Origin of the sequence: Acinetobacter sp. 1566109, assembly GCF_000582255.1 — a bacterium.
GTDB classification, from domain to species: Bacteria; Pseudomonadota; Gammaproteobacteria; order Pseudomonadales; family Moraxellaceae; genus Acinetobacter; species Acinetobacter nosocomialis.
Genome location: NZ_JEYB01000012.1, coordinates 1 through 57,671 on the forward strand (window position 1 = coordinate 1; position 57,671 = coordinate 57,671).

The 57,671-nt window shown below is 40.7% G+C and carries 47 protein-coding genes, 3 tRNA genes and 1 pseudogene; 25 read left to right on the top strand and 26 right to left on the bottom strand.

What is annotated here, in order from left to right; all coding sequences use genetic code 11:
* The 4 genes and pseudogenes from J582_RS11300 to J582_RS11315 all read left to right on the top strand — a co-directional run.
* A pseudogene (locus J582_RS11300) lies at positions 1-452 on the top strand (acyl-CoA thioesterase domain-containing protein); the annotation flags it as partial.
* Between the two features lie 118 nt (positions 453-570).
* Positions 571-1,158 carry a CDP-diacylglycerol--glycerol-3-phosphate 3-phosphatidyltransferase gene (gene pgsA, locus J582_RS11305; protein WP_002156973.1) on the top strand — a complete coding sequence of 196 codons (588 nt, stop codon included), beginning with the start codon at positions 571-573 and terminating at the stop codon, positions 1,156-1,158.
* Positions 1,159-1,284: 126 nt separating this feature from the next.
* Positions 1,285-2,139, top strand: coding sequence for a methylated-DNA--[protein]-cysteine S-methyltransferase (locus tag J582_RS11310; RefSeq protein WP_031981897.1), 855 nt, complete (start codon positions 1,285-1,287; stop codon positions 2,137-2,139).
* Complete coding sequence (locus tag J582_RS11315; RefSeq protein WP_004883567.1) at positions 2,136-2,747, top strand: alpha-ketoglutarate-dependent dioxygenase AlkB family protein; 612 nt, start codon at positions 2,136-2,138, stop codon at positions 2,745-2,747. The genes J582_RS11310 and J582_RS11315 overlap by 4 nt, the downstream gene beginning before the upstream one ends.
* 195 nt (positions 2,748-2,942) lie before the next feature.
* On the opposite strand, the gene J582_RS11320 is transcribed toward J582_RS11315, so the two are convergent.
* Positions 2,943-3,716, bottom strand: coding sequence for an IclR family transcriptional regulator (locus J582_RS11320; protein ID WP_031952269.1), 774 nt, complete (start codon positions 3,714-3,716; stop codon positions 2,943-2,945).
* A gap of 494 nt (positions 3,717-4,210) precedes the next feature.
* On the opposite strand from J582_RS11320, the gene J582_RS11325 reads away from it, so the two are divergent.
* Genes J582_RS11325 through J582_RS11335 form a run of 3 tightly spaced genes read left to right on the top strand, consistent with a single transcriptional unit; the run spans position 4,211 to position 7,550 of the window.
* Positions 4,211-6,310 (top strand): FUSC family protein, encoded by a 2,100-nt coding sequence (locus tag J582_RS11325; RefSeq protein ID WP_032047894.1) that lies wholly within the window; start codon positions 4,211-4,213, stop codon positions 6,308-6,310.
* A complete protein-coding gene (locus J582_RS11330; protein ID WP_002157017.1) occupies positions 6,303-6,509 on the top strand; it encodes a DUF1656 domain-containing protein in 207 nt (68 codons plus the stop codon). The genes J582_RS11325 and J582_RS11330 overlap by 8 nt, the downstream gene beginning before the upstream one ends.
* Positions 6,510-6,548: 39 nt before the next feature.
* Entirely contained in the window at positions 6,549-7,550 is a 1,002-nt protein-coding gene (locus tag J582_RS11335) for an HlyD family secretion protein (RefSeq protein ID WP_002156989.1), read from the top strand.
* 58 nt (positions 7,551-7,608) lie between these two features.
* Here J582_RS11335 and ruvX read toward each other — a convergent pair whose 3' ends face one another.
* The 3 genes from ruvX to recN form a co-directional block, all read right to left on the bottom strand.
* Positions 7,609-8,049, bottom strand: coding sequence for a Holliday junction resolvase RuvX (gene ruvX, locus J582_RS11340; protein ID WP_000127528.1), 441 nt, complete (start codon positions 8,047-8,049; stop codon positions 7,609-7,611).
* Complete coding sequence (locus tag J582_RS11345) at positions 8,049-8,603, bottom strand: YqgE/AlgH family protein (RefSeq protein WP_001979301.1); 555 nt, start codon at positions 8,601-8,603, stop codon at positions 8,049-8,051. Before J582_RS11345 ends, ruvX begins: the two co-directional genes overlap by 1 nt.
* Before the next feature lie 126 nt (positions 8,604-8,729).
* A complete protein-coding gene (gene recN, locus J582_RS11350) occupies positions 8,730-10,397 on the bottom strand; it encodes a DNA repair protein RecN (protein WP_032047896.1) in 1,668 nt (555 codons plus the stop codon).
* A 114-nt stretch (positions 10,398-10,511) separates the two neighbouring features.
* Here recN and J582_RS11355 point away from each other — a divergent pair, with 114 nt between their 5' ends.
* The 4 genes from J582_RS11355 (at position 10,512) to J582_RS11370 (ending at position 14,026) form a co-directional block, all read left to right on the top strand.
* Positions 10,512-11,822: a tetratricopeptide repeat protein gene (locus tag J582_RS11355; RefSeq protein WP_032047898.1), complete on the top strand. Its 1,311-nt coding sequence runs from the start codon at positions 10,512-10,514 to the stop codon at positions 11,820-11,822.
* A gap of 76 nt (positions 11,823-11,898) precedes the next feature.
* A complete protein-coding gene (locus tag J582_RS11360) occupies positions 11,899-12,225 on the top strand; it encodes a pyrimidine/purine nucleoside phosphorylase (protein ID WP_000099685.1) in 327 nt (108 codons plus the stop codon).
* Positions 12,226-12,326: 101 nt separating this feature from the next.
* On the top strand, positions 12,327-13,076 hold the full coding sequence (rlmB, locus tag J582_RS11365) for a 23S rRNA (guanosine(2251)-2'-O)-methyltransferase RlmB (RefSeq protein WP_004883555.1): 750 nt from the start codon (positions 12,327-12,329) through the stop codon (positions 13,074-13,076).
* A 35-nt stretch (positions 13,077-13,111) separates the two neighbouring features.
* Positions 13,112-14,026, top strand: coding sequence for a DMT family transporter (locus J582_RS11370; RefSeq protein ID WP_031955876.1), 915 nt, complete (start codon positions 13,112-13,114; stop codon positions 14,024-14,026).
* Here J582_RS11370 and coaE read toward each other — a convergent pair.
* From coaE to pilB, 4 genes are read right to left on the bottom strand one after another with little or no spacing between them, the layout of a single operon-like run.
* Positions 14,023-14,619 carry a dephospho-CoA kinase gene (gene coaE / locus J582_RS11375; RefSeq protein ID WP_032047901.1) on the bottom strand — a complete coding sequence of 199 codons (597 nt, stop codon included), beginning with the start codon at positions 14,617-14,619 and terminating at the stop codon, positions 14,023-14,025. The genes J582_RS11370 and coaE overlap by 4 nt on opposite strands.
* A 1-nt stretch (position 14,620) precedes the next feature.
* On the bottom strand, positions 14,621-15,481 hold the full coding sequence (locus J582_RS27480; RefSeq protein WP_032047902.1) for a prepilin peptidase: 861 nt from the start codon (positions 15,479-15,481) through the stop codon (positions 14,621-14,623).
* A complete protein-coding gene (locus tag J582_RS11385; RefSeq protein ID WP_032047904.1) occupies positions 15,481-16,707 on the bottom strand; it encodes a type II secretion system F family protein in 1,227 nt (408 codons plus the stop codon). The genes J582_RS27480 and J582_RS11385 overlap by 1 nt, the downstream gene beginning before the upstream one ends.
* A gap of 27 nt (positions 16,708-16,734) precedes the next feature.
* Positions 16,735-18,447 carry a type IV-A pilus assembly ATPase PilB gene (gene pilB, locus J582_RS11390; RefSeq protein ID WP_004710829.1) on the bottom strand — a complete coding sequence of 571 codons (1,713 nt, stop codon included), beginning with the start codon at positions 18,445-18,447 and terminating at the stop codon, positions 16,735-16,737.
* Between the two features lie 290 nt (positions 18,448-18,737).
* Between pilB and tpiA the strand changes: the two genes are divergently transcribed.
* From tpiA to J582_RS11435, 9 genes are all read left to right on the top strand, one after another.
* On the top strand, positions 18,738-19,532 hold the full coding sequence (gene tpiA, locus J582_RS11395) for a triose-phosphate isomerase (protein WP_032047906.1): 795 nt from the start codon (positions 18,738-18,740) through the stop codon (positions 19,530-19,532).
* 12 nt (positions 19,533-19,544) lie between these two features.
* Positions 19,545-19,874, top strand: coding sequence for a preprotein translocase subunit SecG (gene secG, locus J582_RS11400; protein WP_002156913.1), 330 nt, complete (start codon positions 19,545-19,547; stop codon positions 19,872-19,874).
* Positions 19,875-19,930: 56 nt separating this feature from the next.
* Positions 19,931-20,015: transfer RNA gene (locus tag J582_RS11405), tRNA-Leu, on the top strand.
* 38 nt (positions 20,016-20,053) lie between these two features.
* Positions 20,054-20,130: transfer RNA gene (locus J582_RS11410), tRNA-Met, on the top strand.
* A gap of 88 nt (positions 20,131-20,218) precedes the next feature.
* A tRNA-Met gene (locus tag J582_RS11415) sits at positions 20,219-20,295 on the top strand.
* A gap of 215 nt (positions 20,296-20,510) precedes the next feature.
* Positions 20,511-21,035: a ribosome maturation factor RimP gene (gene rimP / locus J582_RS11420; RefSeq protein WP_002157009.1), complete on the top strand. Its 525-nt coding sequence runs from the start codon at positions 20,511-20,513 to the stop codon at positions 21,033-21,035.
* 37 nt (positions 21,036-21,072) lie between these two features.
* A complete protein-coding gene (gene nusA / locus J582_RS11425; protein WP_002156952.1) occupies positions 21,073-22,557 on the top strand; it encodes a transcription termination factor NusA in 1,485 nt (494 codons plus the stop codon).
* Between the two features lie 10 nt (positions 22,558-22,567).
* The gene (infB, locus tag J582_RS11430; protein ID WP_002156968.1) at positions 22,568-25,267 is read left to right on the top strand and encodes a translation initiation factor IF-2; all 2,700 of its coding nucleotides are present in this window, start codon (positions 22,568-22,570) and stop codon (positions 25,265-25,267) included.
* Positions 25,267-25,668, top strand: coding sequence for a ribosome-binding factor A (locus J582_RS11435; RefSeq protein WP_002157043.1), 402 nt, complete (start codon positions 25,267-25,269; stop codon positions 25,666-25,668). The genes infB and J582_RS11435 overlap by 1 nt, the downstream gene beginning before the upstream one ends.
* Positions 25,669-25,724: 56 nt before the next feature.
* Here the strand turns inward: J582_RS11435 and J582_RS11440 are convergent, their stop codons facing one another.
* The 15 genes from J582_RS11440 to J582_RS11510 all read right to left on the bottom strand — a co-directional run bounded on the left by J582_RS11440 (position 25,725) and on the right by J582_RS11510 (position 42,113).
* Positions 25,725-26,129: a Na+/H+ antiporter subunit G gene (locus tag J582_RS11440; protein WP_002157026.1), complete on the bottom strand. Its 405-nt coding sequence runs from the start codon at positions 26,127-26,129 to the stop codon at positions 25,725-25,727.
* 12 nt (positions 26,130-26,141) lie between these two features.
* A complete protein-coding gene (locus tag J582_RS11445) occupies positions 26,142-26,417 on the bottom strand; it encodes a monovalent cation/H+ antiporter subunit F (protein WP_002053531.1) in 276 nt (91 codons plus the stop codon).
* Complete coding sequence (locus J582_RS11450) at positions 26,414-26,941, bottom strand: Na+/H+ antiporter subunit E (RefSeq protein ID WP_002156972.1); 528 nt, start codon at positions 26,939-26,941, stop codon at positions 26,414-26,416. The genes J582_RS11445 and J582_RS11450 overlap by 4 nt, the downstream gene beginning before the upstream one ends.
* Before the next feature lie 2 nt (positions 26,942-26,943).
* The gene (locus tag J582_RS11455; protein ID WP_031981884.1) at positions 26,944-28,755 is read right to left on the bottom strand and encodes a monovalent cation/H+ antiporter subunit D; all 1,812 of its coding nucleotides are present in this window, start codon (positions 28,753-28,755) and stop codon (positions 26,944-26,946) included.
* A complete protein-coding gene (locus J582_RS11460) occupies positions 28,755-29,123 on the bottom strand; it encodes a Na+/H+ antiporter subunit C (protein ID WP_000624229.1) in 369 nt (122 codons plus the stop codon). Before J582_RS11460 ends, J582_RS11455 begins: the two co-directional genes overlap by 1 nt.
* Positions 29,120-31,969: a monovalent cation/H+ antiporter subunit A gene (locus tag J582_RS11465; protein WP_031981882.1), complete on the bottom strand. Its 2,850-nt coding sequence runs from the start codon at positions 31,967-31,969 to the stop codon at positions 29,120-29,122. The genes J582_RS11460 and J582_RS11465 overlap by 4 nt, the downstream gene beginning before the upstream one ends.
* Positions 31,970-32,283: 314 nt before the next feature.
* Positions 32,284-33,666 carry an AAA family ATPase gene (locus J582_RS11470; protein WP_006580954.1) on the bottom strand — a complete coding sequence of 461 codons (1,383 nt, stop codon included), beginning with the start codon at positions 33,664-33,666 and terminating at the stop codon, positions 32,284-32,286.
* Positions 33,667-33,689: 23 nt separating this feature from the next.
* Positions 33,690-35,192 (bottom strand): UvrD-helicase domain-containing protein, encoded by a 1,503-nt coding sequence (locus tag J582_RS11475; protein WP_002156955.1) that lies wholly within the window; start codon positions 35,190-35,192, stop codon positions 33,690-33,692.
* Positions 35,193-35,201: 9 nt separating this feature from the next.
* Positions 35,202-35,975: a bifunctional phosphoribosyl-AMP cyclohydrolase/phosphoribosyl-ATP diphosphatase HisIE gene (hisIE, locus tag J582_RS11480; protein WP_004710809.1), complete on the bottom strand. Its 774-nt coding sequence runs from the start codon at positions 35,973-35,975 to the stop codon at positions 35,202-35,204.
* A gap of 162 nt (positions 35,976-36,137) precedes the next feature.
* On the bottom strand, positions 36,138-36,536 hold the full coding sequence (locus J582_RS11485) for a VOC family protein (protein ID WP_031981881.1): 399 nt from the start codon (positions 36,534-36,536) through the stop codon (positions 36,138-36,140).
* Positions 36,537-36,562: 26 nt separating this feature from the next.
* Complete coding sequence (locus tag J582_RS11490; protein WP_032047907.1) at positions 36,563-37,876, bottom strand: FAD-dependent oxidoreductase; 1,314 nt, start codon at positions 37,874-37,876, stop codon at positions 36,563-36,565.
* Between the two features lie 121 nt (positions 37,877-37,997).
* Positions 37,998-39,617: an ABC1 kinase family protein gene (locus tag J582_RS11495; RefSeq protein ID WP_031981879.1), complete on the bottom strand. Its 1,620-nt coding sequence runs from the start codon at positions 39,615-39,617 to the stop codon at positions 37,998-38,000.
* A gap of 12 nt (positions 39,618-39,629) precedes the next feature.
* Positions 39,630-40,298: a ubiquinone biosynthesis accessory factor UbiJ gene (locus tag J582_RS11500; protein ID WP_016803966.1), complete on the bottom strand. Its 669-nt coding sequence runs from the start codon at positions 40,296-40,298 to the stop codon at positions 39,630-39,632.
* 11 nt (positions 40,299-40,309) lie between these two features.
* Complete coding sequence (gene ubiE / locus J582_RS11505) at positions 40,310-41,257, bottom strand: bifunctional demethylmenaquinone methyltransferase/2-methoxy-6-polyprenyl-1,4-benzoquinol methylase UbiE (RefSeq protein ID WP_031981876.1); 948 nt, start codon at positions 41,255-41,257, stop codon at positions 40,310-40,312.
* 148 nt (positions 41,258-41,405) lie between these two features.
* Positions 41,406-42,113: an FFLEELY motif protein gene (locus tag J582_RS11510; RefSeq protein ID WP_002157018.1), complete on the bottom strand. Its 708-nt coding sequence runs from the start codon at positions 42,111-42,113 to the stop codon at positions 41,406-41,408.
* 209 nt (positions 42,114-42,322) lie between these two features.
* Here J582_RS11510 and J582_RS11515 point away from each other — a divergent pair, with 209 nt between their 5' ends.
* Positions 42,323-43,741 carry a phosphate--AMP phosphotransferase gene (locus J582_RS11515; protein WP_031981875.1) on the top strand — a complete coding sequence of 473 codons (1,419 nt, stop codon included), beginning with the start codon at positions 42,323-42,325 and terminating at the stop codon, positions 43,739-43,741.
* Between the two features lie 23 nt (positions 43,742-43,764).
* Here J582_RS11515 and J582_RS11520 read toward each other — a convergent pair whose 3' ends face one another.
* Together J582_RS11520 and J582_RS11525 are read right to left on the bottom strand one after the other, a co-directional pair.
* On the bottom strand, positions 43,765-45,084 hold the full coding sequence (locus J582_RS11520) for an MFS transporter (RefSeq protein WP_031981874.1): 1,320 nt from the start codon (positions 45,082-45,084) through the stop codon (positions 43,765-43,767).
* Positions 45,085-45,263: 179 nt separating this feature from the next.
* Entirely contained in the window at positions 45,264-45,776 is a 513-nt protein-coding gene (locus tag J582_RS11525; protein ID WP_004710796.1) for a hypothetical protein, read from the bottom strand.
* 171 nt (positions 45,777-45,947) lie between these two features.
* Between J582_RS11525 and J582_RS11530 the strand changes: the two genes are divergently transcribed.
* From J582_RS11530 to recD, 3 genes are all read left to right on the top strand, one after another.
* A complete protein-coding gene (locus J582_RS11530) occupies positions 45,948-49,583 on the top strand; it encodes an exodeoxyribonuclease V subunit gamma (protein WP_032047909.1) in 3,636 nt (1,211 codons plus the stop codon).
* Positions 49,584-49,586: 3 nt separating this feature from the next.
* Positions 49,587-53,285, top strand: coding sequence for a UvrD-helicase domain-containing protein (locus J582_RS11535; RefSeq protein WP_032047910.1), 3,699 nt, complete (start codon positions 49,587-49,589; stop codon positions 53,283-53,285).
* Positions 53,286-53,393: 108 nt separating this feature from the next.
* Positions 53,394-55,145, top strand: a complete 1,752-nt coding sequence (recD, locus tag J582_RS11540; RefSeq protein ID WP_032047912.1) for an exodeoxyribonuclease V subunit alpha — start codon at positions 53,394-53,396, stop codon at positions 55,143-55,145.
* A 717-nt stretch (positions 55,146-55,862) separates the two neighbouring features.
* On the opposite strand, the gene J582_RS11545 is transcribed toward recD, so the two are convergent.
* On the bottom strand, positions 55,863-57,161 hold the full coding sequence (locus J582_RS11545) for a serine hydrolase domain-containing protein (protein ID WP_004710788.1): 1,299 nt from the start codon (positions 57,159-57,161) through the stop codon (positions 55,863-55,865).
* A gap of 212 nt (positions 57,162-57,373) precedes the next feature.
* Here J582_RS11545 and rpsO point away from each other — a divergent pair, with 212 nt between their 5' ends.
* Positions 57,374-57,643, top strand: coding sequence for a 30S ribosomal protein S15 (gene rpsO, locus J582_RS11550; protein WP_032047913.1), 270 nt, complete (start codon positions 57,374-57,376; stop codon positions 57,641-57,643).
* Positions 57,644-57,671: the final 28 nt, after the last annotated feature.

Genomic DNA, 57,671 nt, shown 5'->3' on the forward strand with positions numbered 1-57,671 from the left:
AACCCATAGCACCTGCTTATGTACAACCAGAAAATTTAACCGTCATTCCTTTTGCGAAACATATGCCGGAATGCTTTCAGCATTTTGAAGTCTGTTGGGCTGAGGGTAATTATCCGGTAACGGCAAGTGGGCATCCTGACTTTGGTGGTTGGTCAAGGTTCTCACCAGAACAACATGAAAATCGTCAAATGACATTACCTGATTTGATTGTACTTATGGATATTTGGCCGCCGGGTGTATTGCCAATGTTTAAGCAAGTTGCGCCAGCAAGCTCTTTAACATGGCACATTACTTATGTTCATCCAGTTCAGCATCAGTTGTGCGACTGGTTTAAATATAAAGTCACGACTGAATATGCAGCTGAGGGTTATTCCACAGAATATGCATATCTTTGGGATCAAAATGATCATTTAATTGCAATCTTGCGGCAAACTGTTACGGTATTTACCTAAGTAATCTACTTTCTCGATTCACATATTTCGTATAAAGTGGCTGTTACAGATAGATACAATATTGAAGTATGTGTCGTTGTCTGTTAAAAGATGCGTGAAGACTAAATTGGCGGTGTTTATGACCACAGGGCGAATCCTGAATATCCCAAATATCCTAACTTTGGCGCGTATCGCGCTTATTCCTGTATTTTTGGTGATTGCATATTGGCCGCCTGCAATAGGTATTGGTGAGCACGTAGGAAGTATGACGCGTCATATTATCTTGACGGCTATTTTTGTGTTGGCTGCCGTAACTGACTGGTTTGATGGCTACCTAGCACGAACTTTGAACCAGACTTCAGCATTTGGCCGATTCTTAGACCCAGTTGCAGACAAACTTATGGTGGCAGCTGCACTTATTGTTTTAGTGCAGTGGAAACCGACAATTGCGATGGCTTTTGCTGCAATTGTTATTATTTCACGAGAAATTACTGTTTCTGCTTTACGTGAATGGATGGCAGAGCTCGGTGCACGAACCAGTGTAGCAGTGTCAACTGTAGGTAAATATAAGACCGCATTTCAAATGATTGCGATTAGTGTATTTCTACTGAATTGGCAGCCTTTAGAAATGCTGGCTTATGCTTTGTTATATACCGCTGTGATTCTCACTTTATGGTCAATGTTTATTTATTTAAAAGCAGCGTGGCCATATCTAAAACAACCCTAATGTCAGGTTGAATGATTAAGCCTTTCTATAACGAAAGGCTTTTTTTATTTTTGAAGAGTGCAAGAATCGGGTCGTCATAAGACTTTGGCTACTTTAAAGTAAGATTAAGTGCTAAGGAGGTGACAGATGCAAATGCTTTCTTCTCGGCAATTTGCTGTGATTGCCACAATTATTGAATATTTATATGAACATCTAGACCAGCAACCAAGCTTAGAAGATGTCGCTACATATATGGATTTAAGTCCAAGTTATATCCAGCGGCAGTTTCAGGAATGGGTAGGTATTAGCCCTAAAAAGTTTGTGCAATATATGAGCTTGCAGCAGGCAAAATATTATTTAATGCAGCAACGTAGCTTATTAGATACTGCTTTAAATACTGGACTATCGGGTACGGGTCGTTTACATGATTTGTTTATTCAGCTTGAGGGGATGACCCCAGGTGAATATAAGCAGCAAGGTGATGGGGTTGAACTGAATTATTCAGTTGAAACAAGCCCATTTGGTGATTTATTAGTAGTAAGTAGTGATAAAGGGATTTGTTCTGTTCGCTTTGTTGATAGTCGTGAAAATATTGAAGACATCATTAAACAATACTTTCCGAAAGCTCAACTAAGAAATCACTCTCCGATTTGGCATCAGCAAATTGCACAGTGGTTTAGACAAGATTTTTCAGAACACTTACAGCAGAAATTACCGCTTAATCTTGCAGGAACACCATTTCAGCTTCAAGTGTGGGAAGCATTACTTACTATTCCCGAAGGACAGCTACGTACTTACCAAGATATTGCTGAGCAAATTGGAAAACCTAAAGCAGTCAGAGCAGTCGCTACAGCAATTGGACAAAATCCGATTGCGTATTTAATTCCGTGTCATCGAGTCATTCGTGCAACAGGAATGGTCGGTGAGTACCATTGGCAAAAAGGGCGTAAACTGGCATTGTTAGCTTGGGAAATGGCTAAGCAGCAAGGGGAGATTGCATGACACTAGATTTATTTTCTCCGGAGCCTTGTTCAAACTTATTGCCTTATGAAGGTGAGGTTCAGGATTATGGATGTATTTTAAGTACGGAAGAAGCCGAACAATATTTTCATTATTTGTACCAACATTTGGCATGGCGACATGATGAAGCGAAGCTATATGGCAAGCACTTTATTACACCCCGCAAGGTTGCTTGGTATGGAGATGAGCATTATCGATATAAATATTCTGGTGTCTTTCGTGATTCTTTACCGTGGGACAGAGCACTTGCCAAGCTAAAGCAGCAAGTCGAGCAGATTCTTTCAGAAAAATTTAACTCTTGCTTGGCAAATCTTTATGAAGACGGAACGCAAGGTATGGCTTGGCATAGTGATTCGGATGTGTCTTTAGCTAGAACTACTACAATTGCTTCTTTAAGTTTTGGAGCAACGCGGAAATTCTCTTTTAGACATATTCAAACCAAGGAAAAAGTTGAGATGTGGTTACAACCGGGTCAACTTATTGTGATGCGTGGTGAGACTCAACAATATTGGCAACACCGTTTAAATCGTTCTACAAAGATTTTACAACCGCGTATTAATCTGACATTCCGTCAGTTCAAATTTTCATAAGTTTTATTCTAAAAAATGGGCAAGAAAAAAGCCCATGATGGCAGCATGAGCTTATTCCTCTGAGGGAGAGCCTTCTATTGATGAGCTGCTGATGAAAAGAATCATCAATAGGTGCTAAAATCATAATATGAGAATATTTGGATATTTTCAATGCTTCAAAGTGTAAGAAAACTTTAAATTATCAAAAATATTATTTTAGATCTCACCTTTTTCTGAAAGTTCCATAAAGCGCTGTTCTATTAATGCAGCATTTTCTTGCAAAATTTCAATGAGTTTTTCAATATTTAAAAAATCAAAGCGATTTTTTGATGCGACTAGTGTTAAAGCTAATGGAACTTCTTTACTTGAAAAACGAACGGGTACAGCAAGTCCTGAAACATTAGGATCAATCTCACCTTGTGAGAAATAGAAGCCTTGTTTCTTTATTTTACGCATGCGTTGGATAAAGCCTGGTTCATCCAGAGCAAAACCTGATTCAGACAGCTCATGTTGAAAACGTTGATAATAGTCATGCATGCGCTGTTTACTTAAATGTGACACCATTGTTTTTGGTGATGCTCCAACATAGATCGGACGCGGACAACCTCGGCCATATGAAAGTAGCTCTGTATCTTTAAAAATCTCATGATGAATATCAATGCAGTAGTCATCATTTAAATAGGTGAGTAAACAGCAAAGTTCAGTGCGTTCAACAATGTTACGCATAAACGGCGTACTGATTTGAACTAATGGATCGGTTGTTCTGGATACATAGTCAAGAACTGCTATTTTTGAGCCTAAAGTGTAATCGCCAGAAGTACCATTAATACGTTTTAATAAGTCGGCTGATACGAGTTCTTTCAGATAACGATAGCTGGTCGGTTTAGACAAGCCAAGTTCTTCGCAAATAATATCGACATTAATCACTGGTCGTGAAACTGAAAATAAATCCAGTACGGTTAAAATTTTGCCAAAACTTGAAATTGCCATGATGTCTTATTCGTATCCTTAATAAATGGGTCACACTTGAGTTCTTATAACAGAAAAATTGAAGCTTTGTCTCAATTCCAAGATAACTACCTGATTTAAATATTTTACGCTCAGAATCAGAAAAGTTCTCTTGATTCACACATCATATATGATTAACTAAAAACATATCAAATTATCAAATAAAGATATTTTAGTTGACTAAATCACTTTATTTTGAAAAAATTGTGCAGCAAAATATCTAATCGAGAAATTGGTTTACTCTGCCGACTTTTTCGATGTCTCTCCTTTCCTAAGCTTGGTCGTATAAATAGCGGCCAAACTGAAATCATCTCGGTACATCATGCAGAGATGTAGGAAAAATCATTGTATTGAAGGATGCTCTCATTAACTCATTTGTCTATAAGGCAAATGACAAAGTCGTGTTGTCTTTTTAAAAGGCAAATGGACACTGATGAGCATGCTCATCAGTTCAAATCTGTATTTGAGATGAGTTCATGTTATTAAAGCAAATACTGGCTTTCCGCCCGAGTAAGCTGGATCTAATTTTTGCAATAAAGACATTTATTGCCGGCATGTTGGCATTATTTGTTTCGTTTGAATTAGACCTGATTAATCCAATGTGGTCGATCGGTACCGTCCTGATTATCGCCAACCCTTATTCGGGTATGGTGTCGTCTAAGTGTGTCTATCGTGTTTTAGGTACGGTGGGTGGTGCCATTGTTGCGTTAACAATAACACCTCACCTGATTAATACGCCGTGGATATTTACGGTTGTGTTGTCACTATGGGTGGGTTTTGCGCTTTATGTATCCTTACTCGACCGGACACCTCGCAGTTATGCATTTATGTTGGCGGGTTATTCAACTGCAATGATTGCGTATAACGCGATTACATATATTGACCAGTACAATATTTTTGATATTGCTTTGGCGCGTGTACTCGAGATTTCAATTGGGGTGATTTCGAGTGCGGTTGTGTCCGCAACTATTTTGCCGATGCATATTGGTTCGGCAATCAAACAGCGTGTAACTAAGACACTCAAAGATACAGAAAACCTATTTGCTAATTTGTTAAATGCAGATCAGCAGCAAAACAATACACAGCTTTTGGCTGCGATTACTCGTGATACGACCGATATTCATGCTTTAGCAGTTCACTTGAGCTATGAAAAAGGTGAGTTGCATGGCATGACCAAACCTTTGCAAGAAATGCTCCATCAAATGTCGATGGTAGTTGCAAACTTAGTTGCCTTATCTGAACGAATTAAACAACTGCAAGAACTCAATTTTATTGAAAGTCATTCAGACAAATTAAAGCAGCTTTCAGGTCACGTGATTCATTTTCTTGAACAAAAAGACCAAATGACTGATGAAAATGTTTTGCAGTTACCTGACGAGTTTGAAAATGATTTCTTGAACTTAAATGATTCGGCTTCTGAACATCAACAAGTGCTATTGGCTGCCATGAAAATGGATGTCCGCCACTTTATTAGTAATGTTTTAGCTGTAAAAGTTTTATGGCAACGCATTAAGCAGGGTAATAAAGAGATTCCAGATAACATTACCCCAATGACGACTAAATATCCAAGTTTGCACCGAGATCATGGTGTGGCAGTCAGAGGCGGTATTAGTGCGGTACTCATTACATTTATTGTGACTGGTGTGTGGATTCTCTCTGGCTGGAAAGCTGGATTTATGATGGCACAGATTGGTGCAGTAACTGCTTGTATTTTAACGGCCCTAGATAACCCTGTTCCTGTCTTGCGTATTTTTATATGGGGCAGTGTAGCTTCGGCTGTTTTAGTGTTTATTTATGCTTTTGGTGTTTTTCCTCATGTCACTACATTTTGGGAACTTGGACTCGTTTTGTTGCCGATGTTCTTATTTGCGGTTTCTATGATGGCGAATCAAGCACTCATGCCAGTGGGAATGGTGCTGGGTATTAACACCATGATGGGTCTGAACTTGCACAATGCTTACAGCATGGATGCAGTGTCTTACCTAGACAGCTCATTTGGTATGGTTATGGGCGTATTGGTGTCTCTCATTGTGATAGATGTGGTACGAGCGATGTCACCAGATACCAGTGCAAACCGTATTTTAGCTTTACATTATCGCGCGATGCGTCAAGCGATTTATATACCTTATGGCATTGAATTCAAAGTTCATTTGCGGGCGATGTTAGACCGTGTTGGTGTTTTAAATACCAAAATGGTTCAGTCAGAAGAGATTAAAAAATCGATTCATCAAGCATTGGTTGAATCAAGTGCGATTGTTGATTTAAGCCGACTTCAAGAGTTAGCAAATCAATTTCAGCCATTTTCAGAACTAGCTCATCACATTGGCCGTTTGCAACAAGATTTAGATGAGCTGTTTAGAGCCAAAGAAAATGAAAAAGATGAAAGTGATGTATTGGTACAGCACATTCATCAGACCTTGTTTGAACTTAAACAACTTGCTTCAAATATTGAAGATATGACTTTGCGTCAAAGATTATTTATTTCGCTAAATAATATTGCTTATAGCATGTGTCATGTTTCATCAAACCAAATGAATGCAGATCGTACGCTTACAGGAGCCACAGCGCATGGGTGAGTTTAATGTCTATGGTATTTACCTGCCCGCTTTGCTCGTCCAAGCCTTATTTGCATATATATGTTTCCGCTTGTTAAGTCCTTTAACTAACAAATGGATTGCACAAGGCTGGATTGCACTACCCAGCATTTTCAATTTGTGTTTTTACCTTTTACTACTTTTGGTGATACACCAAATTTTTGTTGGGTTAGGTGCTTAAAGATGATTGCCAGATTAAAGATTGAGTTAGGTGAGTAAAATGAATCAATTGGAGTTGAAAAAAGTCATCCGTCCAGTGATTTTGATTGTCGCATTAATGATTGCGGTCTATACCATTGTGCATTTATGGAATTACTATAATGCAGCGCCGTGGACACGTGATGGCCGAGTTCGTGGTGACGTTATTCAAGTCTCCTCAGATGTAGCAGGACTTGTAACGGAAGTATTGGTTCAAGATAACCAGACTGTCAAAAAAGGTCAGGTGCTTTTTAAAATTGATGTTTCTCGCCGAGCTTTAGATGTAGAGCAAGCAAAATCTGATTTGGCAAAAGCAAAAGCGGCCTATGCTCAAGCACAAGCAGGTTTGGCGCAAGCCAAAGCAAACTTGATTAAGTCGAGTACTAACATTAAGTTAGCCGAGAAAAACGCAAACCGTTATTCAAACTTAATGGATGGCGCGATTTCTAAACAAGAACAAGATCAGGTCTTTGCAACTCGCGATCAATCACATGCGGAACATGAGCAACTCCAAGCAGCTATTCAACAAGCTGAAGCCACTATTAAACAGCAACAGGCATTGGTTGAAGCAGCAACAAGTAACTTACATTTAGCAGAACTCAATATGCACCGTGCCGCTGTTGTTGCACCGGCAGATGGAACACTCTCTAACTTTGATTTGCGCCCTGGTAACTATGTCCAAGTTGGTCAAGCGGTGGCAGCATTGCTGGATCGTAAACAACTTTATGTGGTGGGATATTTTGAAGAAACAAAATTAGACCGCATTCATATTGGCGATCAAGCAAGTGTGCAATTAATGGGTGACAGTCAGAAAATTAAAGGCCATGTGCAAGGTATTGCATCGGGTATTGAAGATCGTGAGCGTTCAAGTAGTTCTAAATTGCTTGCAAACGTAAACCCGACGTTTAGCTGGGTTCGTTTAGCACAGCGTGTACCTGTAAAAATTGTGTTAGATGAAGCACCAAAAAACGAGCTGGCTTTTGTTTCTGGTCGTACTGCTACAGTACATATTATTGAAAAATAAAGAATTGAAGTTTTTAAACCCAATAAAAAAGCATGTGTAAAACATGCTTTTTTATTTTTTATGGTGTTAAACCAACTGGATTGCGATACCAGCTTTGAATCAGCAAAGCTGCGGCAAAACTATCTGCTGATAATTTCTTTGCACGGCCTTGTTCTTGATAAAAACCAAGTTCTTCTCTTGCTTCACGGGTGGTGAGTCGTTCATCTACCATCCATGTTTCAATATTGGTTTGATGGCGTAAACGGCGTGCAAACTTACGTGCACGTGTAGAAAGCTCTGATTCGCTATCATCCATATTTAATGGAAGACCGACAATAAACAAATCAGGTTGCCATTCTTTGACAATTTTTAAAAGTTGGTCCCAGTTGGGAATCCCATCTTTCATCACAAATAATGGCAATGGATTAGCACTTTCAATTGCAGATTGGCCGATCGCCATTCCCATTTTTTGAGTACCAAAGTCAAAAGCCATAATTGATTTTGATTGTGTTGCAGTCATTAAGCATGTCCGATTTCAGAAGCCAGCCATGTACGATCTACACCAATTTTTTTATAGGCTGCATCCCAACGGTCATCGTACGGCAAGTTAAAAATCAGATCCATGTCGGCATCACAGATGAGCCAGTCACCACGAGCAATTTCATCTTCTAGCTGGTTTTTACCCCAACTCGCATAACCGAGGGCGATTTGGTAGCGACCAACACCTTCGTTGTGTGCAATTGCATCGAGAATATCTTTACTGGTGGTAATACAGACATTTTCACCGACAGCAATAGAGGAGTGCCATGTTGGTTGACCAGTATGAAGGACAAAGCCTGCTTCAGGACGTAAAGGTCCACCTTGTAAAACCTCATGCGGATTTACATTGTCTGCATCAATGTCTAAATCATTGAGTAGTTCTTTAATTTGGATACCAGCAGGGCGATTGATAATAATACCTTGAGCACCTTCTTCGTCATGGCGGGCAAGATAAATTACAGTATTTGCAAAAAAGTCATCTGCCATTTCTGGCGGGGCAATCAGACAACGGTGAGTCATGTATTGTTTGGTCACCTAAGCGGTTCTCCCTCAAAAAATGTCGCTATAGGGTCTCTCGACCCTTTTTATGTATATAGGTTCTTTTTATCAACATACAAGAGTTAATCGGATTTCGCCAATCTTTTTCTCTCATTTTCTTTATTAATTTGAAGAAGCCTGAAATTTAAGTTGGCGTAATTGTTTAGCATGCTGCAAGGTCGTTTCATTAATTTCAACTCCACCTGACATACGTGCTAGTTCAGAAATAATCTGATTTTCATCGAGTTGTACGATGGTGCTGCTTGCCGGATCTGTTTGCTGTTTTTTAACTAACAAATGTTGATCAGATTGTGCAGCGACCTGCGCTTGGTGAGTAATACATAGCAGTTGGACATGCTGAGCCAAATCGGCAAGTAATCGTCCAACCACTTCAGCCGTGCCGCCACTAATCCCGACATCAATCTCGTCAAATACCAAAACTTCTGCTTCGGTCTTTTCAGCATTCATCACTTGCATGACGAGTGCAATACGTGAAAGCTCACCACCCGATGCCACACGTGCCAATGGTTGTGGTGGTATGCCTTTGTTGGCAGTAAATAAAAGTTGAATAAAGCTTAAGCCTTCTGCACTTGGTTGCTCTAATGGCTCAAATTTAAACTCAAAGTGTGCTTCAGGTAGTGCCAAAGGCTTAACCTGCTCGGTTAATTGTTTTGCAAGTGGAGTAGCAGCTTCACGACGAATATTGTCTAAATGCTGAGCTTTTTCTAAGAACTCTTGATATGACTTTTCTACTTGTTCTGCCAGAGTCTCTGGGTCTTCAAGTTGATGCAACTGTTCAAGCTCATTTTGCCATGTTTCGTACTCTTCTTTCAGCGTCTCTGGCTGAGTACGGTATTTACGTGCCAGACGATGGAAAACTTCCAATTTGGAATTCAGTTCTTCCATCCGTTCAGGGTCAAAGCTCTGACGGTCAATAAACTGACGTAAATTTGATGTTGCATCATCAATTTCACTTTGAGCATTAAGTAAAGAATTATAAATTTCAGAAAGCTGTTCACTACGTCCAGCATGAGATTCTAGTCGGCGAATGATCGATGACATTTCTTGAGTAATGTTTTGTTCAGCTTCATCAAGCGCATTCAAGCTATAGCTACAATCTTGCATGATATGTTCATGATGACTGAGACGGTCAAACTCTTGCTCGATTTCTTTGTAATCGGTCTGAATGACTTCCTCAAGTTCTTCGATTTGCAGCTCTAAGGTCGCAATACGTTGTAGACGAGTTGCTTGAGCATCTAAGACTGCTTGGTGTAAACGAATCGTGCGTTGCCATGTGCTATAAGCTTCGCGGACATCATTCGCTTCAGCATAAAAATTGTTATAACGGTCTAACCAATGCTTTGGATAAGGTGGTTCAAGAAGCTGTTGCTGGCTGTGCTGGCTATATAATTGAACCAATAGGCGCCCCAATTCTTTAAGCTCAGAGAGGCTACTTGGGCGGCCATTCACCCATGCTTTACTACGACCAGTTGCGAAAATAACCCGACGTAAATGAATTTCCCCAGAATCATCATCTAGTTCATGGTCTTGTAACCATTTTGCCTCAGGGCTATTGTTCTGATAAGTAAAAACTGCGGTTACATCCGCTTTGTCCGAACCATAGCGGACATAATTTGTATCTGTACGTTCCCCTAAGCAGGCAGAGAGTGCATCCAGTAATAATGATTTTCCGGCACCTGTCTCACCTGTTAGAACATTAAATCCTTGTTCTATATCAATAGCTAAATGATCAGCTAATGCAAAATTAATTAAAGTTAAATGTGTGAGCATAAACGCATCCAACGCGCCAAATTATGGGTTAAAGATAGAGAAGTTTTGAATTTGCTACAAGTGATCTATTATTCTAAATGAAATTATAGAACAGCAAGATTGCGGAACTTTACAATGAAAAAAACATTAAGCTTACCGAAAGCACCAATAGGGATGATGAACCGCCATAAAAAAACAAATCCTGCTGAAATGAATAAAATTTTAAGTCAGCATTTTAATGCATTTAAACAGGCTGCTGCACAAGGTGATTATGCCAAAGCTTATCAGCATGTAAAAAAAGCGGTAAATCTAGTGCCACAGCATCCTGGAGCACTATCTGATTTAGCTTATACTGAGCTGCGGTTACGCCGTTATGACGATGCATATCAACATTATATGCAAGCTATTAAAGCAAGTGGTTCCAACGTTAATACAAATTTATATGATGGCTTAACCGAAGTTTGTCATCATTTAAATAAAAAAGAAGAAAAAATCAAATTTGGGCGTTTAGCCATTTCAACAAAAAAAGAACTCACAAAGAATGAGCCTGCTTTAAATATACCCCCGCATAAACCTGTACCATTTAGTCCCAATCCTCAAGAAAACATTATTGCTTTTTCTTTATTTGGAGCAAATCCGCGTTACTGTGAAACTTCAATTTTAAATACTAAGTTAGCGCAAGAAATTTATCCGGAATGGACGTGTCGGTTCTATATAGATGATACCGTTCCTGAACTTGTACAGAAACGTTTACAAGCAAATGGTGCCCAAGTAGTACATGTCAGCTCCACTCAAAAACAGTTATCTGGTTTATTTTGGCGCTTTTTAGTCATGGATGATCCGCTAGTTAAAAGATTTTTGATACGGGATGCTGACTCTATCGTGTCTTATCGTGAAAAAGCCGCTGTCGATGCTTGGCTCAAGAGTGATCAATGGTTTCATTTAATGAGGGATAGCTATTCTCACACTGAATTAATTTTGGCGGGAATGTGGGGTGGTTGCTCAGGTATTTTTCATAATATTGAAGCACATGTCAGAGATTATGTCGCCACTGGAAAGTATCCGGATAATCGGGTCATAGATCAGCATTATCTTCGTTATCGTGTTTGGCCGACTTTAAAACAAAGTGTGCTTGTGCATGACAGCCAGCAATTTGATGAAAATGGCATCGATTTTCCGGCTTACGAGTCAGCTTCAATGCAAAATGACCCAGACAATTTTCATGTTGGCATGGATAATGGTTCACCAGTGGTTACAACTGCTGTGACACACCCAACTGCAGAGAAAGTTTATTGGGTTGTATTCGATGAAAATCACGATGAAGTTTGCAGATATGATGCAATAGTGTCGAAGAGTCGAAATATTGAAGTAAATTTACCCCACGCTTTTGCTAAAAAAATTCAGTTACAGCAGTGGAAATTACAAGTCTATCCGTATGAAAACTGATTGATTAGTTATTTAGGCACAATTAAACTACATTCATCATAATTTATATAAATGCGGCATTATCTGGAGAGTGTGCATGAGTTCAACCCAATTTGATCATGTAACGGTCATCAAAAAATCAAATGTTTATTTTGGTGGAGCATGTATCAGCCATACCGTGCAATTTGAAGATGGAACGAAAAAAACATTAGGTGTTATTTTGCCGACTGAGCAGCCTTTAACATTTGAAACACATGTTCCTGAGCGTATGGAAATTATTTCAGGTGAATGCCGCGTTAAAATTGCAGATAGCAATGAAAGTGAATTGTTCCGCGCTGGTCAATCATTTTATGTACCAGGTAATAGCGTTTTTAAAATCGAGACTGATGAAGTACTCGATTATGTTTGCCATTTAGAAGGCTAAGAAATTCCTGTTTAAATCGGGTACACTATGCCCAAAGAAATCCTGTGAAGTTGGCTTTGCAGGATTTTTATTTTTTGCTCAAACGTTGTTAGAGGTCATGCATGGCAAAACCGGAATATTATTATGGCGTTCACTCAGTGGAGTCATTGTTAGAACTTGAGCCGGAGCGTGTGCTGACCTTGTTTACATTGAAGGGGCGCGATGATCAACGTTTACAAAAGATTTTGCAATTGGCTGAGCCTTTTGGAATTAGCATACAAAAAGCAAGCCGTGAAAGTCTTGAGAAGCTTGCAGGCTTACCATTCCACCAAGGTGTAGTTGCAGCAGTACGTCCGCATCCGACGTTAAATGAAAAAGATCTCGATCAGATTTTGGCTGAAACTCCAGATGCCTTATTGCTGGCATTAGATCAGGTGACAGACCCGCATAACTTAGGGGCTTGTATTCGTACAGCCGCTGCAATGGGTGTTCAAGCAGTCATTGTTCCTCGTGATCGCTCAGCAAGTTTAACTCCAACTGCTCGTAAAGTCGCAGCGGGCGGGGCTGAAAAAGTTAAATTCATTCAAGTGACTAATTTGGCTCGTACTTTAGCGCATCTTAAAGATACAACTCACGTACGTGTGATTGGTACAATGCTTGATGAAAGTGCTTTACCTATTCAAAAATGTGATTTCTCTGGTCCAGTTGTCATTGTTATGGGTGCAGAAGACACAGGTTTACGTCCAATTACTCAGGCACAGTGTGATCATAAAGTTTATATCCCGATGTCTGGGAATTTACAGAGCCTAAATGTGAGTGTGGCAACAGGTATGGCACTTTATGAGGCTTGCCGTCAGCGTTCTGAGGTATAATTTAGCTGCCTTTCTCGTTTTAAAGCAGTCTAAATATGTCTCCCCGTAAGCAAGGTTATTTTTTTGTATTGGTGACCATGTGCATTTGGGGCGGGTTTACGCTTTTTGCCCGTTTAAATGCACAATGGCACATCAGTGCTTGGGATATTGCTGCACTGCGCTTCGCTATTGCTTTTCTAATTTTGATGCCTATCTTAATTTATAAAAAAGATCTCGCTTTTTTATGGAGTAAGCATGCGGTTATTTTGGCGCTCATTGGTGGAGTCATCTATTGTCTCACTGTCTATACTGCGTTTCTTTATGCGCCAGCTGCACATGCCGCAATATTTTTAAATGGTTGTATCCCCATCTGTACAGCTATAGCTGCCTATATTCTATTTAGACAACCATTTGATAAACATACATGGGTGAGTCTGGCAATTATGATCACTGCCTTGGCCCTCATGAGTGCATTAATGCTACAAAGTAGTACCTCTGCTTTTGGAATTGGCGATTTACTTCTGTTTATCAGTGCAATTTGGTGGGGAATTTTTACTGTACTACTTAAACAGTGGAAACTCTCTGCTTGGCACTCTATGGCAAGCGTCGCGATTTGGTCTGCAATTATTTATTTGCCGATTTACCTATTATTCTTACCTAAACATTTTATGGATGTAGATCCTGTACATTTGGCTGTACAAGGCATTTTCCATGGCGTGTTTGTCGTTATTATTGCAACATTGACCTATGTTGCTGCTATTCAGCGTCTTGGCGCATTTAAAACGGGAAGTATTGTAACTTTGGCGCCGTTTATTGCTGCTATTTTAGCTGTACCCTTACTTGGTGAATCATTAAGCCCATCAATTGTTGTGGGCTTGGTTGGTATGGGGATAGGCGCTTTACAGCCTTGGCGCTGGTTTAGACAAGATAGCCTGACACAAAAGATTAAGCAGCAAAATACACAAAATTAGTTTGCACGCTTCAAATAGCTTTGATGTAAAGGCTCTAATTGCTGATATAAATGTTCGAGTAATCCGTCGTTAAACACGATGTCATTGGCAAGCTCACGTTTTCGTTCGCGTGGCATTTGTGCAGCAATGATTTTCTGGATTTGTTCTTGGTTTTGCCCATCGCGCTGGCTTGCACGCTGAATTTGAGTTTGTTCACTCGCATCAATTAGTAGCGTGTGATTGACTAGTTCATGTTGATTTGTTTCAAACAATAATGGCGAAACTAAAATTACATAAGGACTTTTAGGATTTTGTAGCTGTTGAATAATCGATTGACGGATTGCAGGGTGGGTAATTTGCTCGAGTGTATGACGCGCTTGTGGATTTTGGAAAATATATTCGCGTAAGGCACGGCGGTCTAAACTACCATCGGGTTGAAGTATCCAGTCTCCAAAAGTTTGCTGAATTTTTTGAAGGGCAGGTTGGCCCTTTTCAACTACTTCGCGAGCAACAATATCGGCATCGACGACTTGGATTCCTTGGGATTCAAACCATTGTGTTGCAGCTGATTTACCACTGCCTATACCACCTGTGATTCCCAGAATAAAAGCCATCTTAACCTCCCAAATAAATTTTCATAATCTGATCACCCCATAAAAAGGCAACCCAACCTGCAATGGCAATATATGGCCCAAACGCAAAAGGCTGATTGTCATTTCTTAACTTTAATAAGATGATGCCAATGATTGCACCCAATAAAGACGACAATAACACAATTAACGGCAGCATCAATGGCCCCATCCATGCACCTAATGCTGCAAGCAATTTAAAGTCGCCGTAGCCCATACCTTCTTTGCCAGTAATTACTTTAAATAAGTAATAGACAATCCAAAGACATAGAAAACCAATGAGGTAACCCCAAATGGCCGAGTTGGGTGAGGTGTAGATATTAAAGGTGTTAATGCCTAAACCAAGCGCAGCTAAAGGTAGAGTAAAGCGATCAGGCAATAATTGTGTATCGAAATCAATAAAGGTAAGTGCTATCAGTACCCATGTGAGGACCAGTCCAAAAAGCATTTGTATAGTTGGACCAAACACCATAACCACCACCAATGAACATAGCATGGTAAGTAGCTCGATGGCTGGATAGCGAATGCTAATCGGGTGCTGGCAATGACCACATTTTCCTCTTAACACTAGCCAGCTTATGAGTGGGATATTTTGATACCAACGGATGGGTTGATGGCATGCAGGGCATGATGAAGCAGGCTTACTTAAAGTTAGCTTCTCATGATCAATAATGGGTTGCTCAGGATTGAGTAACATTCGGCATTCTTGCTGCCAATCTTGCTCCATCATTCTTGGTGTGCGGTAAATCACTACATTAAGAAAGCTACCGATACATAGGCTCACGAGTGCAACAGCAATATAAAGTGCAGTTAAGTTTTGAATAAAATACGCAATGATGTCTTGCATTATATAACTGAGCCCATTTGGAAAATTGGAAGATACATAGCAATTACCAGACCGCCTACGAGTACCCCTAAAATTGCCATAATTAAAGGTTCCATCATAGAAGTTAAACCATCAACGGCATTATCCACTTCATTTTCATAGTAAGTGGCAACTTTATCGAGCATGCTGTCTAGTGCACCCGATTCTTCACCAATTGCAACCATTTGTATAGCCATAGATGGAAAACGATTAGATACTCGCATAGCAAATTGAAGTTGTTGACCGGTTGCCACATCTTCACGAATTTTCATCACAGCTTGCTCATAAATGACATTATTTGTTGCGCCTGCAGTCGACTCTAGTGCATCAATAAGCGGGACACCTGCGGCAAATGTTGTAGCAAGCGTGCGGCTATAACGGGCAATAATTGCTTTATAAACCAGATCTCCGAAAATAGGTAACTTAAGCGCCAGTTTATCTAAGCCATCACGAAACTTTTTACTACGTTTTTTTGCTTCTAAAAACGCAGCAATAAATACACCAATCGCAATAATCATAATGAACCAGTATTCCTGCATCCATTTCGACATATTCACGACCATTTGTGTGAATGCTGGTAATTCTGCGCCGAAAGAAGCAAATAAATCCTGAAAAACGGGGACTACTTTAACCATCAAAATAATAGTCACCACAATGGCTACCACAATAACTGTTGCAGGGTATTTCATTGCTTTCTTAATTTTTTGCTTGAGCAACTCACTTTTTTCTTTATAAATTGCAACGCGGTCCAACATCGTTTCGAGTGCACCTGATTGTTCACCAGATTCAACAAGTGAACAAAACAAGTTATCAAAATGTTGAGGGTACTTTTTTAAAGCTGAGGCAAAGGTACTACCACCTTCAACTTCACTTTTAATACCGAGGACAACCTCTCGCATGGCAGGGTTTTCTAAACCTTCTGCTACAATTTCAAAGCCTTGTACTAGAGGTACACCAGCTTTCATCATGGTCGCCAGTTGTCGGGTAAAAATCGTAATATCGAGTGTGGTGACTTTTTTCTTAAATAAACCTTCAAGAATATTTTTACGTTTTTCACGTATAGTTCGAACAGTCACCCCTTGTTTGCGTAAGGTTACTTTGGCTAAAGCCATATTTTTAGCCGGAAGTTCTCCTTTAATTTTTACGCCCTTACGGTCAACCCCTTCATAAGCAAAAGTCGGCATCATTTGTGCCTTTTTGACAGCCATTAGATTATCCTTATTTTAAATAGTGTCTTATTCACTGGTTACACGGTTAACTTCTTGTAAAGAGGTCACCCCTTGCATCACCTTTTTTAAACCTGAACGACGTAGATTATTAAACCCCAATTTTTCAGAAGCAGCCGCGATTTCTAAAGCGTTGCCATCTTCCATAATAATCTTGGAAATTTCAGGTGTAACTTTCATTACCTCATAAATACCGACACGGCCTTTATAACCTTCACGACATTCAGGACAGCCCACGGGTTGAAAAACCCGAAAATCTGGATGTGCTAAATCTTGTTCGGTAAAGCCCATTTCTAATAAGCTTTGTTTAGGAATATCAGCAGGTATTTTACATTGAGAACAAAGACGACGTGCTAAACGCTGTGCAATCACTAGATTTACCGATGTTGCAATATTAAAAGAAGGAACCCCCATATTACGTAGACGGGTCAATGTTTCCGGAGCACTATTGGTATGTAGTGTTGACATCACCATGTGGCCGGTTTGAGCAGCCTTAATCGCAATTTCTGCTGTTTCCAAGTCACGAATCTCACCCACCATAATAATGTCAGGGTCTTGACGTAAAAAAGACTTAAGAGCAGCTGCAAACGTTAAACCCACTTTAGGATTGACGTTAACCTGATTAATACCTTCTAAGTTAATTTCCACTGGATCTTCGGCAGTAGAAATATTGGAACTTTCAGTATTTAGAATATTTAAGCCTGTATATAAAGATACAGTTTTACCCGAGCCTGTTGGTCCAGTAATCAAAAGCATACCTTGTGGTTTATCTAAAGCTTCCATAAATAAAGCTTTTTGTTCTTCTTCGTAGCCTAATGCATCAATGCCTAGCATTGCGCTTGATGGGTCAAGAATACGTAGAACTAACTTTTCACCAAACAAGGTAGGGAGCGAGTTCACACGGAAATCAATTGCTTTGGTCTTTGATAGTTTAAGTTTGATACGACCATCTTGTGGGACGCGTTTTTCAGAAATGTCCATTTGAGACATTACTTTTAAGCGTGATGCCAAACGGTTTGCAAGTTGTAAAGGCGGATTGGCAATTTGACGTAACACACCATCGACACGATAACGTACCCGATATGACTTTTCATAAGGCTCAAAATGTAAATCTGACGCGCCCATACGAATGGCATCAATAAGCAACTTATTAATATATTTAACAATAGGAGCTTCATCACCTTGAGGTGTTTCTTCTTCATCTTCTTGAGTGGTAGGACCATCAAGGCTGACGTCAAGATCAAACTCTTCATCATTAAAGTCAAAGCTGCTTTCTTCTGCAAAATGCTGGCCTAAAACTTTTTCCAGCTTATGATGCTCGACAATAACAGGTTCAACCAGCAATTTACTGTTAAAACGGATTGCATCGATTGCTTCAATATTGCTTGGGTTGCTGGTCGCGACATATAGAATTTGTCCTCTTTGAATGAGCGGCAAAATTCGATGTTTTAAAATCAGTTTTTGATCGACCAGATCTTTAGGAATCTGAGATGTGTCATAAACATCTAGATCAAAATATGGTTCAGCAAACTCCGCAGAAATGGTTTCAGCCAATAAAGAAGGGGAGAGATGTACCTCTTCAATTAAATATGCGACTGTATCCTGCTTGGCTCTCTTTGCTGCATCTAATGCATTTTGCATGGTCGCTGCCGACACATGCTTTTCTTCGACTAAACGCCGAAAAAACCCCGTAAATTTTGGAGATGTATGTAATACTGACATCTGCCTGCCTATGCTAATGTGTTTATAATTGGTATATGAAAAATTATACTTTTGTTATGTAAAATTACTACCTTATAAAGTGTTGCTCTAGTCTTACTCGAGCTATTAAAGCTTGAACTAGTCGAAGTTTTTAAAGATTAATTTTTAGAATGTTTAACTTCGAATGGCTATAAAGTTTTTCTTAATTTCAAAGAGAAGAAAAGATATAAGTAATCCCTTTAAAGAAAAGTATCTGAAATTTGTATAAATGCGTGTAGAATGTGCTGCATTTTTGATGAAAGGTGAGCAGTATGTCGGGTTCGACGATTACGCCTTGGGTAGTTGGCAACTGGAAAATGAATCCAATGCGTGCTAACGCCAACCAACTTATAGAAGAATTTAAACAATTATTGCAACAAAACCAAATTGCAGATGAAAGCTGCCATGTGGGCGTTGCCCCTGTTTCTATTGCACTTACAACAGTACAGGCGCAATTGCAGGATGCTGCAAGAAAGGTATATACAGTTGCGCAAGATGTATCGCGTATTGCAGGTACAGGTGCTTATACTGGCGAAGTTAGTGCAGAATTATTAAAAGATAGCCAAATTAATTTCGTATTGGTCGGACACTCTGAACGCCGTGATATTTTTGGCGATAACGTTGAAATTTTGAAGGCGAAACTCCAAAATGCATTAAATGCGGGCTTGACTGTCATTTATTGTGTGGGCGAAAGTCTTGAACAGCGTGAACAAGGGCAGGCAGAGCAAGTTGTTTTACAACAAATTTGTGATATTGCACCTGTAGTGACTGCTGAACAGTGGCAAAACCAAGTCGTAATTGCTTATGAGCCGATTTGGGCAATTGGTACTGGTAAAACAGCTTCACCACAAGATGCGCAAGCAATGCACGCTAAAATTCGTGAAGGCTTATGCCAGCTTACTTCAGCGGGTTCAAGTATTGCTATTTTATATGGTGGTAGTGTAAAAGCTGAAAATGCTGTTGAATTAGCTGCATGTCCAGATATTAATGGTGCGTTGGTGGGTGGTGCTTCATTAAATGCAGCATCTTTTTATCAAATTGTACAAGCCTTCGCGCAAAGCAAATAACGAGGATAGGGTATGCACTCTTTTGTACTTGTTGTACATATTATTTTAGCTGTACTGATGATTGCATTGATTTTAGTGCAACATGGTAAAGGCGCAGATGCTGGTGCTTCTTTTGGTGGTGGCGGTGCAGCAACTGTATTTGGTGCATCTGGTTCGGGTAACTTCCTTACTCGCCTGACTGCTGTTTTAACTGCATTGTTCTTTGTAACGAGTTTGACTCTTGCTGTTTTTGCGAAAAAACAGACTACAGAGGCATATAGTTTGAAAACTGTACAAACAACAGCACCAGCTCAAACAACATCGCCTGAAACTTCACCAAATGCACCAAAAACGGGTCAATAATTCGAAATAGGGCTTTCCTTTTGCAGTTGGAAGGAATAGAATGCGTCCCACAAGCTGCGGTGGTGGTGGAATTGGTAGACACGCTACCTTGAGGTGGTAGTGCCTTCGGGCGTGGGGGTTCAAGTCCCCCCTTCCGCACCAACTTTGAACCAGAAAGTTGAGTGCAAGCAGTTTATTGATGCGGGATGGAGCAGTCTGGTAGCTCGTCGGGCTCATAACCCGAAGGTCGTTGGTTCAAATCCAGCTCCCGCTACCAATTTGATTAAGGTGCAACTTAATCAAGCGAATATTGTAAAGTTTACATTGACTTTTTTCGATATTTGTATATAATTTTTGCACGTTGATGCGGGATGGAGCAGTCTGGTAGCTCGTCGGGCTCATAACCCGAAGGTCGTTGGTTCAAATCCAGCTCCCGCTACCAAGTTTCTTAAAAGAGGCTCACAGACAGGTGGGCCTTTTTGCACAGTGGACTATTGTTTTCTGTGCTACATAGGGGCGATTAACGCCCTTTTTTATTGGTTATCGTATCGCTATCGTGTAGTGTCGACATCAATTGGTCAAATAGTCATGCTTCACTATAGTAGGTCTGTGTCGGTTAAAACAACCGATTGAATCGCACGAGAATGACGAGAGTAAATGAAATTATCAAATAAATCCCAAGCATTGTATGACATGATTGCTCCAGCAGTGCAGGCATGTGGTGTTGACCTGTGGGGAATCGAATTCCTTCCACAAGGTAAACGTTCATTATTGCGTATTTATATCGATAGACCGGTTGATGAAAACGCTGAACCAGTGATTAATGAAGATGGTGAAGTAGAACAAGGTCGTGGTATTGGCGTACAAGATTGTGTACGTGTTACACAACAAGTCGGCGCGATGTTGGATGTTCATGATCCGATTTCAGGTGAATATTCTTTAGAAGTTTCTTCACCAGGTTGGGATCGCCCATTTTTTCAACTTGAACAGTTGCAAAGCTATATTGGACAACAAGTTGCTTTGCGTTTAATTGCAGCAGTAGAAAATCGCCGTAAATTTCAAGCAAAACTCCTTGCTGTAGACCTTGAAAATGAAGAGATTAAGGTTGAAGTTGAAGGAAAGCATGTGCTTGATATCGACAGCAACAATATCGATAAAGCAAACTTGATCTATCAAGATTAAATTTATTTAAATTATATAAGAAATCGGTAGGTGACTTATGGGCCGCGAAATTCTTACCGTTGTAGAAACGGTTAGTAATGAAAAAGGTGTTAGTCGTGAAGCGATCTTCGAGGCTTTAGAACAAGCTCTAGTTGCTGCAACGAAGAAAAGATTTTACGAAGGTACGCATGCTGAAGAAGCTCAGCTTCGTGTAGAGATTGATCGTAAAACTGGTGATTACCGTACATTCCGTCAATGGACTGTAGTGGCGGATGAAGATCACGAAATGCCAGCTTGCCAAGATGCGATCTCTGATGTTGATCCATCGAAATGGTCAATTGGTGATGTACGTGAACTTGAAGTTGAATCTATCGAGTTTGGCCGTATTGCTGCGCAAATTGCAAAACAGGTTATCGTACAAAAAATCCGTGAAGCTGAGCGTGCTTTAGTTGCTGATGCATACGAATCTAAAGTGGGTGAGTTAATCTACGGTGAAGTGAAAAAACAAACCAAAGATGGTTTCATCATTGATTTAGGCGACAACGCAGAAGCTTATCTTGCTCGCGAAGAAATGATTCCTAAAGAAATTCTTCGTCCAAAGCAACGTGTAAACGCTATCTTATATAATGTTAACCGTGAAGGCCGCGGCGCTCAGTTATTGTTATCACGCGCTAAGCCTGAAATGTTAATCGCTTTAATGAAAAAAGAAATTCCTGAAATTTCTGAAGAGATTATCGAAATTAAAGCAGCGGCACGCCAACCAGGTGTCCGTGCTAAAATTGCAGTTAAAACAAATGATCACCGTATCGACCCTGTAGGTGCATGTATTGGTATGCGTGGTACGCGTATTCAAGCTGTACAGCAGGAGTTAAACGGTGAACGTATTGATGTAGTGGTTTGGTCTGATGATCCAGCTCAATACATTGCTAGCGCATTAGAACCAGCTGATGTTTCAGGCATCGTGCTTGATGAAGATGCAAGAAGTGCCGATATTATTTTTGCAACCAGCGATCAATTAGCTCGTGCGATTGGCTCACAAGGTCAAAACGTTCGCTTAGCTTCTGATTTAACTGGCTACAAACTCGACATGATGCTTGAAGAAGAGTATCGTGCTCGTCAGCAAAATGAAGCTCAACAATATCTCGACATGTTTGTATCACGTTTAGATATTGAAGAAGATTTAGCAATGGCATTGGTAGAAATGGGCTTTACTTCTTTAGAAGAGATTGCTTATGTTCCTGCTGAAACTTTTGACGAAATTGAGCTTGATGCTGAATTGGTTGAGTTATTGCAAAGTCGTGCAAAAGAAGCAGCCCTTACTGATGCTTTGAAACAGCAAGAAAATATTCAAGAACCGAGCGCAGACCTTCTCACAATGGAAGGCATGACTTCTGAGATCGCTTACTCGCTTGCCGCTCGCGGTATTATTACCGTGGATGATTTGGCAGATCAGGCTACTGACGATATCTCTGATATTGAAGGTCTTGATCATGAAAAAGCAGGTCAATTGATCATGAAAGCTCGCGAATCATGGTTTAACTAGGAGATGAAATATGACGGACAAGTCGATTAAAGAGTTAGCTCTCAGTGTAGGACGTCCTGTTGAGAAGCTCCTAGAACAGGCTCGCGAAGCAGGTTTGCCTCAACGTACAGCAGACGACATTATTACCACTGAACAACAGGACACTTTAGTCAATCATTTGAAAAAAGTGCATGGTCAGGAAAGTGGTAACACAGGAAAAATTGCGTTGAAACGTAAAACAACCAGTACCGCTAAAGTTGCAAGTACTTCAGGTAAAGCAAAAACAATTAACGTAGAAGTACGTAAAAAACAGGTTTTTGCTAAACCAAACCCAGAACAAATTGCAGCAGAAGCTAAAGCGCGTGCAGAAGCGGAAGCTAAAGCACGTGCAGATCAACAAGCGCGTGAAACTGCAGAGCAAAAAGCGCGTCTTCAAACAGAGCAAAAAGCAAAAGCAACTTTAGATGCAATGCGTGCTGCTCATCAACAAGATAGCGCTGCACAGTCAGCTCCTAAAGCTGCCGTTGTAGTGAAAAAACGTGGTGGTGGTACAGTAAAACCTGCACCAAAACCAGCAGAAACATTAGAGCAAAAGAAAGCGCGTGAAGCTCAAACAGCTCAGTTAAAAGCAACTGAAGAAGCTGCACGTCGTAAAGCGGCTGAAGAAGCTCAGCAACGTACGCTTGAACAAATGCGCAAAATGGCATCTAAGTACTCAAATGACGATGCTACTACCACAATTCGTGTAATTGATGATTCTCCACTTGCTTCAGGTCTTGTCGGCCAAGCGTATGAAGATTCATTTAAGCAAGAAGACCGTGAAATTAAACGCGGTGGCGCAACTACTAACCCGCGTGCGGGTAAGAAAGGTGGTCGTCGTGGTCAAGAAGAGCAAAGCTTCGTTAACCATAACAAACGTGGTTTAAAATCAAGCCAAGCAAACAAGCATGGATTTGAAAAGCCAGTTAAAAAGCAAGTCTATGACGTAGAAATCGGTTCAAGTATTGTTGTTGCCGATCTTGCTCAAAAGATGGCGATTAAAGTACGTGAAGTTATCAAAACACTTATGAAAATGGGTGAGTTGGTTAATCAAGATCAAGCTATTGACCAAGATACAGCTGCACTCGTTGTAGAAGAAATGGGACACAACCCTGTTCTAGTTTCTGATACACAGGCGGAAGATAACTTGCTTGAAGCGGCTGAAGAAGCACGTGGTGAGCAAACAACTCGTCCACCAGTTGTTACGATTATGGGTCACGTTGACCATGGTAAAACATCATTGCTTGACCGTATCCGTCGTTCGAAAGTTGCGGCTGGTGAAGCAGGTGGTATTACCCAGCACATTGGTGCGTATCACGTTGAAACAGACAAAGGGATTATTACATTCCTTGATACACCGGGACATGCTGCGTTTACTTCAATGCGTGCACGTGGTGCTAAAGCAACAGATATCGTGGTATTGGTTGTTGCGGCAGATGACGGTGTAATGCCACAAACTGCAGAAGCAATTGACCATGCACGTGCAGCAGGGACTCCAATTATTGTTGCAATCAACAAAATGGATAAAGAATCTGCTGATCCAGACCGTGTGTTAAATGAATTAACAACGAAACAAATCGTTCCAGAAGAATGGGGTGGTGATGTTCCGATTGCTAAAGTTTCAGCACATACTGGACAAGGTATTGATGAACTTCTTGATTTAATTCTTATTCAATCAGAATTGATGGAATTAAAAGCATCTGCTGAAGGTGCTGCGCAAGGTGTTGTTATTGAAGCGCGTGTTGATAAAGGCCGTGGTGCAGTAACTTCTATTCTTGTTCAAAACGGTACATTAAACATTGGTGACCTTGTTCTTGCAGGTTCATCTTATGGTCGTGTCCGTGCAATGTCTGATGAAAACGGTAAGCCAATTAAATCAGCAGGACCATCTATTCCGGTAGAAATTCTGGGTCTTCCAGATGCTCCAATGGCAGGTGACGAAGTTCTTGTTGTAAATGACGAGAAAAAAGCACGTGAAGTTGCCGATGCTCGTGCTGACCGTGAACGTCAAAAACGTATTGAGCGTCAAAGTGCAATGCGTCTTGAAAATATCATGTCGTCAATGGGCAAAAAAGATGTTCCTACAGTGAACGTTGTTTTAAGAACTGACGTACGTGGTACTTTAGAAGCATTGAATGCAGCTTTATATGAACTCTCTACTGATGAAGTAAAAGTTCGTGTAATTAGTTCTGGTGTTGGTGCGATTACTGAATCTGATGTAATTCTTGCTGAATCTTCAGAAGCAGTATTGTTAGGCTTCAATGTTCGTGCTGATACAGCTGCGCGTCAGAGAAGTGACCAAGACGGTATCGATATTCGTTACTACAGCATCATCTATGAATTGATTGATGATGTGAAAGATGCCATGAGCGGTAAACTTGCTCCTGAACACCGTGAAACAATCTTGGGTGTTGCTGAAGTACGTGAAGTATTCCACTCAAGTAAGTTTGGTGCAGCAGCAGGCTGTATGGTACTTGAAGGTACATTACACCGTAATAAACCGATTCGCGTATTACGTGATGACGTGGTTGTGTTCCAAGGTGAACTTGAATCATTACGTCGTTATAAAGATGTAGTTGATGAAGTTCGTGCTGGTATGGAATGTGGTCTTGCGGTTAAAGGTTATAAAGACATCAAAGTACAAGATAAGATCGAAGTATATGATGTTCAATTGATTAAACGGAGTCTTTAATGGCGGGTAGCCAACGCTTAAAGCGAATGGCGGATTCAGTACAGCGTGAGCTGTCTGATCTAATCCGTCAGGAGTTAAAAGATCCGCGTCTGGGTGGTCTAGTGACCATCTCAGCCGTGAAAGTCAGTGCGGATATGGGATACGCTGAAGTTTACGTTACTGTTATGGGGCGTGAGCTAGGTGATGAGCAGAGTGAAGCAGCAAATAAAGAAACTTTAGATGTATTAAATAAAGCTTCTGGTTTCTTGCGTCATGAACTCAGTCGTCGTATCAAAACACGTATTACGCCTCGCTTACGTTTCCATTACGATAAGACGAATGCATATGGTAATTATATGTTTGGTCTTATTGAAAAAGCGGTACAAGATTTACCGGAACGTAAGTCAGATGACGAAGAGTAATTTATACTCAAAATAAAAAAGCCACCTTTGGGTGGCTTTTTTATTTGTTCACATTTTTATTCCTGAGGAGGCTCCATCGGAGGTTTGTTTTGTGAAAAGCGTTGTCCGATTTTATAGCGATCCCATGGTAATGGACGTTCGATTGCTTCAGGAACTTCACCACTTAATGAGCGTAAACGCAGATGTAGTGCTGCTTGTGCAATTAAATTGGCTGAAACAGGTGCTGTAATGAAAGCTAACAGAGTGATGAGAAGTTCGGCAAAGCCAAAACGACCTTGAAAAGCAAAAAAGATCATTGAAGCAATTAAAAAGCTACCTAGTCCTAATGTACTCGATTTGGTAGGCGCATGTAGTCGCATAAATAAATCGGGTAGGCGTACCATGCCGATTGAACCAACTAACATAAAGAACGAACCAAAAACTAGAAAGATCGAAACAATAATTTCCATTGTAATTTGCATTTTGACCTCCCTCTAATCGATTACATGACCGGTTGTAAAATAACGAGCCAAAGCAGCTGTCGATACAAACCCTAGCATGGCAACTAATAATGCCCCTTCAAATAAAGAGGTGGTTGTCCAATAAATACCTAATACAACAATGAGACAAGTTGCATTTAGAAAAAGGGTATCAAGTGCTAAAAGGCGATCTACAATTGATGGTCCCATCACCATGCGAAACAGACAGAGCAACATAGAGATCGTGATGGCAATCAAGCTAATGCCAAGTGCATAAGGTAGGATGGTCATGTGTTGTCCTCCGATTTGCTTTTCACATCAAAAATTTCCATGAGTGGAGCCTCATAGCGTTGTTTGATGTCTTGCACATCACTTTCAGTATTTTCTGTACTGAGCGAGTGTACCAAAATGTCACCACGCTCTTGATCAATACCAGCAGAGACCGTACCTGGTGTTGTGGTAATAATCATTGCGAGTAAAGAATTTACTTGTTCATGTTCTGTTTCTAATGGAACACGGTACCATTTGGGATGTAATTTTTTAGGTGACCCTAATACCAGTTTAGCAACGCGAAAATTGGAAACAATAATATCCCACAGTACAACAAAGCATAGTTTTACTGCTGGTTGCCAATGAATGTGCGGTGTTCTAGTAATAAAAGGTCGAACCAATCGAGGAATCACAAGCCCCAAAATTACAGCCATAAGCAGGTCACTTGCATCAAGACTATGCGAGAGCATTAACCAAAAAACGATAATTAAAAAAGAAACAAATGGATGCGGGAACCAGCGGTCAAGCAATTTAGATAGCTGCATTGTTATGGCTCCATAGGTTTCAGTTGACTTTCATCAGCAATGGTTGGTGTTTGCAATTTTTCTTGCTGCTGAATTTGGCGGTGTTTGTATTCGGAAATATGTACACCGTTGTATGTGTCTTTAGAAATAATGTCAGGTATCAGATAGGCATTATGATCTTCAACTTCTCCACCATATTTTGTTTCTGGTAAATAAGTTGAATCATAAGGCTGCACACTAATGATTTCGCCATTTTGATCAGTTTTAAGAATAGATTGCTGATATAAGGCGTGATTTTGAATTTGCTGAGCAGTGCTTGTGGTGTAGTGCAACACAGGTGAAGCAAATACGACATAAGCCACTAAACCTGCAAGCAAAATATAAATCACTGAATCATTACGTGGTGGTGCACGTTCAGGTAAAGCCCGATAAATAATATAAGCAGGATTGATCGGATCTTCTTCTGGTGCTGAGGCACGCCAGAATAAAATAAATCCGACACGTGTTAACGCAATAATGCTTAATAGACTGACCACAAGCACAATACCAATTACCCAGCCTTGATATGCTGTTTCAACAGTTGCTTGTAAAATAAACACCTTTCCAAAGAAGCCACTAAAAGGTGGTAAACCAGCGAGCATCATGGCAATTAAGAAATAAGTCAGCATGGCTGCTTTTTCTTGCTTAATTCTTGGTGCGATTTTTAAGTGATCTTTGAAATCACCGCGTTGCGAAGTCATCCAACCACAGAACAAGTAAAATGCAGCACCGATCAGTGTACTGTGGACTAAATAGAATAGTGCCCCTGACCAAGCTTGCGTATTTGACATAGCAATTGCAGTCAATAATGTACCAATCGAAGACAGCACCATAAAACCAACAAAACGTCTAAGGCGATCTGCACCGATTGCTCCAACCACACCGTATAGAGACGTAATTAAGCCAATTGGAAGAAGCCAACTTTTAAAGATTTCTTGGCTAAGTACATCATTAAATACAGTCCCATTTACACGCAAAATGGCATAGATGCCCACTTTAGTCATAATGGTAAAGATCGCTGCGACAGGTGTACTTGCAACGGCATAAGTTTTTGGTATCCAAAAACCCACTGGTAGCATGGCTGCTTTAATACCAAACACGACAAATAACAGTAGGGCACCAGCGACTGCTAATTTATGTTGATCTGCATCTAAAGTTGGTAAAAGGCGTGAAACGTCAGTCATATTTAGACTGCCTACACTGCCATAAATCATACCAAGGCCAATTAAGAATAGGGCAGAGGCTAAGAGATTGATAATGACATAGTGTACGCCAAGCTGAAAACGTGGTTTGCCTTGTCCATGCAACAGCAAAACATAGGACGCCATAAGCAAGATTTCAAAGAAAACGAACAGGTTGAATAAGTCACCTGTAAGAAATGCTCCGCATAGGCCCATTAAAAGAAAATGGAATATAGCGTGGAAATAGCGACCTCTCGTATCCCAATTCTCACTTGCATACCATAAAACCGGGACTGCTAAGGCATAGGTTAAAACCAGCATAAATGCTGAAAGTCGATCAAGTACCAGCACAATACCAAATGGTGCTGACCACTCGCTCAACTGGTAAACAGTAATTTGGCCTGTATTAGCAACAATCAGATAACTAACAGCAGTGACTAAACCTGCGATTGCTGAGAGCAAGCTAATGCCACGTCGCCAACGTTGACGCCAGTCTTCTTTTAATGCACCAGCGCCAGGATTGCCTAGAAGCAGTAAAATAAAACCAGTAAATGCCGGGATGAGGATGCTGAAAATTGGTGTATTTGCTTGCCAAAAAGATAAAAAATCAAACATCACGGCTCATCCTCACGTGGGTCGTATGTTGGAGAAATATCTTCTTTTGCATCAACGTGGTCACTACCTGATTCATAACGGCTGCGTAAAGCCAGTTGCACAATAAACGCTGTGGTTGCGAAACCGATAACGATCGCAGTTAAAACAAGCGCTTGTGGAAGCGGATCTGTAATATTGGTGGTCTCCGTTAGGATAGCTGGCGAGCTGACTTGCAGACGGCCCATCGCAAACAAAAATAAGTTAACCGCATAACCTAGTACGGCTAAACCCAACACAACAGGAAAGGTACGCGCACGCAAAATAAGATAGATGCCTGTAGCAACAAGTAGCCCAATGGCAGAGGCCAGTAAGAATTCTAAACTGATCATGATGATTTCTCCCCATGAGGTACAGGACCAGACATACTCGAGTGGCGAGAGTCTCCTAATACAGAAATGAGTAGCATAGTGGCACCTACCACCGTGATATACACACCCAAATCAAAGCTTGCTGCTGAAGCCAGATGTAGTTTTCCTAAAATTGGTAACTCAACATAGACATGAGCACTAGTTAAGAATGGACGTGCCCAGAACCATGCGGCAATACCAGTTAAGCCCGCAATTGTTAAACCAGAACCAATCCAGATTTCATAAAGACGACCAGATTGTGCTTTTAACATTTGTTCTGCTTGATCTTGACCTAAAGCAATGTATTGAATAATGAGTGCCATTGAGGTAATTAAACCTGCAATGAAGCCACCGCCAGGGTAGTTATGTCCGCGCATAAAGATATAGACACTTACCACTAACGCTAAAGGTAAAACCCAAGAGGCCGTAATACGGAACATAAGCGGAGATGGGTTAAAGCGGTAGGTCAGGCCTTGGGTCATGGTAGTACCGTGTACGCGCATGCCATCCATAAGACATAGCGCACCAATCGCAGCAATGCCTAATACGGTAATTTCACCAAAGGTATCGAAACCACGGAAGTCCACCAAAATAACATTCACGATGTTAGAACCACCGCCAAGTGGTAAAGATTGCTGAGCAAAGAACCATGAAATCGAATTATGGTCACGCGTTAAAATGAGCCACGTAATCCAGCCGATACCTAAGCCACCAATGATTGCTAAAAATGCATCTCTTAAACGTCTTGAGCGAGTAGATTCATAAGGTGTCAGCTGTGGTAGTAAAGACAAACTCATTAACAAAAGAACAGTCGTAACCACATCTACCGTAATTTGAGTAAGTGCTAAGTCAGGTGCAGACATGGTAACAAACACCATGGTTACCACGAGACCAATTGCACCGCTAATGAGTACAGCTTTGATGCGTTCATGGTGAAACCAGAGCATCATCCAGCAACCTGAGAATAAGGTTAGCCAAAGCACAACTGCAATCCATGGGGCATGAGTCAGCTCACGTGTACCTGTGGTAAGCCCTTGATTGAGCAAAGGCAGAGTAACCATGACGATGCTAAAAGCAATGATTAAAAACAGGTAACTTTGCAAAGAACCATTTTCGGTTTTTTGTTTGATTTTTCGGCTCGTTAATAATAAATGCTTTAAGAATAAATCAAATAAAATACGGCCTTGTAAGCGACCAAGTCTTGGGTCAAGGTCGATCTTACGAATCATGCCATCTTTTGCTAGGGCAAAATAGAAAAGCGTACCTCCAGCCAAGGCAATAATACTCATGACTAATGGCGCATTGAATCCATGCCAAATTGCAAGATGAGTTCCTGCAAAATCAGGCTGCATAAGACTTGCGCGTGTCACACTGTTAACTAAAGGCTCGACCAGTAGGGCAGGGAAAATACCGACCAAAATACATAGTGCCGCGAGCAATATAGCTGGTGCTCTCATGCCGATAGGTGGCTCGTGGGCATTTTTATTTGGAACTTGTTTACCCAATGGGCCATCAAAAAATACGCCATGAACTAACCGAATTGAATAACTCACTGCAAAAATACCGGCAAGGGTCGCAATAATACTGGCAAAAATAACAGCCGATCCTGAAAGGTTCGCTAACAGTTCGGTAAAGAACATTTCTTTAGAAATAAAGCCATTGGTAAGAGGAACACCTGCCATTGAGGCTGCAGTGATCATAGTGAGCGTTGCGGTAAACGGTAGTAGCTGCCAAACACCACTTAATTTTCTAAGATCACGTGTACCTGTTTCATGGTCAATAATCCCTGCAATCATAAACAGGGCAGCTTTAAAGGTTGCGTGGTTAATAATATGAAAAATTGCAGCGGCAACCGCTAAAGGTGAACCAATACCTAACAAGCAGACAATAAGACCTAAATGACTAATAGTGGAATAGGCTAATAATCCTTTTAAATCTTCTTTGAAGATAGCAAAGCATGCCGCCATACAAAGCGTGAATAGGCCGACAAACGTGACAATGTTGTGATAAAGCGCCGCACCAATAAAGATAGGTGCAAGACGTGCTAATAAGAAAATACCTGCCTTAACCATGGTGGCAGAGTGCAAATAGGCTGACACCGGAGTGGGTGCTGCCATTGCATTGGGTAACCAAAAATGAAAAGGGAACTGAGCACTTTTAGTAAAAGCACCGAGTAAAATAAGCAAAAGCATCGGAACAAAAAGATGATGACTTTGAATGAGGTCTTTCATTCCGACAATATCATTAATTTCATAAGTACCGGTGATTTGTCCTAATAAGACAAATCCACCTAGCATGGCGAGTCCACCCATTCCTGTAATGGTAAGTGCCATGCGCGAGCCACGTTGAGCAGCTTCGTAATGACTCCAGTAACCCACTAATAAGAAAGATGAGATACTGGTAAGTTCCCAAAACACTAATAAAATAATTAAATTGTTTGAAAGGGAAATACCCAGCATTGCTGCCATAAACAGCATGAGTAATAAATATAATTTACTTAATGAATTTTTAGGGCCTAAATAATAATAGGCATAAATATAAATGAGTGTACCGATACCGGTAATAAGAAGAGAAAATAATAAACCAAGGGCATCAAGTCTAAAGCTCAGATTAATTCCTAATTGCGGTAACCAATCCCAACTTTGTTGAATGCTTGCACCACCAAGCACAGTTTTAGCCTGAGTCAGTAATAAACCAAAACTGGTTAAACTGACTCCGATCGCCCCTAAAGCCGTTACTCCACGTGAAAACCGTTGAAGCAATGAAACAAGGGTGGTGCCTAATATTAACGGTAATAAGATAATTATCGGTAGCACACTCGTATCCATATATAATTTAGACCGAAGCCTAAAGGTGAAATTTTCATTTCAGAATAGATAGGAATTCAAAGAGATTTCCAAAGCTTATATTCTGAAAACCCGACCAAATTAGAAAAATAAAGCGAGAAACAAGTTGTATTGCGCAACTTGAATAATAAAAACGCAAAATGAAATTTATTGTACACTAAAAAATCATTAAAAATCTGATGTTATTACATGTGGTAACAACATCTAGTGATTTTTCAGCTCAAAAAACAGATTTCATCGTATATTTAGCGAATCCGGTTTTTATTATAAAAATTGAGCTATATGGATAATAACGTCTACAGAGATGAGGTTTCTTCCGAAGTATCTCCTGCATGAATCATACGTAATAATTCATTTTTTTGTTGTTCATTTAAGTTTTGAATTTGTTGGTACAAATTGTCGATCTGGGCTGTTGTAGGTTCAGTATCAGGTGGCAAAGTATCTATATGTGGTGCTAAAGCTTCATCTCGATGCAAGAGGGTATAAAGGTGTTCGAGCTGCTGCTGAGTCGTATTTAAATCAAGTTGACCTACTTTGCCATGTTCTAATTTAAAACATTGATAAGCAGTCGCATGCTCAAGTAATTCTTCACGGCTCCCAGTCACTATAATTTGTAAACGCGGAAATGCTTGATGAAGTCGATTTAAAATTTCTGAACAATGTTGAGCATCTAGTTGTGAATCGATCTGGTCAATTAATAAAATTCCTTCGCCTTCAAGGCAAGGATCTAAGCTGAGTGGGTTGAGCAAACAAAGTCTGCGTACAACATCCCCTACGAGTGCGATCCATGTTTTTGTGGTATTGGAAAGTTGTTGAAATGCTAAAGCTTCACCTTTGTAATGTACCATGAGTTGAAGCCGTGGATGATATTGTAGGTAAAGGTCTTCAAGTTCTGGAAATATAATCTTTAACGCTGATTTAAGCGCATATAGATTTGGTGAAGGAAGCTGTTTAGGTTGCCCTGCCAATTCGATTTGAAGCTGATGTAAAAGTTCTTCCTGATTTTGTGGATTAGATTGTTTTGAAATAATTCGTTGTACAACCTGCGCTGCTTGCGCATTTTCAATATCGCTAATTTCACGTAACCATTCAAAAAAGCGAGTAAAAGTTGTAAACGGGATTAAACTAATTTCATAAGCAGAAATAGACTGAGTAATACCTGGAAGGTTTTTATTGAGTAAATTTATATCGTTAACAAATCGTTCAGATGGGTAATAGGCAAGTAGAGGAAGCCCTTGAAGCGGGTCTTTTCTGGTGACTTGATGATAAAGCGTAACAGTTTGATCGAGCTGCTGAGTTTCAACTTGACTAATACCCACACCAGTTGCATTTAAGGTCTTAAATAGTTTCCAACTACAAACGGATGTGTCGGTTTGCTGTGCAGATGTAGTTTCAGGTAATTGCCCGAACTCTGAAGGAATATGGATACTCACTTCTATTTTAGATTGTAAACGAGAATGAGTAATGTCTTGATCGGGCATGACAACACCCGGAGTGCGGACATCTTTAAGACGCGCAGGAAACCACGTTAAAGCATGATAAATATGCTTAAGTAGCATACTTTTACCGGTTGCCTGCTCACCTAAAATTAAAGTAATCGGTTGCTTATCATATTGAAACTGGATCTTTAGGTCATGAAACAGAGCAACATGTTTAAATTGGATGGATTGAAGTCTCATAGGCTCACCTAATTATGAGCGCTTCAACCAACCGACTTACGAAGACTTAAAGGCGCCCTTACTTTTAATTGTTGTATCAGATCATAAAGATGATGGATGTTTAGACTTACTTTAGCACGAGTACAGGCCACGTAAAGTAATCTTAATTCCTCATCTGTAATCTTGTGTTCTAAGCCATTAATTTTAAATTGATAATCATCTTCAATATGGACACGATTCCACTCTAGTCCTTTTGCTTTATGGGCAGTCGAGATGACATAGTCAGCTTGCTCAAGTGGGGTAATCTTTGCAAGTGCTTTTTTCAGTGGGTCGGTACCGTGATCATCCACCAGTTTAACCAATGGTTTAATATCACTTCCCTCATTGGTTTCACAGTATTCATGAACATCATGCCATGAGTTAAACCATGCTAACTCGGGGACGTCAGTAACTCGTTTTCCTTGCTTCAAGAGGCTTGCAGCATCTACAAAACGGTTTAGCTTTTGATGGTCAGCTTGCAAACTCACTTTATCGCCGTGAACTAAGCCTGCCAATAACAGCTCCATTGCGCGAGCATTAGTACGACATAAAATCGCATCACGCATTTTGGTATGAGGCTTATTGACTACGCTTGATTTTTGGTTCGGATTACCAAGTAAAGGAACTGTCTCATTTAAGCCACCTAATAACGCATTGGCAACATCGGCAATTGCCTCTCCAAAACGAAAAGAAGTGGTGAGGCGAGACTCAGGCAAAGGCAGTTGTTGCATGGCATTTACTGCACCACGCCACGCGTAGATTTGCTGATGAGCATCACCTACATAAATAACCTGCGTACTTTTTTGACGTAGCAAAATACCCAACATTAAAGGGTCAGCATCTTGGGCTTCATCAAATAAGACATAATCTGCCGGAATGTTAGGTTCAGACAATGCCCAAAGCTTGAGATAAATATCATGACCAATTCCCGCTTGATGGTTTGGGTCGATGGACTCAAGCCAGCGGCGTTCAACAGCAGGGTAAAGGTGGGTCTGTAGCTCAGTAATATCGTCTGGATGTAACCAGTTTGGCGCCTGAATATGTCGAGGCGCTGGATATTGAGAACTGGTCGAACAGAAATAGCTCACCGCATTGGCAACAAGACTCGCTAATCGACTTGGCATTAAGACGTATTTTTCATAACGTCCACCCATCATGCGTCGTAAGGTAATCGGTTCTAGTCGATATTCTTTGGCAATAAAACTTGGACTTAAGCGAGGTAAGCGTAATTTATCAGTCACACCACGTGGCACACTACGAAACGCGAGTGAGTGAAAAGTACGGCAATCTACATTGCGATGAAATTTGTTCTGAGCTTCGCCTGCAATGGCTTTGTTAAATGCCAAATACATTCCACGCCGTTCAGGCATGGCATCACTAATCATTTGTAAGGTAGTAGTTTTACCTGTACCCGCATAGGCAATCACTTTAAATGATTGCCCAAGACGTGCGTTATCTATGGCAATTGCTTGCTCATAGGTGGCTTTAGGTTTTTCGATATTCGACACTGAGTGATTTTAAACCTTATTGCGGTTAGCTTTTTCAACTAAACCAGATAAACCCTGACGACGAGCTAATTCGTCAATAATAAGCTGTGGATTAAGATCGAAATAACCCAACATGACAATGCTATGGAACCACAAATCGGCAGTTTCATAAATCAAGTCATTTAAATTGCTTTCTGTATTTTGAGCAGCGTAGTCTTTTGCAGCAATAATAGTTTCTACGCTTTCTTCGCCAACTTTTTCTAAGATTTTATTAATGCCTTTTTTGTAGAGGCTTGCAACATATGAAGTGTCTGCTTCTGCTTGCTTACGCTCTTGCATCAATTGCCCTAAGTGAGCGAGTACATCCACTTGTTCAGTGGTGTGAGCGTGATCGTGGCTTTCAGTTTTAGCTTTGTCACCATAAATTGCGGTAGGGTCTTTTAATTGTGCATCGACAATTTCCCAGCCCTGTGGAGTAAGTTTACGGTAGAAACAAGACTCACGACCTGTATGGCATGCTATACCGCCGTGTTGCTCAACTTGTAATACGATTACATCACCATCGCAGTCCAAACGAATTTCATAAACTGTTTGAAAATGGCCTGATTCTTCACCCTTGTGCCAGAGTTTTTGGCGAGAGCGAGAGAAGTATACAGCCTGATTTTTTTCTGCTGTGAGCGCAAGTGCTTCACGGTTCATCCACGCTACCATCAAAATACGTCCGGTTTGATGATGTTGAGCAATGGCAGGGATAAGACCTTGTTCGTTAAATTTTACTTCATCGAGCCATTGCGTGTTATTCATGAGGAATCACCAAAGAAATATGAACTATAAATTGATTTCTGTCAGATGCTAAAAAATAGCTTGTATAGTGTACGGCATCAACGCCACTTTGCGGAAAAATTCTTTGTTCTTTTTGTCTTTGTCAACGTAATGAATAGCTTGCACTTCTTACTAATGAAGAGCCTATTTAGGTGGCTGAGTCGTTATAATATTTGAAATCTCAATCAAATTTTGATCTGGATCGCGAATATAAACTGAAAGGATAGGGTGCATTGCACCAGTACGTTCAACGGGGCCTTCTTCAATTTGAATATTTAACTGATTAAGGTGTGCAACCACTTCTGAAATGGGAGTATCTGAAATAAAACACAGGTCGGCAGATCCGGGAGTTGGCTGTAATGCCTTAGGTTCAAACTCGTTACCTTGCTGGTGTAAATTTATTTTTTGATTTCCAAACTGTAGAGCCTTTCTATCACCTTTAAAGGTAATGACTTTAAACCCCAGCGCGGTTTGATAGAAATTACATGTATTCTCAATACTGGCAACAGTTAAAACAAGATGATCAAGATGGCTGATTTTCATATGCTATTCACTATGATTTGGATGGGTTAATAGTCAGACAAGGATTCATTTTTTAAATGAAACGCACTGCTTTCTTTAGGTAATTGAGCTATTTGGTCATATTCAAAATGTTGGAATGGCCCTGTCTTTAAACCTGAAATTGTGATGGCCATTTCTTTTCGAAAATAAGGAATTTGATACATCCAAGGGAAAACTAGATCTCTTAAACTTCCCGCCCACCAATGGTCAGATTGATATAGTGGCGTTAACAGGCGACTAAGAAATTGATAAAACTGGGTGGATGAACGGCGAAGCTGGTGATAATGCTGCCAGAGCAGGGACCAATTAATATTTTGGTTCTTTTGAGCTTGCCGCAATGATTGAGAAAAAGCCCAAGCATCTAATAATGCCATATTTGCGCCTTGTCCTAACTGAGGACTCATTGCATGAGCTGCATCTCCAATTACCCCAATTCGACCTTGACCAAATTGAGTCATGACGACATCACGGTAGTTGGCAGATAACCATTTGGGCTGAGTTTGACTGTTATACAAAATTTCTTTGAGCCATTCTGCAACATTGGGCCAACGCTCAGAGACTTGCTTTAACCAAGCTTGTTTAGCTTGTTCATCTTGCAAAAAGTTTTGTAATTGTGGAGTAGGTAAGCTCCAAAAAATGCTTGAAAGGCGCTGTTGAGGTTCGGTTGGAATCGCTCCTGTAGGAAGAATTCCCATCATAATTTTCGAGCGATCATAAAATTGATGCAGAATTTCAGAATCGAGAACTTGGCACTCAGGTACGATACTCCATGCCGCACCCCAAGGGTAGGCTTGGTCGACTTTTACCCATGCTTTAGGGCGTAATTGACTACGAGCACCATTGGCAATGAGTAGGCCATCAAAACAAGCATCAAACTTTTGGTTTTGATGACTGCCGAATATCCGAACTTCATCGTTATGTTCTTCAAATCTTTCAACAGAATGGTTCATATACCAAGTAATCTGGCTTGAATACTCGTTAAGTTTTTGAGTGAGAACGTGACACAAAGTGGCTCGGTGTATACCTAAACCATAAAGATCTGCTGATGCTTCGTGATAGTGACTGTTAACTAAAAGACGCTTGTCCGGAAGTTGCCCTTCTAGGCCTGTGACTCTCGCACCTAAGGTTAAGGCTTTGTCGAGTACACCTAAATGTTGAAATACAGCTAAGCCCGCGGGTTGTAGTAATAACCCAGCACCTACTGGCGATAACTCATCAACTTGTTCAAAAATAGTAACGTGGTTGCCTTCACGGGCAAGCAAAATTGCGGTGGCTAAACCTGCTGTACCTGCACCAACAATGGCAAAATGAGGTGTTTTCATTGTTTGTTCTTTTCAAGCATTTACAGCTTCAATTTAGCAATGAACGAATAAACGATCTATATTTTTTTAAATTAAAGTTTAGGCATAAAAAAATCCCTTGCGAGGGCAAGGGACTTGGAAGTTATTTCAACACACGCCAAAGCGCTAGTAAACTACTCAGCACAATTAAAATAATGGAAACAAACCAAGGGCTAATAATGGCAATGGTTAGTAAAATCAGCATAGTACTGCCAAACATCCAGCTACGACGCTGTTGATGTTCCATTTGCAAACGAAGTTGCTGAATTTCACGTAACTGACGGTCCTGCCAAGCAGATTGGTTCTTTAAACCATTTAAGCTATCAATAATTAAGCTTGGGAAATCTTGAGCGCCTAAAAGCAGGTCAGGTAATTGCTGGCCAAGTTCTTTTACATTTTTGACTGGGTTCATGTTGGACTTAACCCATTCTGTCAAAATAGGTTTTGCCAATTTCCATATGTCGAGCTGCGGATAAAGGTCCGTACCTAGGCCTTCTACATGCACCAGAGTTTTGAGTAGTAGCATGAGCTGTGGCGGGATTTCTAAATGGAAGCGACGGGCAATATCCATCACTTGAATTAAGATACCCGCAAAATCAAGTTGATCCATTGGTTTAGACACCATTGGCCCAACAGTACGGCGCATCTCACGTGCTAAAGCATCTTGATCGGTACCCGGTGGAATCCAGCCAGCTTGATGCACAATTTGAATAAGCTGCATAAAGTTGCTATTCATTACGGCAAGCAACATGCGGGCAACCGTCATCTGGTCGTGCTTAGAGAGCTCACCCATGATCGCACAATCCAGTGCAATAAAGCGTGGATTGCTTGGGTTGATGGTTTCTACAAAGACATTGCCGGGGTGCATGTCGGCATGGAAAAAGTTATCGCGGAATACTTGCGTAAAGAAAATCGTTAAGCCTTTTTCTGCAAGTTGTGCGCGGTCCATGCCTAAACGGTCAAAGGTTGCGGTGTCTGAAATAGGCACACCAGTAATACGTTCAGCCACCATAACATCTTTGGTGTCCATGTAGACTTCTGGCACATACATCATGGTTGAGCCAGTAAAGTAATGGCGCATACGACGAGTGTTATCTGCCTCAATACTCAAGTCCAGCTCATTTAAAATGATCTGGCGGTAGTCTTGAATAATTTCAGATAAATGTAATGCACGAGCAGCTTCAAGGCGGCTTTCTAGTGTATTCCCTAGCCATGCCAAAATTTCAAAGTCTTGTAAAATCTGGCTACGAATATCTGGACGAGTGACTTTTACAACAACTTCTCGGCCATCATGTAGTGCTGCTGTATGAACTTGTGCAATTGAGGCAGCAGCAAGGGGTTGGTCATCAAAGCGAGCAAATAGTGTATTTACGTCTGCTTTTAAAGAGTCTTGAATACGTTGTTTGGCAACATTGCTATCAAAAGGTTTCACCTGATCTTGAAGTAAAACCAATTGAGCGAGTATTTCAGGTGGAATTATGTCGCGTCGAGTTGACAGTAACTGCCCAAGCTTAATTGCAAGTGGTCCCATGTCTTCTAAAGCTTCTTTAAGCTTTAAAGGATTCTTGCGCTCACGACTCGACCATGCTGCCGGATGCATTTTAATAATATTTAATGCATGTTTAGCTTTAACTGGTAGTTCATCCGCAGGGAACAACGTATCGAGTCTATAGTGCGCTGCAATACGCCAAAGTTCGAGTAAACGTGAAACGTGCGGAATCATATACGGTCTTACCTAGTCTTGAGTGGGTTGTAGTTGTGCATTGAGCTGCTGTAATTTAGCTTCTAGACGGTCAATATCTTGATTAAGCTTACGCGTAGCTTGATTTAAATCGTCCATTTCCCAACGTGGGGCAAATAAACCACTGTCTTCTTTTAAAGCATCTTCAGCGAAAAATAGATGGCTTTGAAGAGAGCGTTTTAGATGCTTGGGTGCAAGTTGAATCTTGCCAATTTCATGAGCGAGTTGAGGACCAACCCATTTTGATAAATGCGCAGCTAAATCAGGTTCAGCCTGCTGCATAATTTTTTGAATATCCTGTAATAGATGATAGTCACCTTGTAGCGGGATATTACCAATCTGGTCGGGATCGCTCACCAATAGTTTGATGAGTTCAACAACATCTTTGACATGTAAAGTAGCTGTTGCTTCAGAAATTTTAAATTGCGGATCAAAAGGGCGTTGTTCAAAAATAGAAGGTTTTTCGCTGTGCCCAGTTGCAGTAGGTTCAAGACGTACTTTTTCTTGGTCAAAGAATACATCGACAGAAAGCTGCGGGCTATCGATGACAACACGCAACATTTTGCCCTGTAACTGATTGAGCTGAATGCGGGTTAATGCATCCAGATCGATCAGATGATGAATGATACGTTCGACTGCACCGAGTGCTAGAATCGACCACATATCGCTATCCCTTACAGTTTGAAACCGCGGTGAACAGCAACAATACCGCCAGTCAGGTTGTGATAGTCACAGTTCTGGAAGCCAGCATTTTCCATCATGCCTTTTAAGGTGCGTTGGTCTGGATGCATACGAATTGATTCAGCCAAATACTTATAACTTTCTGAGTCATTGGCAACTAATTTACCCATAATCGGTAAAGCGGTGAACGAGTAGAGATCATAAAGTTTTGAAAAAGGCTCAAATACTGGTTTAGAAAACTCAAGAATCAGTAAACGACCACCTGGTTTAAGTACACGGAACATAGAAGCAAGCGCAGCATCTTTATCCGTTACGTTGCGTAGACCAAAGCTAATGGTAACAAGGTCAAAGCTGTTATCTGCAAAAGGTTCTAAAGTTTCAGCATTGGCAAGTACGAAATCGACATTGGTACAGCCTGCATCAATCAGACGGTCACGGCCAACATTCAGCATAGATTCGTTAATGTCTGAAAGTACCACATGACCTTGAGGACCAACTTCACGGCTAAATACTTTTGCTAAGTCGCCTGTACCACCAGCAATGTCTAACACGTGTTGACCACGGCGAACACCAGACATGTTAATTGCAAAGCGTTTCCATAAACGGTGAATACCAAATGACATCAAGTCATTCATAAGGTCATATTTGCTTGCAACCGAGTGAAAAACTTCAGCAACTTTTTGAGCTTTATCTTCGGTTCGAACTGTTGAATAACCAAAGTGAGTTGTTTCACCAACGTTGCCAGTGTTGCCTGCACCACGTGGTAAATTATATTTTGGTACAGAACCGCTAGCAGGCGTATCTGTTAAGGTTTGCTGTAAAGTTTGTTGTTGCCCTTGAGGGGTACCTTGCGGTAAAGGTGAGCTTAGGAATGGGCTAACTTTGTCTGAACTTTGTGCCTGCTCAGTTGGAGATGTTGGCTTTTGGTTTTCGTTAGACATATTGTCTCTCCTAGACTCAAACTCAAGTGAAACGGAATAAGTTCTGCATGATGACAGATTTTGTCTATTTTTACAGGCATCATCATGCAAATATAATGAATAAAATCTCAACTTCGCGAGGTTGAGTTTTTTCTATGTGCCGACCTTATCACACTCTAAACGGATTCGGATGTCCTGAATGTACTTTTTCAACAATCTGACGTTCTTTTTCCGTAAAAGTCTTAATAAAAGCCTCTGCTGATTTTAATGGTTTCATTGCGGTAAAACCATCTTGAATAAAATCATACATCAATTCGAAGTGATATTTTTGTGCAATACCTTTACACATTTTAAAAGCAGTGAACATCATAAATGAACGCATGTATTTATCGAGTGCTATCCCTAAGTCATCAAGAAGGGCAAGCTGTTGGTAACGGGCTTCGGCCTGATCAAGCTTGATTAAGGTTAAACGCATGATCTCATCAGTGAGTACTGTATCTGCTGGGTAGTCTTCAAGAAGCTGCATAGCCACTTGTTCATCAAGTTGCGTGGCAAGTACAGCCAAACTTACCGACTTTGTTCCTGTTTTAATTGCGTTTTCAGGTAGGACTTTTTCTGCTTTATGGGCATATTTCAATAATCGTTCAATTTGTGCAGCAAGCGCATCAAACTCTGGGCCACCATATAAACGGTTTAAAAAATACTCTGACATGAGCTTGTGCTCTGGCAGATTAAAAAAGTCGTGATGCGTTTCTTTCATCCGCTCTTTTAACCATGTTTGTACATCTTGCAAACGCTGGGCAAGCACTGGATTATCGTGATAATTAAATGTTTTATATTGTTGTAAAAGATCATCAAAAGCAGCGAGTTTAGACATTTAAGGCTCTAATATTGGGCTATTTGCAAAAAATCATAAAAGGCATTGTAACCTTCTACTATGGCGAGTAGATGTAAAAAAAATGATTTATGCGTCAATTTTTAGACAGAATTTTGCTGCAATGACATAATTTGTATAGCAATTCATCATCTAAGCGCATAAGTTAAATAACAACGAAATTAAACAATAAAAGATTAGAGCAGTGGACTATGAGTGAACAACAACCAAAATTTGAAATTCGAGACGAAGAACAGCTTTCGGTCGACTTGATTGAAGCACAATATGCTTTAAAAGATAGTCGCGGTAAAAAAAATGCTAAAAGTACGCTCATTTTAATGAGTGGTATCGAACTGGCCGGAAAAGGTGAGGCTGTTAAACAGCTTCGAGAATGGTTAGATCCGAGATATTTAAGGGTAAAAGCAGATGCATCGCGTGTGCTGACAGATACAGAAGCTTTTTGGCAGTCATATTCAGAGTTTATTCCGACTGAAGGCCAAATTGTGGTGATGTTTGGCAATTGGTATAGCGACTTGTTGGTTACCGCGACGCATGTGTCAGAGCCTTTGGATGAGGCCCGTTTTGATGCATATGTGGAAAATATGCGTTCATTTGAACAAGACTTAAAAAATAATTATGTCGATGTGATTAAAGTTTGGTTTGATCTTTCTTGGAAATCATTGCAAAAACGTTTAGATAAAATAGACCCTTCTGAACAACATTGGCATAAACTCCACGGCCTAGACTGGCGTAATAAAAAACAATATGACACTTTGCAAAAGTTACGCCGCCGCTTCACTGACGATTGGTACATTATTGATGGGGAAGATGAAAAACAGCGCGATCAATTTTTTGCTCAGTATCTTTTACAACATATGCGTCAGCTACCTGAACATGAAAGTGAAGTCAAAGGGAAATGGCAGCAGGCCAAGATTCCCGAGAGTTTATTAAAACCTGCTCAAGAACAGCTTGATAAAGCTGAGTACAAAAAAGAGCTCGATAAACTCAGCAAAAAAATTGCCGATACCATGCGTTTTGATAAACGTAATTTTGTGATTGCTTTTGAAGGAATGGATGCTTCGGGCAAAGGGGGTGCCATTAAGCGAATTGTGAAAAACTTAGACCCACGTGAATATGATATTCATTGTATTGGAGCACCTGAACGTTTCGAAGCAAGGCATCCTTATTTGTGGCGTTTTTGGAACCGCATTAATGAAGCCGAAAAAATTACGATTTTTGACCGTACTTGGTATGGCCGAGTGCTAGTAGAACGTGTTGAAGGTTTTGCGTCACCTTTGGAATGGCAAAGGGCGTACGACGAAATTAATCGCTTTGAAAAAGATTTATTTGATAGCCAAACGATTGTGGTAAAAATTTGGCTAGCGATTAGTAAAGATGAGCAAGAACAACGTTTTAAAGCCAGAGAAGAGACACCGCATAAACGCTTTAAAATTACCGCAGAAGACTGGCGTAATCGTGACAAATGGGATGATTATTTAAAAGCAGCAGCAGATATGTTTGAACGAACCAGTACCGAATATGCTCCTTGGCATATTGTTGCCACTGATGATAAATATACTGCGCGTTTAGAAGTGTTAAGAGCGATTTTAAAACAGTTAAAGGCAGACTAACGTCTCCTTTAACTGTTTGAATATTATTGAACTGTTGGTTGTACAAATTGATCCTCAATTGAAGAGGATTTTGTAGCAAGAGTTTGTCGATTGCGAAATACAATAAGCGTTGCAATCAAACTGATGATTGCGGCAAACATTAACCAGAAAGCAGGCATACTTTTGCTGCCAGATTCTTGTACAAGATATGTGGCAATCATAGGTGTTAACCCACCAAATATAGAAGTGGCAAGACTATACGCTACAGAAAAACCAGCAATTCTTACGGAGCTTGGCATCATTTCAGTTAGGGAAACAACCAATGCGCCGTTATAGAAACTATAGAGCAGAGATAGCCATAGTAGTGAAAGTAACATGTGTGCCAAACTAATGTTTTGAGTTAGCCAACTTAATAAAGGATAAGCACTTACAAAAATTAAAATGGTTGTGGTGATTAATAATGGCTTTCGGCCAATTTTATCTGATAAATAACCACCTATAGGTAATAAAATAAAATTACTTGCTCCCACCATCACTGTTGCAAATAAGCTTTCTGTGCTTGTTAAGTGTAGGACTTCTTTTCCATAAGTTGGGGTATAAACTGTAATGAAATAGAACATGGTTGTGGTTGTTGCAACCATACACATTCCAACAACTACAATTTTCCAATTCGCTGCAAGCGTTGACATAATTTGTCTAGTAGTTGGATCCTCTTTTCGAGATGAAAAAGCTTCAGTTTCGGCTAAGGATTTACGTAACCAGAATATAAACGGAATAATTGCACAGCCGACAAAAAATGGAATACGCCAAGCCCAAGCATCAACTTGAGCTTTTGTAAAGGCTAGACTGACTAAATAGCCTAATGTAGCAGCAAAAATTACAGCAACTTGTTGGCTGGCAGATTGCCAACTGGTAATAAAACCACGGTTATGTGGTTCCGCAATTTCAGATAAGTAAACCGAAACACCACCTAACTCAACGCCAGCTGAGAAACCTTGGGCTAAACGGCCAACAAATATTAAGACAGTGGCTGCAAAGCCGATAGTGGCATATCCTGGTGTTAGTGCAATTAACAATGAGCCAATTGCCATAATACTTAAGGTGACCATCAATCCTTTCCGGCGTCCAATACGATCGACATATGGACCTAAGACGAGTGCACCAATTGGACGCATTAAAAAACTAACGGCAAATACCAAAAAAGTTTTCATTAGCGCGGCATAGCTGCTATCAGAATGGAAAAAAGTTTCACCTATGGCTTTTGCATATAGACCGAAGAGAAAAAAGTCATATTGTTCTAGGAAGTTGCCACTGGTCACATTAAAAATGGCACGTAAACGGGATGTTGATTGTCCATATTCCACAATGGCTCTCCGTATTTCATTTGGCATTGTAAACTGAATAATAGACTTTTAAACTTTAGTAAAACTTAAAAAAATAAGTGAAGATTAAAGTTTTTAATATATCTTTTGTTTTATTGTGTAAATTTTAAAAGTAAAAAATAAGGCACAGTCATGTGCCTTAAAATTATGATAGGACTATATTAATGCTCAAGTACTGTTGAGTTGCGTCCTTTTTGTTGGATACGTTTAGCAAGATTGTAGCTGTCATTTAAGTGAGTTTGGGCTATTTTTTTCATCATAAAATAACCTAAACTTGCTGCAACAATTTGTCCGCCTAACGGAATAAATTTCGTCACTTGTTTCGTTACGATTTTGCCAAAGAAACCGTTAAAGGTTTTTTTAACGGTTGTACGCGCGACCACAAAACCTGAAAATTGAAAGCCACGTTTACGCAATTCATCCCAATGAATGGTTTTTGTTTTTGGATCATAGACGCTGACATGTTCAGGCGCTAAACCAAAACGGGAATTAATATCGGGAATAAGCTGTGACAAAATTCCCAAATCTACTACCACGTCAAAAAAAGGAATGGGTACAATTGCTGCACCAGCAGAGACGTAAGCTCTTTTTTGAATGAGATCGTGGCACTCATCGCGAATTTGTTCCAGATTTAGGCTAGGATCAATATAGTCAGGAATGTTATCAATTTTCATAATGTTTTACCTGTAATGTGTTCCTTAAAGGTGTCTTGCCAACATAAGGTAAGTGACACCTAAAATGAGATTATGCTGTGTTTAAACCAACGTGACATAGTCAGATTCAGTTGTATAGTAATGAATGTTTATGATTTTGTGCATAAATTATGCGAGTAGGATATGAAATAAATGGGCATCCATGTTATTCAAAGTCAACGTATTGATGTGTTGTTGCAGGGCGTACTAGCGTCTACGTCCCAACCTTCAACGCATCCTTTACAGGTTTTGAAAGCCCAGCATTTTATTGTGCCAAGTCCTGCCATCGAGCAATGGCTGATACAAAAACTTGCAGAACAACAAGGAATGAGCGCCAACTACCAGTTCCACCAACGTGTGCGCGGGTTTCAGTGGTATGCCTATCAACAGGTCCTCACGGCGCATAAGGAACAGGTTCGTAAGGCCAATATTCCACGCTTGATTTTTAAATGGCGTGTACATCAAGCCTTACAAGAATTTATTCAGCCTGATGAAATGAGTATAGATAGCTCTCATCCACTACATTCTATTGTTCAACGTATTTATGACAGCGCAGATCGGCTTGAACAAGGGATTGAAAAGCAGCTAAAAAAACAAAAAATGTTGTATTGGGTTGCCGAGCAGGTTGCCGATTTATTTAGTAACTACATGGTCTATCGGGGACAGTGCCAGCGTGGTTGTGAAAATACCTGTACTTGTCCAAATAACTGGTTAGCAGCGTGGGGACAAGGTCGAGCGCTGGATATCGAAAAGTATATTGCGCAGAAAGATAAAGAAATTTCTGCTTTTACTTTACAGCAAACACAAGAGTTAGAGCGTTGGCAGCGCTGGTTATGGCAGCAGCATTTTCATGATGATTTTATGCAAATGCAGCAAATTGATGAGTTGTTTTGGCAAGAGTTAGAGCATCCTGAGCGCCAGAAGAAGGCATTGGCTCGTTTGCCAGAGCAAATAGTCATTTTTACTTTGCTAGACTTACCGCCTAGCCAGCTTCAGTTTTTGCGCCGTTTAGGGCAATACATTGATGTGTTGATTTTGCACTATAACCCTTCCCAAGAATATTGGGCCGATAGTGTCGACCCACTCTGGAAACAGCGCTATGACTTAGGGGTAAAAGAGCGTTTTATAGCAAAGAATCCCCAAGCGACCGATGCTGAAATTGCCGATTTCTTTAATAAATTTACGCTTAACTTTAATGCTGAGGCGCGTGAGTCAAGACATCCACTTTTAACCAGATTAGGGAAACAAGCCCGCGACCACTTCTCATTACTCTCAAACTTGTCTACAGGTGAAGAAGGTAAGTGGGTGGATGCCTTTGTAGATGATTTTCCTGAAAGTTTACTTGGTAAAGTTCAGTCAGATATTTTGCACTTGGTGGAGCCCCAAGCCAAGCAATATGAGCTTGCCCCTAACGATGACTCAATTCAGATTCATGTTTGCCACTCGACATTACGGCAACTTGAAGTATTGAAAGAACAATTGATTGGCTGGTTGGCAAAACCGCACGAACAGCCGCGTCGTCCAAATGATATTTTGGTTTTGGTTCCTAATTTGGCTGAGGTAGAGCCTTTAATACGAAGTGTTTTTCCTGCTACAGCGACTGAGCAAGGCGTGCATTTGCCTGTCAAAATAGCAGGTGTTGCCTCACTTGATGCACTCAATGCATGGCGTGCCGTAATTGGCCGAATTAACCTCATGCAAGGGCGATTTGGCTTTGATGACTTTGCTGACTGGCTTGGTTTGCATGCGACGCAGCAGCGTTATGCACTTGAATATACTCAAGTAGAACGAATTTTAAACTTACTTGCTGATGCAGGGTTTAAACGTGGGCTTGATGCAGAGCATCTGAAACGTAGTTTATGTGACGGAGATGATGATTATCGATATAGCTTTAAATTTGCTTTAGAGCGGTTAGCGCTCGGTATAGCAATTCCCGAACACGCTACATTTAATCAGGTGCTGAGTTACGCTAAGGTCCAACCGAGTGATTTTGAGCTTATTGGTACGCTCATTCAGATTTATCAAGATTTAAATGAGCGCCGTGACTGGCTCATTATGCATGAGCAGAAAAAAAGTCATACGGTGGAATACTGGCTGCAAATACTCTCGCAAGATATTATCGAGTTTGAGCAGGCCGGTGTGGCTGCTTTAAAAACTGCGCGGGAAATTGTAAAAAAACAAGAGCGTATGTTAACGCTTGCAAGCTACTATGCCGAGACAGAAACAGGCGCCTTACGTAAAATCACCTTGCCTTTGCCTTATATTCTGGATGAGATTCAGCGAACTTTAGAAAATCAGACCACCCAAGCTGAACCGACCGGACAGATTACCTTTGCCCAGATTGGACAAATTCGTCCTTTGCCTTATCGCTTAATTGTGATGTTGAACCTTGATGCAGGGCAGTTTCCAAATCGAGACACACATGTGCCATTTGATTTGATGGATGCATTACGTCAACAACTAGGTGACCGTTCCCGTCTTGAGGATGATCAAGGTGCTTTCTTGGACGCCTTACTTTTAGCTCAAGAAAACTTATGGCTGTTTTATAACGGCTTTGATGTCAATGACGGTGAGGTGAGAGATCCTTCTAGTATTCTTCAAGAGTTCCGTGAGCATCTTGCGCTTATTGTAAAACCGGAGCCAAATGCACCTGACCGTGAAGTGATTGAAGGCATTGAAATTCCGTCTCAATTAAAACAGCTCTATCACCTACATTATTTACAGCCGTTTGACCCGAAGGGTTTTATGGCCGAGAAAAGTTATATTCGCTACCAAGATCACTGGTTTAATGTGGCGTTGCAAATTCAGCAAGCTTCCGGTGTTCTTAAGCCTTGGGCAAATACATCTTATCCTTTAGAAATACCTGACATGCTGGTTTTAGACAGCCATCAGTGGATACAAGATGTGACTTTCCCCGCACGTCTATATTTAAAAACTTTAGGCGTAGAAAACTTGGGAAGTGTTGGGGAGCTAGATCAGAATGAACCTCTGCTTTTAGATGGTTTGGGCCGCTATGCTATTCGACATTTTTTACAACAAAACGAACAGCAAGCACAGCCAGAAGCTCTACTTGATCAGTTGCCTGTAGGCAAAGTTCAATACAGCGCATGGCAACAGGGCATTTTTGAACAGGAGTGTTTGCTTGAGCGCCTTCATCATTACGCGCCAGCTGTGACACAAACGACTCAGCGTGTGTGGCGAATTGCTAAACAGCTACATATGAATATTACGGTGCCAAAATCTGAAACTCAAGATTGGGTCAGCATGGAAGCATCAAGTGCCCGAGCAAAAAGACGTGCAAAAGTCTGGTTAGAGTACCTGCTTTGGTTGGCCTATTTAAATGAAGGAAGTGTAGGAACTGAAAGACGCCGTATTGTGGTTTTTAGTGACCAAACCGTCATCTGTAAAGGTATTAGTTCGGAGCAAGCTCGGCAGTATTTACAGCCTTGGTTTAAAATCTGGCGTTATGCCCAACAGCAGCCACTCGTGTTACCAGCAGCTTTATTATTAAAACCACTTGAAAAAGCTAAGGCATATCAGTGGGAAACAACAAATCCGACAGAAAAAATAAAACTCGATGAGAAGAGCTATGTGGAGCTGTTAAAATACTGGAATGAAACAGGGTCATTTACTTCTATCGATATGACACAAAATGAAGCGTGCAAGTTACATCAAGACTGGAGTTTCATTTTGCAAGAACAAGATGCACAAGCATTACTTCAACATGCTTGTGATGAGTTTGCCTATGACCTGTATCATCCGGTTTTTCAATTTCAACATTCGGAGTAAGGCATGAACTCAAGAGTACAGGTGTCTTATCAACCTATTATTGATATTGAATTTAGTGGACTGCATTTAATTGAGGCTTCGGCGGGTACCGGGAAAACCTATACACTGTCGAGTTTAATGGTTCGTATTTTTCTTGAGAAATATTTACCGGGCCAAGTTATTGCAACAACATTCACCCGTGCTGCCGCTGCCGAGTTAAAAAGCCGAATTCGTGCGCGTTTGGTCGAAACCTACCGTTACTTAGATGCCAAGCGGAGCTTGACTGAAAAAGAGATCCTTTTACAGGCTGAGCAAGAATCTGATTTATTACTCCAACATGTTCTCAAGCATTTTGCGACACGTATTGCCTATGCCTGTGAGCGTTTAAAGCTCGTTATTGATCAGTTAGATGAGCTGTTTGTAGGAACACTCGATAGCTTTAGCCAAAAGTTGTTACGTGAGTTTGCCTTTGAAAGTGGCAAAATTGAACGTGCTCAAATTACCGATGACGCTAAAACCTATAGCCGTCAACTGATTCATGATGTTTTACGTGAATGGATACAGTCTCAGCCTCAAACCGTGATTGATGCATTGTATCTGGCAGGTGAGTTAAAAAGTGTCGACAGTTTTGTCAAACTGGTCGAAGACTCACTGAATTTTAGTTCGGCTCATTTTAAACTTCCCGAAAAGCCTACCATTCAGTTTGAACAGCTTGCTCAGCTCAAACAGTTGGCAGCAGAAATTGATATCAGTCTTCTAGAACCGTATTACTCGCTTGATGGCGAACACTATAAACATGTAAGCGGCACAATATTTCGTAATGGCGCATTTAATAAGTTATTTAGTGAATGTTTGCCACAGTTATTACAGGTTTTAAAGCAAAGCGACAGTATTTTAGTTTTTGATGGGTCTTTAGCGGTACAACGCGAACTCATTTTTAAGTTTTTAGGCCAGCTTGCCGATCAGAAAGTTTTCAAGAAATGTCCTGCCGAAATTTCGGATGGATTTTATCAGCATCCTTGTATTCAGCAGATTCAGCAGTTATTTGCTGTGCTGAAAAACTATGCTGAACAGTTCGATCAGCTTCATATTTATTTAAAAGCCTATTTGTGTGTAGAGGTTAAAAAACGTTTACCACAGGTTTTACAAAACAAGGGCGAGACGACTTTTTCTCAGCAAATTCGCACTTTGTCAGAAGCTTTAAAGGGCGAGCAGGGGCAACGTTTCGCCGTATTTGTGCAGGCTCGATACCCCTTAATTTTGGTTGATGAGTTTCAAGACACCAACCAAGACCAAGATGACATGCTCGCCAGCATTTGGCGTCATCCAGAACGTTACCAAAAAGGTTGCATGATTATGGTGGGTGACCGTAAGCAGGCAATTTACGGTTTCCGTGGTGGGGATATGCTCACCTTCTTGAATGCCTACAAAGATATTCAGGCAAAGCATGGTCGTGAATATAAGTTAATTCATAACCACCGTTCAGTCGCTGACTTGGTTGAAGTGGTTGATGCCTTATTTCAAAGGCAAATCGACTTTGGTGAACAGGTTCAATATGACCCGATTCGGGCAGGGACTCGACCTCATCCAGTTTTAATCGATCAAAACCAGCCTAATCCGCATCCTTTACGTTGGCTCATGCTAAAAGACAAGGAAACGGAAGCACAGCAAGTCGCGTGGAAAATACGTGATTTACTCAATCAGTCACATGCTGGACAACTTTATTTTCAAAAAGATGCGCAGACTCAAACCTTAAATGAAGATGATATTGCGGTCTTGTCTCGTAATCATGATGGCCTTGATAAAGTTCAATTTGAATTAGAACGTTTAGGAATACGAGTTAACCGGCCATCAAAACGAAGTGTTTTTGATTGCACAATTGCTCAGGATGTTGGGGCCTTACTCACAGCGATACTCCATCCTTACGATGAGGCCAAAGTGAAACGAGCTTTGATTAGCCGTTTATTTGCTATGGACCTTAAACAGCTGTTGCAACTCGAACAAACGGCCGAAGGTTTAAGCCAGTTTATGACGGGTTTTGATGCTATTCGTGAGCTTTGGTCAGCTCAGGGCTTTTTAGTAGCATGGCAGCAATGTTTAAACCAATTTGATATTTGGAAAAATCTGGTTGCTGTCCAGAGTAAAGATAATGAGCGAGTTGTGGTGAACTTACGTCATTTGACCGAAATTTTGAGCCAACATAGCGAGAAATATCAGGGTGCGCAAAATCTCTATCATTGGTATCTCAAGCAACTACAGTCCCCGCTTGACCGTGAATGGGAGTTAGAGCGTAGGTTGTCGAGTGAAGCTGGCGTACAGCTCATGACCATTCACCAGTCAAAAGGTCTTGAGTTTAAAATTGTCTTTTTGCTCGGGGCCGACAAGCCATTTCGGGAAAATAACAAGACACTTAACTTCTCGACCCAAGATATAACGGTTCCGGAGTCGGCTCAAACTCAAACACAACGTGTCGTTGCGATTGCCGATAAAACATATTTAAACGAAACCGAACTGAAGCAGCATGAAGAGCGGGCTTTGGCGGAGCAAAACCGTCTTTGGTATGTAGCTTTAACCCGTGCAAGTCATCGTGTTTATGCGCTTTTACAAGATACAGATGGCAAGTCTGTCTCAGGTTTGGCATTTTGGAAAAACAGAGCTGAACCATTCCAGCACCGTTGTTGTACCGATGAAATAATTTTGGAGCAACCACCTGCTGCAAGACATTTAAATCAACACATCAATATTATTGAGATACAGGCACAGCATTTTCCTGATCAGCGCTTTTATTCAAGAGGCAAAACCAGTTTTAGTTATCTGGCACAGCATTTAAGACATAAAGTAGGTACAGATTTACTCGCGAGCCAGAGCCATGAAGCTGTTTTAGCCGAAGATGAACTCGATCAGGTTATTTCTGTTGAGGCGGCCACAGCACAGCCGATTAGCTGGATCAAAAGCAATTTTCCGAGAGGCACACTCGCAGGTAATTTTTTACATGAAATTTTTGAACATATTGATTTTCAATGTTCAGATGAGTGGGTAAGTGAAATACGCCGTCGTTTTAAAAATGACTACAGTAGTTTGTGGCAAGATTTATTAATCAAATACCAAGAAAGCTTTCCCGAAGAACAAGAAGCGGAATATTCGCTTTATCACGCTGTGGCCGAATGGTTGCAAGAGATTCTAAGTACGCCGTTATATCAAGGTTTTCGTTTAAATCAGTTACAGCCAGAGCACTATTTATCAGAGTGTCCTTTTTATTTAGCACTGTCAGATCGTGTGCTAGCCATGAAACGTATTCATCAACTTTTTGCTGAATATGGTATGGAAATGCCAGAGTTATTAGAGGCTCGTTCTGCTCGCTATTTAAATGGTTCGATAGACTTGGTTTATTTTGATGGGCAGCGTTATCACATTGCTGACTATAAGAGTAACTACTTAGGTGAAAACCTTGTTGATTACAGTGTAGAAAGCATTGCACAAAGTATGTCTTTAGCCAGCTATTGGCTACAAGCGGGCCTGTATTTGGTTGCGTTACATCGTTATTTAAAAGTCAAAATGCAGAATTATGATATTGAACAACACTTAGGTGGGGCAACTTATCTTTACTTACGCGGTATGAATGGTGAAGCTGAGCAAGGCTATCATTATTGGCAGCCAAGTACAGAATTTGTTCTACGACTCGATGCTATTTTAGGGTACTTTGCTGAGGATAAAATTGCATAAAAAATGCTGATAAATGATCTAATTTTAGAATTAACAAATACTTGGGGTGTGGATAAGCCTGTCTATAACCATGTGGACAAGCGTGTGGAAAACTAGGTGGATAAGTGTGTGGACAATCTAAACAGCCCTGAACAAAGCGATTTAAGCTGGTTAACGACTTGGAGTACCTTTTTAAATCAAGCCCCGTTTACTGCACAGACACAAGCTCCAGAGGCAGCTTATTTTTTGCAGCAGCTGATTGAAGCGAGCTTGCAGGGTGACAGTTGTATTGAGATTAGCCCAGAGCAAAGAGAAACACTTGGCCAACTGGTGATATCTGCTGAACAAGCAAAGTCTCAAGTTGCCCCTTGTGTCCACGACGGGCAGGGGTTGGCATTATACCGATATTGGAACCTAGAGCAACGTCTAGCTGAGCAAATTCGCCGATTAAAGCAACAACCAATTCAACCTGTTTCATGTGAAGAGCATTTAGACTTATTAACTGATCCTCATCAGCAAGCTGCTTTGCAAATGGTGACTCGGCAGAGCTTAAGTATTATTACAGGTGGACCGGGTACAGGTAAGACTTATACGCTGGCTCGTATTATTGCTGTGCTTAGTCAGGCAATTCCGCATATTCGTGTGGCAATGGCTGCTCCGACGGGTAAAGCTGCACAGCGTATGCAAGAAGCCTTACAAAACTCGTTTAATGATCCCAAACTGCTTGAGTCGGGGCTAATGAGTGATGAGCTAAGAAACCAAAGTACCCAAACTATCCATCGGTTATTAGGTATGGGGCATAGTCAAACTCCACGGTTTAATCAAAAACAGCCGTTGCCTTATGACGTTATTGTGGTGGATGAAGCCTCTATGCTGGATTTAAATCTGGCAACGTTATTATTTGAAGCTGTCCCTGAGTCTTGTCGAATTATTTTATTAGGCGATGCCAACCAGCTTGCTTCAGTAGATGTTGGAGCAGTACTTGCAGATTTACAGCAAATCGAGGCGTTGTCTGAAAACCGTGTTCACCTTCAAACCAGCCGTCGTTTTGCGGAAGGGGCTTTGATTGGTCAGGTTGCCCGATTTATTCAAATGCAAACCAGTCAAATCAACCATGAGCAAGTTTTACAACAATTTGAAGTCGATATTGTTCAAGTTTCAGAGTTACGTTCAATACCTTTAGAAGCCGACATGCCCGATGTGGTTCAGCTTGAATACTTACCCGCAGAGTCATCTCTAGCAATAGAAACTTACTACCAAAAATTGATGGCGGGTTTTCAAGGTTATGCGCAAAGCTTAAAAGCTTATTTACAAGATGATCGATCACTTGAGCATATTGAAAATATCGTTAAGTCATTCGATGACTACCGTATTTTAACGGCAGTTCGTCATGGGCCATTTGGCTTGCAGCAACTTAATCAATATGCCGAACGCTGGTTACAACAACAGCTAGGTATTGTGACTTTAGGAGGATGGTATGTAGGCCGTCCGGTCATGATGACTTATAACGATTACCAGCTTGGTATTTCAAATGGTGACATTGGTTTATGTTTTGAGCATAGAACCCAGCCTCAACAGTTTGAAGTCTATTTCCCAAGTTTAAATAAGTGGGTTGCTGCAAACCGATTACCTAAAAGTATTCAAAGTGCATTTGCTTTAACCATTCACAAATCGCAAGGGTCTGAATTTACACATACTGCTGTTGTTCTCGATCAGGCCGCTAAGAATTTGTTAAGCCAAGAGTTAATTTACACTGCGATTACACGAGCGAAAAAAGTGGTCAGTCTGTTGGTTCATCCAGAGGCTTTATTGCAATCTTTTACAGTTCGTACGACCAGAAAAAGCGGTTTAGTTGAAAAAGTTAATCGGTTAGTTCGTTAAGGCAAACTTAATATTTTTACCCTTGTAAGAAAAAGCTTACATGGATTCGAGATATTTGCTGCTAGAGAACATACCCTGTTTTTGAGATTATAAACGCACAACGAGCTTGGCAAGGAATGTCGGGCAAAATCGCACAATAATAACAACTTAAGTCGAGAGACTGCGAACTTACAATGAAGTAGGTGAATAAAGAGGAAACTTACAGCCGCTAAGCCTTGTAGTTTTGGGAGAGACTACAGGGCTTTTTTATATTTTGAGTTTTTATCACGTTAAATAAATTAAATAACCCCTTGTTTGCGTCGTGCTATTTCTTATTCTGATTATCAATAATTTAACTCAAGCATATTAATATATTTATTTGTAATATGATTCTTAAATGGGCATTTTTCGCGTGAATTGTTAAGTTAAATGTTATACAGAACCGTACGTTATTTAGCTGTTACAGATAAACGCTAAATATTAGACAGACCTGTACGTTTTCGCTTACATGATGATAAGAAAAATACTACTTTTCTTCATAATTGGATATGACAAAATACATCACATAAGGAAATAGAAATAAAAACAACGGAAGTGAGTAAAACGAGAAGAAGGATGTGGAAAGCATCTCACACATAACAATAAGAACAGCGATAAACACGATAAACAAGAACTACAGCGCCAAAAACCCAAGCAGAAATGCTTGGGTTTTTTATTTTAGCGCTAAGTTATTACGATTTAGACTAGATCTGTTTCATGTGAATCGCTACCAAACAATGAGCGACGCTGATCTCTAGGAATTCGTGGGCATTGGCTAGAAATTTGATAGAGCAAGCTGGCTAGAGCCGGAAGGTGAGTGCCTACTACGGACTTTCCAGTGGTTAACAGTGAAACGCTAATATCTCGCTCTGGGTCGGCCCAACATAAAATATTAGAAAAGCCGAGATGACCAAAAGCTTGTCCAGTCATTGGACCAAATAAACCTACTGGATTGCTACCGAGCATGGGACCTAGTGCATAACGCATCGGTATTAATAAGGTTCGGTCAATGTTAACTCCTGTGGTCGGTAGAGTTGCTCTAAAAATTGTTTTCTCACTTAAAATTTGTTTGCCTTGGTAACTTCCTCCACTTAAAAGCATTTCAAAGAAGCGTCCAGCTTGTTCGGCACTGGTATAAATGTTGCCAGCAGGGCAGATGGTATCCATAAAGCGGCTATCATTGGTCACATCTACAGCGAGTTGTAAGCCGCCACCTAGTACATGATTTAAATAATGATCTGTTCCTAAGCGAGGATGTAAACCTGTTGCACAATTGAGTGCAACTTTGGAGCGATACTCTGGCTTCAAACCATAGTTGAAATAAGGCATGTCCATCGGCTTCTCGATGGTCTCATGCACAAATTGGCGAAGGTCTTGCCCTGTGACTCGCTCAATAATTTCACCTAAAATATAACCTGCCGTTACTGCATGATAGGCGAGGTGATTTCCTGCTGGAGAAACAGGTCTTGCTGCATATAGGCGCTTTAAAATTTCATCTTTATCAAAAAGCAGTTCAGGAGTGACTTCTCCATCAACATAAGGAATGCCTCCCCGATGTGCTAACAAATGAAAGATGGTCGCACGGCGCTTCCCATTTACACCATATTCAGGAATGTAATAACTGACGGGGTCAAGTAAGTTGATTTCACCTTTTTCATCTAAAAGATGAATCAACATAGCAGTAATCATTTTGGATGCTGAAAATAAGCAAACAGGAGTATCCGGCGTTGCGATGAGGGCATTATTTTGCAAACCTTCTGGAGAGTTCCCTTGAGCATAGCCAATGCTTCGATTTAATAAAATTTTCCCTTGTCTACGTAAACAAAAAGTAATGAGCGGATAGTTCCCGGTTTTATAGAGCGACTCAATACTCTTCCAGATCTTTTGAACCTGACGTTCACTCATTCCACCTTGTTCAGCAGGTACCTCATCTTTGTGATGAATGACCGATCCAATATCGTCTGGTACTGGACAGGTGTTGGTCGAAAATATTTTCACACGTCCCTCGCGTTTCTTTCTTTTTATTGACGGTCAAGTGTGCAGGGTTCGGATGCGTATGTCAGTGTCTAAAATGACAGGTAACTGAAAACAATTTTGCAATCCATATATAGATACCTTAAAATAGGCAACTTGCTGTAGTGATGCACGGCAGTCAGTTGCGCTCAACTGATTCATATCATTTTATTTTTTAAGCATCTCGGAGAAATCGAATGGCTTTAACTAATGCAGACCGCGCAGAGATCATTGCTAAATTTGCTCGCGCTGAAAACGACACTGGTTCACCAGAAGTACAAGTAGCTTTATTGACTGCTCAAATCAATGATTTACAAGGTCACTTTAAAGCTCACAAACACGACCACCATAGCCGTCGCGGTTTGATCCGTATGGTTAACCAACGTCGTAAATTACTTGACTACTTAAATGGTAAAGACCACGAGCGTTACACTGCTTTGATCGATGCTTTAGGTCTACGTCGTTAATTCGATTTTGCTTTGTTTTCGGTTTATC

What these genes read in the sequence shown, in the direction of transcription:
- pgsA (WP_002156973.1), top strand. Translation starts at nt 571, where the DNA reads ATGACCACAGGGCGAATCCTGAATATCCCAAATATCCTAACTTTGGCG.
- J582_RS11310 (WP_031981897.1), top strand. Translation starts at nt 1,285, where the DNA reads ATGCAAATGCTTTCTTCTCGGCAATTTGCTGTGATTGCCACAATTATT.
- J582_RS11315 (WP_004883567.1), top strand. Translation starts at nt 2,136, where the DNA reads ATGACACTAGATTTATTTTCTCCGGAGCCTTGTTCAAACTTATTGCCT.
- J582_RS11320 (WP_031952269.1), bottom strand. Translation starts at nt 3,716, where the DNA reads ATGGCAATTTCAAGTTTTGGCAAAATTTTAACCGTACTGGATTTATTT.
- J582_RS11325 (WP_032047894.1), top strand. Translation starts at nt 4,211, where the DNA reads ATGTTATTAAAGCAAATACTGGCTTTCCGCCCGAGTAAGCTGGATCTA.
- J582_RS11330 (WP_002157017.1), top strand. Translation starts at nt 6,303, where the DNA reads ATGGGTGAGTTTAATGTCTATGGTATTTACCTGCCCGCTTTGCTCGTC.
- J582_RS11335 (WP_002156989.1), top strand. Translation starts at nt 6,549, where the DNA reads ATGAATCAATTGGAGTTGAAAAAAGTCATCCGTCCAGTGATTTTGATT.
- ruvX (WP_000127528.1), bottom strand. Translation starts at nt 8,049, where the DNA reads ATGACTGCAACACAATCAAAATCAATTATGGCTTTTGACTTTGGTACT.
- recN (WP_032047896.1), bottom strand. Translation starts at nt 10,397, where the DNA reads ATGCTCACACATTTAACTTTAATTAATTTTGCATTAGCTGATCATTTA.
- J582_RS11355 (WP_032047898.1), top strand. Translation starts at nt 10,512, where the DNA reads ATGAAAAAAACATTAAGCTTACCGAAAGCACCAATAGGGATGATGAAC.
- J582_RS11360 (WP_000099685.1), top strand. Translation starts at nt 11,899, where the DNA reads ATGAGTTCAACCCAATTTGATCATGTAACGGTCATCAAAAAATCAAAT.
- rlmB (WP_004883555.1), top strand. Translation starts at nt 12,327, where the DNA reads ATGGCAAAACCGGAATATTATTATGGCGTTCACTCAGTGGAGTCATTG.
- J582_RS11370 (WP_031955876.1), top strand. Translation starts at nt 13,112, where the DNA reads ATGTCTCCCCGTAAGCAAGGTTATTTTTTTGTATTGGTGACCATGTGC.
- coaE (WP_032047901.1), bottom strand. Translation starts at nt 14,619, where the DNA reads ATGGCTTTTATTCTGGGAATCACAGGTGGTATAGGCAGTGGTAAATCA.
- J582_RS27480 (WP_032047902.1), bottom strand. Translation starts at nt 15,481, where the DNA reads ATGCAAGACATCATTGCGTATTTTATTCAAAACTTAACTGCACTTTAT.
- J582_RS11385 (WP_032047904.1), bottom strand. Translation starts at nt 16,707, where the DNA reads ATGGCTGTCAAAAAGGCACAAATGATGCCGACTTTTGCTTATGAAGGG.
- pilB (WP_004710829.1), bottom strand. Translation starts at nt 18,447, where the DNA reads ATGTCAGTATTACATACATCTCCAAAATTTACGGGGTTTTTTCGGCGT.
- tpiA (WP_032047906.1), top strand. Translation starts at nt 18,738, where the DNA reads ATGTCGGGTTCGACGATTACGCCTTGGGTAGTTGGCAACTGGAAAATG.
- secG (WP_002156913.1), top strand. Translation starts at nt 19,545, where the DNA reads ATGCACTCTTTTGTACTTGTTGTACATATTATTTTAGCTGTACTGATG.
- rimP (WP_002157009.1), top strand. Translation starts at nt 20,511, where the DNA reads ATGAAATTATCAAATAAATCCCAAGCATTGTATGACATGATTGCTCCA.
- nusA (WP_002156952.1), top strand. Translation starts at nt 21,073, where the DNA reads ATGGGCCGCGAAATTCTTACCGTTGTAGAAACGGTTAGTAATGAAAAA.
- infB (WP_002156968.1), top strand. Translation starts at nt 22,568, where the DNA reads ATGACGGACAAGTCGATTAAAGAGTTAGCTCTCAGTGTAGGACGTCCT.
- J582_RS11435 (WP_002157043.1), top strand. Translation starts at nt 25,267, where the DNA reads ATGGCGGGTAGCCAACGCTTAAAGCGAATGGCGGATTCAGTACAGCGT.
- J582_RS11440 (WP_002157026.1), bottom strand. Translation starts at nt 26,129, where the DNA reads ATGCAAATTACAATGGAAATTATTGTTTCGATCTTTCTAGTTTTTGGT.
- J582_RS11445 (WP_002053531.1), bottom strand. Translation starts at nt 26,417, where the DNA reads ATGACCATCCTACCTTATGCACTTGGCATTAGCTTGATTGCCATCACG.
- J582_RS11450 (WP_002156972.1), bottom strand. Translation starts at nt 26,941, where the DNA reads ATGCAGCTATCTAAATTGCTTGACCGCTGGTTCCCGCATCCATTTGTT.
- J582_RS11455 (WP_031981884.1), bottom strand. Translation starts at nt 28,755, where the DNA reads ATGTTTGATTTTTTATCTTTTTGGCAAGCAAATACACCAATTTTCAGC.
- J582_RS11460 (WP_000624229.1), bottom strand. Translation starts at nt 29,123, where the DNA reads ATGATCAGTTTAGAATTCTTACTGGCCTCTGCCATTGGGCTACTTGTT.
- J582_RS11465 (WP_031981882.1), bottom strand. Translation starts at nt 31,969, where the DNA reads ATGGATACGAGTGTGCTACCGATAATTATCTTATTACCGTTAATATTA.
- J582_RS11470 (WP_006580954.1), bottom strand. Translation starts at nt 33,666, where the DNA reads ATGAGACTTCAATCCATCCAATTTAAACATGTTGCTCTGTTTCATGAC.
- hisIE (WP_004710809.1), bottom strand. Translation starts at nt 35,975, where the DNA reads ATGAATAACACGCAATGGCTCGATGAAGTAAAATTTAACGAACAAGGT.
- J582_RS11485 (WP_031981881.1), bottom strand. Translation starts at nt 36,536, where the DNA reads ATGAAAATCAGCCATCTTGATCATCTTGTTTTAACTGTTGCCAGTATT.
- J582_RS11490 (WP_032047907.1), bottom strand. Translation starts at nt 37,876, where the DNA reads ATGAAAACACCTCATTTTGCCATTGTTGGTGCAGGTACAGCAGGTTTA.
- J582_RS11495 (WP_031981879.1), bottom strand. Translation starts at nt 39,617, where the DNA reads ATGATTCCGCACGTTTCACGTTTACTCGAACTTTGGCGTATTGCAGCG.
- J582_RS11500 (WP_016803966.1), bottom strand. Translation starts at nt 40,298, where the DNA reads ATGTGGTCGATTCTAGCACTCGGTGCAGTCGAACGTATCATTCATCAT.
- ubiE (WP_031981876.1), bottom strand. Translation starts at nt 41,257, where the DNA reads ATGTCTAACGAAAACCAAAAGCCAACATCTCCAACTGAGCAGGCACAA.
- J582_RS11510 (WP_002157018.1), bottom strand. Translation starts at nt 42,113, where the DNA reads ATGTCTAAACTCGCTGCTTTTGATGATCTTTTACAACAATATAAAACA.
- J582_RS11515 (WP_031981875.1), top strand. Translation starts at nt 42,323, where the DNA reads ATGAGTGAACAACAACCAAAATTTGAAATTCGAGACGAAGAACAGCTT.
- J582_RS11525 (WP_004710796.1), bottom strand. Translation starts at nt 45,776, where the DNA reads ATGAAAATTGATAACATTCCTGACTATATTGATCCTAGCCTAAATCTG.
- J582_RS11530 (WP_032047909.1), top strand. Translation starts at nt 45,948, where the DNA reads ATGGGCATCCATGTTATTCAAAGTCAACGTATTGATGTGTTGTTGCAG.
- J582_RS11535 (WP_032047910.1), top strand. Translation starts at nt 49,587, where the DNA reads ATGAACTCAAGAGTACAGGTGTCTTATCAACCTATTATTGATATTGAA.
- rpsO (WP_032047913.1), top strand. Translation starts at nt 57,374, where the DNA reads ATGGCTTTAACTAATGCAGACCGCGCAGAGATCATTGCTAAATTTGCT.